General features: G+C 43.8%; 47 protein-coding genes (1 of these 47 running past the window's edge). 26 read left to right on the top strand and 21 right to left on the bottom strand.

Annotated features, from left to right (window positions below; all coding sequences use genetic code 11):
* The 7 genes from L5M28_RS17115 to ampD form a co-directional block, all read right to left on the bottom strand.
* On the bottom strand, positions 1-3,416 hold the 5' portion of the coding sequence (locus tag L5M28_RS17115; protein WP_263204064.1) for an EAL domain-containing protein. Its footprint begins 1,057 nt before the window's first position; the window shows 3,416 of its 4,473 coding nt (coding positions 1-3,416); it begins with the start codon at positions 3,414-3,416; its stop codon lies beyond the left edge, outside the window.
* A 139-nt stretch (positions 3,417-3,555) separates the two neighbouring features.
* Positions 3,556-4,983 carry a dihydrolipoyl dehydrogenase gene (lpdA, locus tag L5M28_RS17110; RefSeq protein WP_105250398.1) on the bottom strand — a complete coding sequence of 476 codons (1,428 nt, stop codon included), beginning with the start codon at positions 4,981-4,983 and terminating at the stop codon, positions 3,556-3,558.
* Positions 4,984-5,130: 147 nt separating this feature from the next.
* A complete protein-coding gene (gene aceF / locus L5M28_RS17105; RefSeq protein ID WP_263197989.1) occupies positions 5,131-7,137 on the bottom strand; it encodes a dihydrolipoyllysine-residue acetyltransferase in 2,007 nt (668 codons plus the stop codon).
* A gap of 12 nt (positions 7,138-7,149) precedes the next feature.
* Positions 7,150-9,816, bottom strand: a complete 2,667-nt coding sequence (gene aceE / locus L5M28_RS17100; RefSeq protein WP_105250400.1) for a pyruvate dehydrogenase (acetyl-transferring), homodimeric type — start codon at positions 9,814-9,816, stop codon at positions 7,150-7,152.
* An 81-nt stretch (positions 9,817-9,897) separates the two neighbouring features.
* Positions 9,898-10,650: a pyruvate dehydrogenase complex transcriptional repressor PdhR gene (pdhR, locus tag L5M28_RS17095; RefSeq protein ID WP_105250401.1), complete on the bottom strand. Its 753-nt coding sequence runs from the start codon at positions 10,648-10,650 to the stop codon at positions 9,898-9,900.
* Positions 10,651-10,960: 310 nt separating this feature from the next.
* Positions 10,961-11,812, bottom strand: a complete 852-nt coding sequence (gene ampE, locus L5M28_RS17090) for a beta-lactamase regulator AmpE (RefSeq protein ID WP_263204063.1) — start codon at positions 11,810-11,812, stop codon at positions 10,961-10,963.
* An 81-nt stretch (positions 11,813-11,893) separates the two neighbouring features.
* The gene (gene ampD / locus L5M28_RS17085) at positions 11,894-12,457 is read right to left on the bottom strand and encodes a 1,6-anhydro-N-acetylmuramyl-L-alanine amidase AmpD (protein ID WP_219255471.1); all 564 of its coding nucleotides are present in this window, start codon (positions 12,455-12,457) and stop codon (positions 11,894-11,896) included.
* A gap of 258 nt (positions 12,458-12,715) precedes the next feature.
* Here ampD and nadC point away from each other — a divergent pair, with 258 nt between their 5' ends.
* The 10 genes from nadC (at position 12,716) to L5M28_RS17035 (ending at position 22,151) form a co-directional block, all read left to right on the top strand.
* Positions 12,716-13,597: a carboxylating nicotinate-nucleotide diphosphorylase gene (gene nadC / locus L5M28_RS17080; RefSeq protein ID WP_105250404.1), complete on the top strand. Its 882-nt coding sequence runs from the start codon at positions 12,716-12,718 to the stop codon at positions 13,595-13,597.
* Between the two features lie 748 nt (positions 13,598-14,345).
* Complete coding sequence (locus tag L5M28_RS24150) at positions 14,346-14,774, top strand: prepilin-type N-terminal cleavage/methylation domain-containing protein (protein ID WP_317630021.1); 429 nt, start codon at positions 14,346-14,348, stop codon at positions 14,772-14,774.
* Positions 14,775-14,872: 98 nt separating this feature from the next.
* On the top strand, positions 14,873-16,582 hold the full coding sequence (gene pilB / locus L5M28_RS17070) for a type IV-A pilus assembly ATPase PilB (protein ID WP_263204062.1): 1,710 nt from the start codon (positions 14,873-14,875) through the stop codon (positions 16,580-16,582).
* 53 nt (positions 16,583-16,635) lie between these two features.
* Positions 16,636-17,907, top strand: a complete 1,272-nt coding sequence (locus L5M28_RS17065) for a type II secretion system F family protein (protein WP_263204061.1) — start codon at positions 16,636-16,638, stop codon at positions 17,905-17,907.
* Positions 17,908-17,946: 39 nt separating this feature from the next.
* A complete protein-coding gene (locus tag L5M28_RS17060; protein ID WP_263204059.1) occupies positions 17,947-18,873 on the top strand; it encodes a prepilin peptidase in 927 nt (308 codons plus the stop codon).
* Positions 18,874-19,021: 148 nt separating this feature from the next.
* On the top strand, positions 19,022-19,639 hold the full coding sequence (gene coaE, locus L5M28_RS17055) for a dephospho-CoA kinase (RefSeq protein WP_263204056.1): 618 nt from the start codon (positions 19,022-19,024) through the stop codon (positions 19,637-19,639).
* Positions 19,632-20,366 carry a cell division protein ZapD gene (gene zapD / locus L5M28_RS17050; RefSeq protein ID WP_168825833.1) on the top strand — a complete coding sequence of 245 codons (735 nt, stop codon included), beginning with the start codon at positions 19,632-19,634 and terminating at the stop codon, positions 20,364-20,366. The genes coaE and zapD overlap by 8 nt, the downstream gene beginning before the upstream one ends.
* A 73-nt stretch (positions 20,367-20,439) precedes the next feature.
* Complete coding sequence (yacG, locus tag L5M28_RS17045) at positions 20,440-20,649, top strand: DNA gyrase inhibitor YacG (RefSeq protein WP_263204054.1); 210 nt, start codon at positions 20,440-20,442, stop codon at positions 20,647-20,649.
* A 79-nt stretch (positions 20,650-20,728) separates the two neighbouring features.
* Positions 20,729-21,121 carry an 8-oxo-dGTP diphosphatase MutT gene (gene mutT / locus L5M28_RS17040; RefSeq protein WP_131523409.1) on the top strand — a complete coding sequence of 131 codons (393 nt, stop codon included), beginning with the start codon at positions 20,729-20,731 and terminating at the stop codon, positions 21,119-21,121.
* Between the two features lie 493 nt (positions 21,122-21,614).
* On the top strand, positions 21,615-22,151 hold the full coding sequence (locus L5M28_RS17035) for a thioredoxin family protein (protein WP_263204052.1): 537 nt from the start codon (positions 21,615-21,617) through the stop codon (positions 22,149-22,151).
* A gap of 66 nt (positions 22,152-22,217) precedes the next feature.
* On the opposite strand, the gene L5M28_RS17030 is transcribed toward L5M28_RS17035, so the two are convergent.
* Together L5M28_RS17030 and rhlB are read right to left on the bottom strand one after the other, a co-directional pair.
* Complete coding sequence (locus L5M28_RS17030; RefSeq protein ID WP_263204051.1) at positions 22,218-23,144, bottom strand: exopolyphosphatase; 927 nt, start codon at positions 23,142-23,144, stop codon at positions 22,218-22,220.
* Positions 23,145-24,461 carry an ATP-dependent RNA helicase RhlB gene (gene rhlB / locus L5M28_RS17025; protein WP_063884693.1) on the bottom strand — a complete coding sequence of 439 codons (1,317 nt, stop codon included), beginning with the start codon at positions 24,459-24,461 and terminating at the stop codon, positions 23,145-23,147.
* Positions 24,462-24,613: 152 nt separating this feature from the next.
* Between rhlB and trxA the strand changes: the two genes are divergently transcribed.
* On the top strand, positions 24,614-24,940 hold the full coding sequence (gene trxA, locus L5M28_RS17020) for a thioredoxin TrxA (RefSeq protein ID WP_105250415.1): 327 nt from the start codon (positions 24,614-24,616) through the stop codon (positions 24,938-24,940).
* A gap of 209 nt (positions 24,941-25,149) precedes the next feature.
* Positions 25,150-26,415: a transcription termination factor Rho gene (rho, locus tag L5M28_RS17015; RefSeq protein ID WP_011787892.1), complete on the top strand. Its 1,266-nt coding sequence runs from the start codon at positions 25,150-25,152 to the stop codon at positions 26,413-26,415.
* A gap of 51 nt (positions 26,416-26,466) precedes the next feature.
* Here the strand turns inward: rho and L5M28_RS17010 are convergent, their stop codons facing one another.
* The gene (locus L5M28_RS17010; RefSeq protein WP_198573103.1) at positions 26,467-27,393 is read right to left on the bottom strand and encodes a LysR family transcriptional regulator; all 927 of its coding nucleotides are present in this window, start codon (positions 27,391-27,393) and stop codon (positions 26,467-26,469) included.
* Between the two features lie 134 nt (positions 27,394-27,527).
* Here L5M28_RS17010 and L5M28_RS17005 point away from each other — a divergent pair, with 134 nt between their 5' ends.
* Both L5M28_RS17005 and L5M28_RS17000 read left to right on the top strand, forming a co-directional pair.
* Complete coding sequence (locus tag L5M28_RS17005) at positions 27,528-28,550, top strand: zinc-binding alcohol dehydrogenase family protein (RefSeq protein WP_263204050.1); 1,023 nt, start codon at positions 27,528-27,530, stop codon at positions 28,548-28,550.
* Entirely contained in the window at positions 28,547-28,831 is a 285-nt protein-coding gene (locus L5M28_RS17000) for a putative quinol monooxygenase (protein WP_168825853.1), read from the top strand. Before L5M28_RS17005 ends, L5M28_RS17000 begins: the two co-directional genes overlap by 4 nt.
* A gap of 50 nt (positions 28,832-28,881) precedes the next feature.
* On the opposite strand, the gene L5M28_RS16995 is transcribed toward L5M28_RS17000, so the two are convergent.
* The 4 genes from L5M28_RS16995 to L5M28_RS16980 form a co-directional block, all read right to left on the bottom strand.
* Positions 28,882-29,613: a fumarate reductase iron-sulfur subunit gene (locus L5M28_RS16995; RefSeq protein WP_263204048.1), complete on the bottom strand. Its 732-nt coding sequence runs from the start codon at positions 29,611-29,613 to the stop codon at positions 28,882-28,884.
* On the bottom strand, positions 29,613-31,619 hold the full coding sequence (locus L5M28_RS16990) for a fumarate reductase flavoprotein subunit (protein WP_168825855.1): 2,007 nt from the start codon (positions 31,617-31,619) through the stop codon (positions 29,613-29,615). The genes L5M28_RS16995 and L5M28_RS16990 overlap by 1 nt, the downstream gene beginning before the upstream one ends.
* A gap of 94 nt (positions 31,620-31,713) precedes the next feature.
* Positions 31,714-32,385 carry a fumarate reductase cytochrome b subunit gene (locus L5M28_RS16985; protein ID WP_263204046.1) on the bottom strand — a complete coding sequence of 224 codons (672 nt, stop codon included), beginning with the start codon at positions 32,383-32,385 and terminating at the stop codon, positions 31,714-31,716.
* 171 nt (positions 32,386-32,556) lie between these two features.
* Positions 32,557-33,279 (bottom strand): fumarate reductase cytochrome b subunit, encoded by a 723-nt coding sequence (locus L5M28_RS16980; protein ID WP_263204045.1) that lies wholly within the window; start codon positions 33,277-33,279, stop codon positions 32,557-32,559.
* A 454-nt stretch (positions 33,280-33,733) separates the two neighbouring features.
* Between L5M28_RS16980 and prmA the strand changes: the two genes are divergently transcribed.
* The 3 genes from prmA to fis all read left to right on the top strand — a co-directional run bounded on the left by prmA (position 33,734) and on the right by fis (position 36,080).
* Complete coding sequence (prmA, locus tag L5M28_RS16975; protein WP_263183122.1) at positions 33,734-34,615, top strand: 50S ribosomal protein L11 methyltransferase; 882 nt, start codon at positions 33,734-33,736, stop codon at positions 34,613-34,615.
* Positions 34,616-34,789: 174 nt separating this feature from the next.
* Positions 34,790-35,758 carry a tRNA dihydrouridine synthase DusB gene (gene dusB, locus L5M28_RS16970; RefSeq protein WP_263204044.1) on the top strand — a complete coding sequence of 323 codons (969 nt, stop codon included), beginning with the start codon at positions 34,790-34,792 and terminating at the stop codon, positions 35,756-35,758.
* Between the two features lie 16 nt (positions 35,759-35,774).
* Positions 35,775-36,080 carry a DNA-binding transcriptional regulator Fis gene (gene fis / locus L5M28_RS16965; protein WP_006083371.1) on the top strand — a complete coding sequence of 102 codons (306 nt, stop codon included), beginning with the start codon at positions 35,775-35,777 and terminating at the stop codon, positions 36,078-36,080.
* A 178-nt stretch (positions 36,081-36,258) separates the two neighbouring features.
* Here the strand turns inward: fis and L5M28_RS16960 are convergent, their stop codons facing one another.
* The 3 genes from L5M28_RS16960 to L5M28_RS16950 all read right to left on the bottom strand — a co-directional run bounded on the left by L5M28_RS16960 (position 36,259) and on the right by L5M28_RS16950 (position 39,030).
* On the bottom strand, positions 36,259-37,131 hold the full coding sequence (locus L5M28_RS16960; protein ID WP_263204041.1) for a hypothetical protein: 873 nt from the start codon (positions 37,129-37,131) through the stop codon (positions 36,259-36,261).
* An 84-nt stretch (positions 37,132-37,215) separates the two neighbouring features.
* A complete protein-coding gene (locus L5M28_RS16955) occupies positions 37,216-38,796 on the bottom strand; it encodes a hypothetical protein (RefSeq protein WP_263204039.1) in 1,581 nt (526 codons plus the stop codon).
* Positions 38,797-38,871: 75 nt separating this feature from the next.
* Positions 38,872-39,030, bottom strand: a complete 159-nt coding sequence (locus tag L5M28_RS16950; RefSeq protein ID WP_263204037.1) for a hypothetical protein — start codon at positions 39,028-39,030, stop codon at positions 38,872-38,874.
* A 296-nt stretch (positions 39,031-39,326) separates the two neighbouring features.
* Between L5M28_RS16950 and hsdR the strand changes: the two genes are divergently transcribed.
* The 8 genes from hsdR (at position 39,327) to L5M28_RS16910 (ending at position 53,642) form a co-directional block, all read left to right on the top strand.
* Positions 39,327-42,743: a type I restriction-modification system endonuclease gene (hsdR, locus tag L5M28_RS16945; RefSeq protein WP_263204036.1), complete on the top strand. Its 3,417-nt coding sequence runs from the start codon at positions 39,327-39,329 to the stop codon at positions 42,741-42,743.
* A gap of 48 nt (positions 42,744-42,791) precedes the next feature.
* Positions 42,792-44,297: a type I restriction-modification system subunit M gene (locus tag L5M28_RS16940; RefSeq protein WP_263204033.1), complete on the top strand. Its 1,506-nt coding sequence runs from the start codon at positions 42,792-42,794 to the stop codon at positions 44,295-44,297.
* Positions 44,294-45,757, top strand: coding sequence for a restriction endonuclease subunit S (locus tag L5M28_RS16935; protein ID WP_263204031.1), 1,464 nt, complete (start codon positions 44,294-44,296; stop codon positions 45,755-45,757). Before L5M28_RS16940 ends, L5M28_RS16935 begins: the two co-directional genes overlap by 4 nt.
* The gene (locus L5M28_RS16930; RefSeq protein WP_263204029.1) at positions 45,754-47,553 is read left to right on the top strand and encodes an AAA family ATPase; all 1,800 of its coding nucleotides are present in this window, start codon (positions 45,754-45,756) and stop codon (positions 47,551-47,553) included. The genes L5M28_RS16935 and L5M28_RS16930 overlap by 4 nt, the downstream gene beginning before the upstream one ends.
* Positions 47,553-48,641: a hypothetical protein gene (locus L5M28_RS16925; protein ID WP_263204026.1), complete on the top strand. Its 1,089-nt coding sequence runs from the start codon at positions 47,553-47,555 to the stop codon at positions 48,639-48,641. Before L5M28_RS16930 ends, L5M28_RS16925 begins: the two co-directional genes overlap by 1 nt.
* Positions 48,642-48,666: 25 nt before the next feature.
* Complete coding sequence (locus tag L5M28_RS16920; protein WP_263204024.1) at positions 48,667-49,536, top strand: TIGR02391 family protein; 870 nt, start codon at positions 48,667-48,669, stop codon at positions 49,534-49,536.
* A 91-nt stretch (positions 49,537-49,627) separates the two neighbouring features.
* A complete protein-coding gene (locus L5M28_RS16915) occupies positions 49,628-52,375 on the top strand; it encodes an AAA family ATPase (RefSeq protein ID WP_263204023.1) in 2,748 nt (915 codons plus the stop codon).
* The gene (locus L5M28_RS16910) at positions 52,356-53,642 is read left to right on the top strand and encodes an McrC family protein (protein WP_263204020.1); all 1,287 of its coding nucleotides are present in this window, start codon (positions 52,356-52,358) and stop codon (positions 53,640-53,642) included. The genes L5M28_RS16915 and L5M28_RS16910 overlap by 20 nt, the downstream gene beginning before the upstream one ends.
* A gap of 160 nt (positions 53,643-53,802) precedes the next feature.
* Here L5M28_RS16910 and L5M28_RS16905 read toward each other — a convergent pair whose 3' ends face one another.
* From L5M28_RS16905 to L5M28_RS16890, 4 genes are all read right to left on the bottom strand, one after another.
* Entirely contained in the window at positions 53,803-54,255 is a 453-nt protein-coding gene (locus L5M28_RS16905) for a hypothetical protein (RefSeq protein WP_263204019.1), read from the bottom strand.
* 178 nt (positions 54,256-54,433) lie between these two features.
* Entirely contained in the window at positions 54,434-55,918 is a 1,485-nt protein-coding gene (locus L5M28_RS16900) for a terminase (protein ID WP_263204017.1), read from the bottom strand.
* Positions 55,915-56,616 carry a hypothetical protein gene (locus L5M28_RS16895; RefSeq protein ID WP_263204015.1) on the bottom strand — a complete coding sequence of 234 codons (702 nt, stop codon included), beginning with the start codon at positions 56,614-56,616 and terminating at the stop codon, positions 55,915-55,917. Before L5M28_RS16895 ends, L5M28_RS16900 begins: the two co-directional genes overlap by 4 nt.
* Positions 56,613-57,320: an inovirus Gp2 family protein gene (locus L5M28_RS16890; protein ID WP_263204014.1), complete on the bottom strand. Its 708-nt coding sequence runs from the start codon at positions 57,318-57,320 to the stop codon at positions 56,613-56,615. Before L5M28_RS16890 ends, L5M28_RS16895 begins: the two co-directional genes overlap by 4 nt.
* 176 nt (positions 57,321-57,496) lie before the next feature.
* Here L5M28_RS16890 and L5M28_RS16885 point away from each other — a divergent pair.
* Positions 57,497-57,671 (top strand): transposase (locus tag L5M28_RS16885; protein WP_263148818.1); only part of this gene is annotated, 175 nt, incomplete at its 3' end.

The following is a 57,671-nucleotide window of genomic DNA, read 5'->3' as shown; positions in this document are numbered from 1 at the left end:
AATTCATCGCCACCAAAACGACAGAGTAAATGCTCGCTGGAAATACAAGATTGCAGTCGGCTTGATGCTTCAACCAGCAGAGCATCGCCCATGCTATGACCATAGGAATCATTAACATGCTTAAATCTATCGAGATCTAAAAACAGTAGCGCCAGTTTCTCACCTGTTTGCTGCGCAGCTTGAATCGACTGTAATAGACGGCTAGAAAATAAGGAGCGATTTGGCAAACCAGTAAGCACATCGTAATTAGCCAAACGGCGTAAATCGGCTTCAGTACGTTTACGCTCAGTGATATCCGAGAATACCACCACATAGTGGGTTACTTTCCCGTTAATGCTTTGCATCACCGACACGTTTAGCCACACAGGACAGAGTTGCTGATTGGCACGGATTAACTCCCGCTCTCCGGTCCAAGACTGACTATCACGGAGAAGTTGCTTAATCTCCGATGCTAATCCGTCATTCATCTGTACGAATTGTGCAAATGGTTGCCCAACTAAGTCGTCAGAATCTATACCAATAATTTGTTGCGCAGCGTAATTCGCAACGCGAATACCGCCTTCGACATCTAAAATCAACACACCTTCAGAGGTATTGCCAAACGCTTTCGCCAATAAATTAATTTCATCTTCTAGCTGGCGTTGCACAGTAATATCGCTATAAATACCCGCGACCCGTTCAATTTCATTTGAGTGCTTATTGCGAGCAACTGGCCGCCCTCTAACCCTCAGCCATCCCCAATTACCGTCCTTACGCTGATAGCGATATTCGGCCTCGAATCGGTCAATCTCACCCGCCATCATGTTGTCCCACTGAGCGAGAGCTTTCTCCCTATCCTGCGGATGCACAGGCAAATCCTCTAAGCTCACCACAATCTCATTGGCATGCGTACCAAGCACCGAACCGCGATTATCAAGGTGAAATGCCTGAGTATTTTTATGCCACTCCCAGAGATCTGAGTCACTGCCGCGCAAAGACTGCCTTAACCTGTCCTCACTCTCCGTTAATGCCAGATTCATCTGCTTAAATGTATTAATCTGTCGTTGTCGATACCAAGCAAGACTTAAAGCAATAATAGAAAATAACAGCAGCAAAATACCTTTAAAACCTTGGGATAACCACCAATGCTGCTCAACATAAAAAGGATAAGAAAACGGCTTATCTGACCATATCCCATTAACTTGACTCAAAATATCTAAAACATAGCCACCCGCAGCTAATCCTGCGAGGTTGATCTGAGATTCCCCCTGCAACAAGACATAATGGCTATCTTCATTCTGATAGCGTAATCGATATTTAAATTGGATTGGCGAATCATCGAGGTAATCTAAGTTAGTGATTTGAAAACTCACCATATTCGCATCGGGTTTGATGGTCATCAGGTTACGCGGCAACAAAGATACCTCTGTCGTGTTGTTATAGTACACAGAGACAGATTCAAGCATCACATGGTCATCGGTTATACGATTGACCAGCCTATTGACATCGAGTCGCATCACACCTTCAGGTGTTCCTAAGTAAAAGCCTGTTTTTGGCGAATAAAAATAAGCGCCCTCGTTCATTTCATCGGAAATCAAACCATCGAGTTGATTAAACATGGAGATATTGCCTGTTTGAATATCCTGACGAATCAAAGAATCAGCACAACCCACAAGATTTGACTTAGGGGTCTTTTGAATAAAAAACACTGAACTACAATTTAATTGCCATTCGGAAGTCAGTGAAACTAACGATTCCGTCTGCTGCTGATATTCAAACAAACCTTTTTCATAGGAACCAAACCAGATAATTCCCGGGGACATTTCTTCAATATGGCTAATCGTTGGTTGCGCCGCAAAAGCATTAAATAAGTGCCGTTGATCATGAAACTCGTTTTGACTGTCTATGTAACCAAAGACTTTTTTACCGCCAACCCAAAGACGACCGTCAGAGCTGCGATAAATCGTGCGGATCACTGGCCGCTTGGGGCCATCAAATTCGTTCGATGACTTATCAATATCAAATGGCTGGGGCTCATAGAGTCCCATTTCCCAAAAATAGAGTCCCGTGGTAGTCGCAATCCAGACGCGTCCTTTCAGTTTGGGATCCCGATAAGTTTTATATATGAGCTTATTTTTAAAGTCATCCTGACCGTGAGTCCATTTAGAAAAACTGCTGCCTTGCAAGGTCTCTTTATCAATAACAAAAAGACCACTGGTTGTTGAGATCAGTAAATAATGGTCCTCAAACTCACTAATATCATAAATACTTTCGTGGGGATTAAACCCCTCAATCGGAATGTTAACCGCTTTTTTACTGCCCTTAGCAACAAAATCTACACTGGAAGAACCGAGCCAAACCCCTTCATCACTGGCATGTACAGACCAGGTCATGGCATCGCTCAGCTGATAGGGTTCATCTGCCGCATAAGTATCAAGAATGAAATCAGGCGGTGACGCTAACAATGCCAATCCATCACCAGAGCCTCCAACCCACATCAAGCCTGCATCATCAAACAACATGGCTTTCAGCGTTTCCATGTTGGCCTCAGCCTTCAACTCTTGCTGATAATTCTCAATCAACCGCGTCTCAGGCGACCATTTTAACAAGCCAATACGACTGGCAAACCACAAATACCCTTTAGCATCTTCAATGATCGCTGTGCTCCAATCGGGTAATTCTGGCACAGGTGTAATTTGATGAGCGATTTGATCTAATTGATAAACACCACGCCCTGTCGCAATCCAGATCCTATGTTGAGTATCCTCCAACATATCGAGAATACTGCCCATAGATTCGGTCCAAGGGTATTGGAACAGCCGTTCGCCCTTGTTATCGAGAAGTTCTAGTTGCAACTGCCCCGCAACCAACATGTGTCCATTGGGCATAAGCAATAACTTGCGCCAAGGAAGGTCACGATTAACAGCTAATTGAGTAATAAGGCGCAGTTCAGACTTTGAAGGGGAAAACTCATAGATCTGACCATTATCAATTAATAATCGCCATGTTTGACTATTCTTGCGGGCTGCCGATATCAGCGCACCACCTGGAAACTGCGGGAATAGATAGGGAGAACCAAACGCGGTAAATTGATTTTGTACTATATCGTAAAGGTAAATCGCGGCATTAGTGCTGACCAATAACTTGTCTCGGTCGATGTTTACCACTGTCGTTAAAAAGTCATCCGCAAGCCGTGATTCCGTGCCAATTTTATCAATGCGCCGCACCTTAGAATTACTGACCCGATACAAGCCCTGCTCAGTCGCTGCCCATACAAAACCATAGTCATCTAAGGCTAAACCTCGGATGCTGGTGACAGCTAAACCGTCTCTATCGGTAAAAACACGCTGCACAAAGCCGCCCGCCCAAGCCGAATGGACGCTAATCAGTGAAAGGATGAAACATGTCAGAATTGTTCTAATTATTTTTGTTTGCATGTGACAACTTACCGCATACCATAACTGTACTGTAGCAGCTCAATCCTATCAATTCACCCGCTTGTTTACATAAAATTTACAAAAAAATACAGGCAATAAAAAAGCGCTCAAGTGAGCGCTTTTTTAATCGACAGCTAAATTACTTTTTCTTTGCCTTTGGGTTTGGCAAATCAGTAATAGAACCTTCGTACATTTCAGCCGCTAAGCCTACTGATTCGTGCAGTGTTGGGTGAGCGTGAATGGTTAATGCTAAATCTTCAGCATCACAACCCATTTCAATCGCTAGACCGATTTCGCCTAACAGCTCGCCGCCGTTAACACCCACAATAGCACCACCGATCACGCGGTGAGTGTCTTTGTCGAAAATCAGCTTAGTCATACCTTCAGAACAATCTGACGCAATCGCACGACCACTTGCAGCCCATGGGAAAGTTGCGGTTTCGTAAGCAATACCTTGCTCTTTCGCTTCTTTCTCAGTCAGACCAACCCAAGCGACTTCAGGGTCAGTGTAAGCAATAGATGGGATGACTTTTGGATCGAAATAGTGCTTCATGCCAGCGATAACTTCAGCCGCTACATGGCCTTCGTGCACGCCTTTGTGAGCCAACATTGGTTGACCAACGATGTCACCAATTGCATAGATGTGCGGTACGTTAGTACGCAGTTGCTTATCAACCTTGATAAAGCCACGCTCATCAACGTTAACACCTGCTTTTTCAGCATCTAACGACTTGCCATTAGGTGCGCGGCCAATTGCTACCAATACGGCATCGTAACGGACTGCTTCAGTTGGTGCGCTCTTACCTTCCATAGAAACATAGATACCGTCTTCACGGGCTTCTACCGCTGTGACTTTAGTTTCAAGGATCAGGTTGAATTTCTTCTTGATTTGCTTAGTAAATACGCGAACCACATCTTTATCTGCCGCAGGGATCACTTGGTCGAACATCTCAACCACGTCGATTTGGCTGCCTAAAGAAGCGTACACAGTACCCATTTCTAGACCGATAATACCGCCGCCCATCACTAACAACTTGCCTGGAACTTCTTTCAGTTCTAATGCGTCAGTCGAATCCCAAATACGTGGATCTTCATGCGGAATAAATGGCAGTTTGATTGGGCGAGAACCCGCTGCAATGATCGCTTGCTCGAAAGTCACTTTAGTCACAGTGCCATCTTCAGCAGTCACTTCTAGCGTGTTAGGGCCAGTGAATTTACCAAAACCGTTAACCACGTTAACTTTACGCATTTTGGACATGCCGCCCAATCCGCCAGTTAATTGGCCAATGACTTTTTCTTTAAAGCCACGTAACTTATCTAAATCGATAGTTGGCTCGCCGAAGACCACACCGTGAGCGGCAACCGCTTTGGCTTCTTCGATAACTTTAGCAACGTGCAGTAAGGCTTTAGATGGGATACAACCCACGTTAAGACACACGCCACCTAAAGTGCTAAAACGTTCAACTATGATGGTTTCCAGACCTAAGTCAGCAGCACGGAAAGCCGCAGAATAACCTGCAGGACCTGCACCTAATACCACTACCTGAGTTTTGATTTCGTTACTCATGTTTTCCTCTAATTCTCATTCAATCCGTTGGAGGAGCTATCCTGCCAACCGAAAATGCGCCAGCGCGTAAGGTGGGCGCATTTTAACCTGTGTTTGATACTGATCACAATAAACAAAAGGCTGCTCAAGATGAGCAGCCTTATATGCTTACAGAACCAAAGTACGAATATCGGACAGAATTCCTGACAGCGTTACGCTAAAACGTGCAGCCATGGCACCATCGATCACGCGGTGATCGTATGACAGTGACAGCGGCAACATCAATTTAGGTTCGAACTCTTTACCATTCCACTTAGGCTTAATTTCAGATTTAGACACACCTAAAATCGCCACGTCTGGGTAGTTCACGATAGGCGTAAACGCCGTACCGCCAATACCACCTAAACTTGAAATGGTGAAACAGCTACCTTGCATATCAGCAGATTTCAGCTTGCCATCACGGGCACGGATAGAGATATCAGCCAGTTCACGAGATAACTCGATAATGCCTTTCTTATCCACGTCACGCACGACTGGCACAACCAAACCGTTTGGCGTATCAACCGCCACACCGATGTGGAAATACTTCTTCTGGATCAGTGATTCGCCATCAGAGCTTAAGCTCGAGTTGAACACAGGGAACTGTTGCAATGTTTTAGCCACAGCTTTCAGCATAAACACTAAAGGCGTGATCTTGTAATCGGCTTTTTTCTTCGCCGCTACATCGTTTTGCTGCTTGCGGAACTCTTCCATTTCAGTGATATCAGCTTCATCGAACTGAGTCACGTGAGGGATAGTCACCCAGTTGCGGTGTAAGTTAGGGCCAGAAATCTTCTGGATACGGCTTAATGGAATCTCTTCCACTTCACCAAACTTACTGAAATCAACTTTAGGTGCTGCAATCACTTGCAGACCACCGCCGTTACCTGAACCAACAGAAGTTGCAGCAGTCGCTTTCGGACGCGACAGTTCGTATTTCACATACGCCTGCACGTCTTCTTTCATAATGCGACCTTTACGGCCAGAACCTGTCACTTGGGTCAAGTCGACACCAAACTCACGGGCTAAACGGCGTACTGCAGGAGACGCATGTACCGCACCGGTAGACACAGGTGTACCTGCGCTTGGGTGATGTGGTACTGGTGGACGGCTTGCAGGTGTTGGGGCTGCAACGGGTGCAGCGCTCACTGGAGCTGGAACAGCAGCTTGAGCTGCACCCGCACTTACTGTTGCAACAGAAGTCGTCTCAATCGTCGCAATGACGCTACCTTGAGAAACCTTGTCACCCACTTTAACAGTCAAAGACAGCAGTTTACCGGCGAATGGCGCAGGCACTTCCATGGTGGCTTTGTCAGTTTCAAGCGTAATCAAACCTTGGTCGGCAGTGATTTCATCACCGACAGACACGAGCACTTCGATCACATCGACATTACTGGCATCGCCAATATCCGGCACTTGAATTTCTTTTACCGCAACCACGCTTGCCGCTGGTGCTGCGGCCGCTGGCGCTACCGTAGCGGCAGGAGCCGCCTGAGCCACAGTTGCAGCTGGCGCGCTAACGCTTGGAGCCACAGCAGGTGCAGCACCGCCCACTTCAAGCATGATGACTAAAGAGCCTTGCGACACTTTATCGCCAACCGCAACTTTAACGTCTTTAACCACACCCGCGAAAGGTGATGGCACGTCCATCGTCGCTTTGTCTGTTTCTAGGGTAATTAAACCGCTATCAACTTCAATCGTGTCACCGACAGCAACCAATACTTCGATAACCGATACATCAGTGTCGCCACCGATATCTGGCACAGTGACTTCAACCACTTTGGTTGCGCCCGTCGCAGGAGCAGCAGCCACAGGGGCAGGAGCCGCTTGAACTGGTGCAGATGCTGGTGCCGCCTGAGCGGGGGCTGCAACTGGAGCCGGAGCGGCAGCTGCCGCGCCCGCCGCTTGCATCATAGCAATCAAAGTACCTTCAGATACTTTATCGCCCACAGCCACTTTCAATTCGGCTAAAACACCGGCGAAAGGCGCTGGAATATCCATAGTCGCCTTGTCGCTTTCGACGGTAAGAATCGATTCTTCTGCAGCTAAGGTATCACCCACAGCCACACAAATTTCGATCACTTGCACTTCATCGCCGCCGATATCAGGAACAAAAACTTCTTTTAATTCAGCCATTTTCATTGCCTCTTACGCGTACTGTGGATTGATCTTGTCAGCGTCGATACCATATTCTTTAATGGCTTTTGCTAACACATCGACAGGCAGCTCTTTGCGATCAACCAGTGATTTCAGTGCCGCAATAACGATGAACTTAGCGTCCACTTCGAAGTGGTGACGCAGATTCTCGCGGCTGTCTGAACGACCGAAACCGTCAGTACCTAATACTTTGTAATCGGTAGGAATATAAGCACGTAACTGTTCGCCGTAAATCTTCATATAGTCAGTCGCGACGATTGCAGGTGCATCACTTGAAATCACTTGGCTGATATAGGCTTGTTTTGGCGTTTCGGTTGGGTGCAGCATGTTCCAACGCTCAGCGGCTTGACCATCACGAGTCAATTCGTTAAAGCTGGTCACACTGAATACGTCGGCAGTAATACCAAAGTCTTTCGCCAGTGCTTGCGCCGCTTTACGAGTTTGTTCAAGGATAGTGCCACAGCTCATTAACTGAACTTTGCCTTTACCTGAACCCGCAACCGTTTCTAACTTGTAGATACCTTTCACTATGCCCACTTCCGCACCTTCTGGCATGGCTGGTTGCTCATAGTTTTCGTTCATTGTTGTCAAGTAATAGAAGATATCTTCTTGATTTTCGCCGTACATACGACGGATACCATCTTGTACCACAACGGCAATTTCGTAGCCGTAGGTTGGATCGTAAGTAATACAGTTAGGGATAGTGTTCGCCAATACGTGGCTGTGACCATCTTGATGCTGTAAACCTTCGCCGTTAAGCGTTGTACGGCCTGAAGTACCGCCCACTAAGAAACCACGAGCACGCATGTCACCCGCAGCCCAAGCCATGTCGCCAATACGTTGGAAACCGAACATTGAGTAGTAGATGTAGAACGGGATCATAGGTGTATCGTTGACTGAGTAGCTCGTCGCTGCTGATACCCATGAAGACATAGCGCCGAGTTCGTTAATCCCTTCTTGCAATACTTGGCCGGTTTTATCTTCACGGTAGTAAGCAACTTGGTCAGAATCCTGCGGAATATATTTTTGGCCTTCGTGAGCATAAATACCCACTTGACGGAACAAACCTTCCATACCGAAAGTACGAGCTTCGTCAGGAATAATTGGCACAATATTTTTGCCAATTTTCTTGTCTTTCAGCAGAGCTGTCAGAACACGAACGAATGCCATAGTCGATGAAATTTCACGGCCGTTAGAGCCCTGTAAAATCGAATCGAAAATCTTCAGTGACGGCACTTCCATCTCTTCGGTGAACTTTTGACGACGTTGTGGCACGCTACCATGCAGCGCTTCACGACGGCTCATCATGTACTTCACTTCTTCAGAATCTGGACCTGGGTGATAGAAAGGCAGATCTTCTAACTGGTCATCTGGGATCGGAATATTGAAACGATCGCGGAAGTAACGGATAGACTCAATACCCATTTTCTTCACGTTGTGAGCGATGTTTTTACCTTCACCCGCATCACCTAAACCGTAACCTTTTACAGTCTTGGCTAAAATCACCGTTGGGCGACCTTTGGTTTTTTGTGCGTGATCTAAGGCAGCGTACACTTTCACAGGATCATGACCGCCACGGTTTAAGCGCCAAATGTCATCATCTGACATGTTAGCCACCATTTCGGCCGTTTCAGGATACTTACCAAAGAAGTGTTCGCGAGTATAAGCGCCACCTTTGGCTTTACAGTTTTGGTATTCACCGTCAACGGTTTCTTCCATTAACTGCAGTAACTTACCGCTAGTGTCACGGGCCAATAATGGATCCCAGTAACGACCCCAAATCACTTTAACCACTTCCCAGCCTGCGCCGCGGAATTCGCCTTCAAGTTCTTGGATGATCTTACCGTTACCACGTACAGGGCCATCAAGACGCTGTAAGTTACAGTTAACGATGAAGACTAAGTTATCTAATTCTTCACGGGCCGCTAAACCAATCGCACCTAAAGCTTCTGGCTCATCACACTCACCGTCACCTAAGAAACAGTAAACGGTTTGTGCTGAACAATCTTTCAGACCACGGTCAGTCAGATATTTCAGGAAACGCGCCTGATAAATCGCTTGGATAGGACCTAAGCCCATAGAAACTGTTGGGAATTGCCAGTAATCCGGCATCAGTTTTGGATGTGGGTATGAAGACAGACCCTTGCCATCCACTTCTTGACGGAAGTTAGCCAGTTGGTCTTCGCTTAAGCGACCTTCTAAGAATGAACGCGCATAAATACCAGGGGCGATATGGCCTTGGAAATACACTAAATCGCCACCGTCTTTTTCATTGGGTGCGCGGAAGAAGTGGTTAAAACATACGTCATAAATAGTCGCGCTTGAGGCGAAGCTTGAAATATGGCCGCCTAATTCTAAATCTTTCTTAGAACCACGAAGCACCATAGCTAAAGCGTTCCAACGGATGATGGCGCGAATGCGACGTTCCATCTCTTGGTTGCCAGGCATGTGCGGCTCTTGACCCGCAGGGATAGTGTTCAGGTAAGCCGTTGTGGCGTTATAAGGCAAGTGAGTGCCATTACGACGCGCTTTATCGATCAGCTTTTCTAGTAAAAAATGCGCGCGCTCTGGGCCTTCCTGTTCCAACACGGCTTGCAGGGCATCAACCCATTCCTGAGTCTCTAACGGATCTACGTCTTGTAGCATATCTTCAGACATGACACTGTCCTTCTCTATATACATGATAATGAATGGTGTTTGCGGCATATTCCGATTTAGCTGGCAGCTAAATCACAGAACTTAAGCGCCACTCTTTAAACGGCGCAAGCTTCGCTGCAACCGGCTATCTTCTTCCCGCACAGATAACATCACCTCTTCGATGTAACTTAAGTGTTCATTTGAGGCTTCTCTGGCGGCGTCGGGATCACGACGAACGATGGCAGCGAGCAAGGCCCGTCTGTGATCGTTAGCCATAGTAGAAGCTTCTTCGCGGCGGCTTAAAAGCTCCAGGTTTTGCGCCACATTTTGATGCAGCACAGGGGTTAAACTAAGAACGAGGTGTAACATAGCCACGTTATGTGACGCTTCCGCCACAGCACGATAAAAACGCACAATCGCAGCAGCTTTTTGTTCGATATCGGTGGCGGCTTCCACCTCGAGGATCATACGCTTGATATTTTGCATATCGGCGTCGGTACCACGCAGGGCCGCAAAATAGGCCATCATGCCTTCGGTGGCATGGCGGAACTCCAGTAAGTCGTACTGACTCTCTGGATCTGAATTCATCAGTTCAACAATAGGATCGGCAAGGGTCTGCCAGAGTTGTTCTTTGACATAAGTACCACCGCCTTGGCGGCGCATTAACAGTCCTTTTGCCTCAAGCTTTTGAATAGCTTCACGCAAAGAAGGTCGAGACACTTCAAACTGGATCGCCAGTTCGCGTTCAGGCGGTAACTTCTGACCGGGCTGTAAACTCCCCTCTAAGATCATTTGCTCTAATTGCGCCATGATCACGTCAGAAATTTTTGGCTGATTAATTTTACTATAGGCCATCAGGCGCTCAGCTCCGTTGTAAATTGGTCTTACCAATTTTTTTGAGTGAGCGCACTTTATCAAATCAGCGTTTTGATGTCCAGATTGAAGATCACTCCTTAAAAGCGATCTCGATCAAAAGCACCCACGAAGAGAGAGCATAGCGGAAAAAAATGTTTATGGGGTCAGACCATTTGACAAAAGCACGGGCTTCGCCCTACTAGGCGCTGCAAAAAGCGCAGCGGATAGATTCTAGGTTCTAGACTAGAAGGAGCACAGCGACGCCCTAGCAGCGAAGCGTTCTCGATTCTAGCTACGAAGCATCCTTCTTTTAACTCACCAATCCAAAAATGGTCAGTAATGAAAGTATTGCAACAATAAGTGTAAAGTTACGTTTACTGAGCACTAATAATGCTAAGGTTGATTGTACACATATAGGTGCACTTGCGACCTCAGGTAAAGGTTGTGCCGCTAATGCCGTTTCAGCAACCACAGTGCGAGCGGTCGCATTTAAGGTCAACCCATTACGGCGCCACGCCGCTAAACCTTCACTAAATTGACCACTTAAAGCATAACCAAAGGCGAAAATCCGGCTCGGTAACCAATCCAGTAGCGTAATCACTTCGTTGACTAAGGGTAGCTCTAGGGATTTACGGGCATTCTCTTCGGCATAAAAACGTACAGTGCAATACAGTACAGCACCGACTGGACCTAAAAAAATGAAAAACAACGCCACGGCACCATAATAACGATAGTTAATCCAAGCAACACTTTGACCCACTTTGGCACCAAGGTCTTTCTCGGATACAGCATCTAAACACTCACTACAATCGAGTTCGGCGGCATAATGGTAACAAGCTTGGACATCTGAGCGACAAGCCGCTTGCATATATTTTTTGAAAATATCACGCTGTTTCTGATGGTTAAAACAAACCACTGCCACAACAATCCATAGGGCTAAACTTAATAAGCCCCAAAACATTCCCGCCACTAACCAAGATAAAACATATACCAACAAGGCTGGTAGCACTAACGCCAACGCCATCATCAAGCTTGTCAGTGACGCTTTATCACCGAAAAATGTTGTCTGATAGGATTGCAGTAAACGATCAAATTGCCATGATGAAGGAAGAAATTTAAGTCGCTCCACTAAAATGGCGACCAAGAGTGAAAATAATGCCATGGGCTGTACCTCTATAATTTGTCCATAAATAGTCTAGGTTTATATGGAATACGTCTAAAATCCAAAAAGTTAAGTGATTAACTAAGAGCGCAACGCCTGAGTATATTCCTTTAACTTGCCTAAATATCCTTCCCAATCAAAACTTTGCCCTGGGTCCGTTTTCCGCATTGGCGCAATATCACAATGACCCACAATCCGTTCAATACTCAGCAATGGATATTCTACCAGTAGGGCTTGTGTTAACTCGATGAGTGACTGATATTGCTCAGGAGTGTAAGGCTCAGTATCTGTGCCTTCCAGTTCAATACCAATGGAAAAATCATTACAATTCTCTCTCTCACCATAACGAGACACCCCAGCATGCCAAGCCCTGTCATTACAGCTTACATATTGGACACGCTCGCCATTGCGGCGGATCAAAAAGTGCGCCGACACTTGCAAGCCCTGCAACGGTGCAAAGCTGGAATCGGCATTAGTATCTAAACACCCTTGAAATAATTGATCAATGTAAGGTAATCCAAAGCAGCCTGCGGGCAGACTAATATTGTGGATCACTAACAAACTCACTTCATTCAAGGGACGTTGATTAAAATGTGGCGACTCACAACGCCTCGCACTATCACACCAACCCGAATCAAACCGCATGATGAGCTTATCCTCTATGCCACATATACCGCCTTACTCTAACAGTATTCCTCCAAGCAAAGAAGAAACCCTGCGCACGGAACTTACTGACTGAGCTATCTTTTAACATTGAGATCATTAAGTAAACCATCCACTCTCAATTTAAATAAGGCTGCAGCTTACTCCTTTTGCTCAATCTTCCAACCTGTTCCGTGAGACCTAAGGCCGTGGTAATCTTAACCTAAAATGCAAGTAGGCCGTAATGCAAGGACTCCGCTTATGTTAGAAAACGATATCCGCCAATCAGTAAAATCAGCCCTCAGTGAAGACTTAGGTGGCACCGAAATCAACGATCAAACCAAAGCCATCGCTTATGGCGACATCACAGCAATGTTGATCCCCGCCGATAAGTACGCTGAAGCCACTTTAATCACCCGTGAAGAAGGCGTTTTTTGTGGTAAAGCATGGGCAGAGCAGGTTTTTAACCAACTCGGTGGTGAAGTCGCACTGCATTGGCATGTGGATGATGGCGATCTAGTATTACCCAACCAGCTATTATGTGAATTATCAGGTCCTGCGCGCGCTATTCTCACTGGCGAACGCACGGCAATGAACTTTATCCAAACACTTTCTGGCGTAGCTACCTTAACCAAACATTATGTCGATAAACTGGCAGGGACTCACACTCGTTTGTTGGATACTCGCAAGACAATTCCTGGCCTACGCACGGCACAAAAATATGCCGTCACCTGCGGCGGCGGAAAAAACCATCGTATTGGTTTATATGATGCTTTTTTGATTAAAGAAAACCACATTATGGCCTGTGGCGGTATTCGCCAAGCCGTAGATACCGCCCGCAGCTTGTACCCGAATAAACCCGTTGAAGTCGAAGTGGAGTCACTCGAAGAGCTCGCCTTAGCACTCGACTCTGGCACAGATATCATAATGTTAGATAACTTCGACATCACTAAGATGGTCGAAGCGGTTGAAATGAACAATCAATATAAAGCTAAAGGCGCCGGCGCTAAGCTCGAAGTCTCTGGTAATGTCACCTTAGATACCCTAGCCGAATTCGCCAAAACAGGGGTGGACTATATCTCAGTTGGCGCACTCACTAAGCATGTTCGCGCCTTAGATTTATCACTCAGATTAAAAGCTTAAAACCGCTGGATGTTAGCTGGTAGTGGAATGTTCTCGCAAAGTACCGTAAGCACATTCCACTCATAAAATATTAAGGCGAAATGCCTTTGTTTTGTAGGGTTCCTGCAAACCAAATGCGAAATCCTGCCTGCACTACCATACTCATCATTCACCCTCACGCCCCCCCAACCCGTCACCATTTCATGTCACCAATTTGACAACATAGAGACACACGCCAGCTAAACAGATATTGTCAAAAAGTTGTTATAACCTAATATGTCGATAAGTTAGCCTTTTATACAAAAACAACACTTTATTAGTACTTTATACTTAATTTTTGTTTCCTTTTACCTAACTTTGTACTAACTTTTACCAAGGCGAGATGGCCGTTTGGTCAACCTCACCTAAGGTCAGCACTGGGATTCTTTTTAAAATTGCCTAGTTCACGTTTTTTGAGAGGCATATTTTTGAAAACGTTAGCCTAAGGTGCGGTTGCCGAAATAATTTATTCAAACAAGCGCTAACCCAGCATTAACTTAGTGCTAATTTAGTAAAGCTGGCTTGGATAAATCAGCATGAGTCATTACACATGGGTCATTCAAGATCATCGGTGTACTGTTAATGTTACATAGATCATATAAATGATTTTATTAGCATAAATGAGTAAAAAAGTTTGACGAGTCGAAACAATTTATAGGGTAAAACAGCGGTTAGGTTAAACACTCTATTCAACCACAGTAAGTCACTAAATAGTTAGCTGGAGAGAAAAATGAAGGCCATGAATTTAAACACAGCATTAAATAAAAAAGCTCAGGGTTTTACTCTGATCGAACTGATGATCGTAGTTGCCATTATCGGTATCTTGGCTGCTATCGCATTACCAGCGTATAAAGATTACGTCACGTCTGCACAAGGTGGAGCTGCGATGAAAGGCATAACATCGTTCTCCACTAAGGTCCAAACTTGCATCACAACAGGTATTGGTTGTACTGGTATCAAAGATGAAGCATCCAAAAATACAAAATTTGGAACTGTTGCAGCAGATCCAGCTCAAGATGGAACATTTGAACTAAACTGGACTGAAGCAAAATGTGCACTTAAAGCAGAATATGATAAAGCTGGTGGAGTTAAATTTACAGTCACTAGCACTGATCCCGCTGACTTAGCACTTTGTAAGAAAGGCGCGAACATTTCTTAAACTGAACTTGGTATTAAGATTAAATTTGATTAAATTTTTAGAAAAGGGTAGATACAGCAATGAATTTACCCTTTTTTGTTTATGGGTAACTAAAAATTATGCCAACTTCAGGTCTTCATTTGGGTTTATCGACCCTGTTTATCCGAAAAGGTCTGCTAAATGAAGAGCAGATGGCTAATGCCATCACAAAATCCCGTCAGAATAAGCAAGCATTAGTCAGCACTTTAGTACAAAGTAAACTGGTTTCAGCCCGTGCTATTGCCGAGCTTTGCTATGAGGAATATGGCACCCCATTACTCGATCTCAATGAATTTGATCTTGCTTCCATTCCTGAGGACTTCCTCAATAAAAAACTGATTGAGAAACACCGCTGCTTACCCCTGTTTAAACGGGGTAATCGCCTCTATATAGGCACATCCGACCCGACCAATATCGCCGCTCTCGAAGATTTCCAATTTAGTGCCGGCCTCCACGCCGAAGCGATTCTGGTTGAAGAAGATAAATTGGCTAAAGCGCTAGAAAAAATCCTCGAAGTAGATATTAGTGGCCTAGATTTAGGTGGTATGGATGAAGCGGCTCTAGCCAATATTGAAATAACGGATACCGACAGACGCAATGAAGAGTCAACAGGTGAAAGTAGTGATGATGCGCCTATTGTTATCTATATCAATAAAATTCTAACCGATGCCATTCGTAAAGGAGCCTCGGATTTACACTTTGAACCCTATGAAAAGCGCTACCGCATTCGTTTTCGCATCGACGGTATTCTCCACGAAGTTTCCGAACCCCCTATTAGCCTTGCAAATCGTTTATCGGCGCGATTAAAGGTAATGTCGAAACTTGATATCGCCGAACGCCGCGTGCCACAAGACGGCCGAATCAAGATGAAACTTTCCCGCACTAAGTCCATCGACTTTCGGGTAAGCACTCTACCGACCTTATGGGGCGAAAAAATTGTAATGCGGATCTTGGATTCTTCCTCCGCACAATTGGGCATTGAAAAGCTCGGCTATGAGCCCGACCAAGAAAAACTCTATCTTGAGATGTTAGCAAAACCCCAAGGGATGATTTTAGTGACCGGCCCAACAGGCTCAGGTAAAACAGTCTCCCTCTATACAGGATTAAATATTCTCAATACCGAAGAGCGTAATATTTCTACCGCCGAAGATCCGGTAGAAATAAACCTTGAGGGTGTAAACCAAGTTCACATTAACTTAAAAGCCGGTCTCACTTTCGCCTCTGCTTTACGCTCATTCCTGCGCCAAGACCCCGATGTGGTGATGGTGGGCGAAATTCGCGATCTTGAAACCGCCGAAATTGCCATTAAAGCAGCACAAACGGGTCACTTAGTATTATCCACTCTACATACTAACTCGGCCGCCGAAACCTTGACTCGTTTAATCAATATGGGTGTACCAGGTTATAACATCGCCAGCTCAGTTAACCTGATTATTGCCCAGCGTTTGGCACGTCGACTTTGCCCCGAATGTAAGCAGGCTGAAATCATCCCCGAGCATGAACTATTACGTTTAGGTTTTGCCCAAGCACAAATTACCCAAGGTTTTACCACCTTTAAACCTGTGGGCTGCGAGCATTGCTCCGGCGGCTACAAAGGCCGAGTTGGTATTTACGAAGTGATGAAGATGTCCGATGAAATAGCGCGTACTATCATGGAAGGCGGTAACTCCTTACAAATCGCCTCCCAAGCTAAAGCGCAAGGGATGCGTGATTTACGGCAATCAGGATTATTGAAAGTAATTCATGGCGTAACTAGTATTGCAGAAGTCAATCGTGTAACCAGTTTTTAAGCGTAGAGCACTGCAAAGAGCGCCCTGCTTTTACAACCAAACAGAGATTATTTATGGCTACGGCAACAACAGTAAGAAAGTCTCGCGGCAAAAAAAACGAGCAAAAAAGCCAGCCCAAAATCTATACCTTCGAATGGAAAGGCGTAAATCGCGACGGCAAAAAAACGGCAGGAGAGCTTAGAGGTGCAACCGCAGCCGAAATCCGTAGCCAGCTTAAATCACAAGGAGTAAACCCTAAGAGCGTTCGTAAGCAGTCCTCTCCACTATTTAAATTAGGTGAAGCCAATATCACCCCTATGGATATTGCCATGATGACCCGTCAAGTCGCGACTATGTTGGCGGCAGGCGTTCCTTTGGTAACGACATTTGAACTACTCGGCCGTGGCCATGAAAAAGCTAAAATGCGGGAATTACTGGGTACTATTTTAACCGAAATTCAATCGGGTATTCCCTTATCCGATGCTATGCGCCCCCATAGACGTTACTTCGACGAACTATATGTAGACTTAGTCGCCGCGGGTGAGCATTCAGGTTCACTCGATTTGGTTTTTGATCGCGTAGCTACCTACAGAGAAAAAACGGAAGCGCTCAAATCAAAAATTAAAAAAGCCATGTTCTATCCAGCAGCGGTCGTCATAGTCGCGCTTTTAGTCACGACATTGTTATTACTCTTTGTCGTACCTCAATTCGAGGAAATTTTTAAGGGCTTTGGTGCAGAACTACCCGCCTTTACGCAACTGGTACTGCATATTTCCCGCGGCTTACAATCCTCTTGGTATATCTTTTTAGCCGCTATTGTCGGCGGCGTATTTTTGTTTGTACGCGCGCACCGAAACTCGCAAATGGTGCGAGATAGAGTCGATGAAGCCGTGCTTAAAATCCCCGCCATTGGACCGATTTTACACAAAGGTGCCATGGCTCGTTTCGCCCGCACCTTAGCGACCACATTTGCAGCAGGTGTGCCGTTAATTGATGGCTTAGAATCCGCCGCTGGCGCATCGGGTAATGCCGTCTATCGCAAAGCCATTTTAAAAATTCGTCAAGAAGTCATGGCGGGAATGCAGATGAATGTCGCTATGCAAACCACTGGGCTCTTCCCCGATATGTTAGTGCAGATGGTGATGATAGGCGAAGAATCCGGCTCACTAGATAACATGCTCAATAAAGTATCAACCATCTACGAAATGCAAGTCGATGATGCCGTCGATGGCTTATCAAGTCTGATAGAACCAATTATGATGGTGGTAATCGGCACTGTCGTAGGCGGGTTAATTGTTGCTATGTACTTACCTATCTTCCAGATGGGTAAAGTTGTTAGCGGCTAGTTTAATTTCTCATCCTCAAAATATAAATAAGAATATCAAATGTCAGAATTTATCTCCCTTTTGGGCCACTCTTTGGATCAGAGTCCTTGGCTCTTTATTACGCTAAGCTTTATTTTTGCCGCCACCATTGGTAGTTTTTTAAACGTGGTAATCCACAGATTTCCTGTGATGATGAAACGGGAGTGGCAGCAAGAATGTAATCAGTATTTACTGGAATACCACTCAGAGATAGTCACACAAATCGGTATTGATAAACTCAATACACCTATAGATAGCTTCCCCGAAAAATATAATCTTGTGGTGCCAGGCTCTGCTTGCCCTAAGTGCAAAACGGCGATTAAACCTTGGCATAATTTACCTGTATTCGGCTGGTTAATGCTCAAGGGAAAATGCGCCGCTTGTCACGCCCCCATTTCCGCCCGCTACCCAATAATTGAATTAATCACGGGGCTACTTGTTGCGACTTTAGCGTGGCACTTTGGTCCAAGCTGGCAATTTGCCTTTGCGAGCATACTGACATTTGTACTTATTGCCCTTACTGGTATCGATCTTGATGAGATGCTGCTGCCTGACCAAATGACGTTACCGTTACTTTGGCTCGGCTTGATCATCAATCTAAATCATACCTTTGCGAGTCCAACCGATGCCATTATCGGTGCGGCAGCTGGCTATTTAAGCTTATGGTCCATTTTTTGGCTATTTAAGATCCTCACTGGCAAGGAAGGCATGGGCTATGGGGACTTTAAACTGCTCGCCGTTTTCGGTGCTTGGCTCGGCTGGCAAATGCTGCCGCTGGTGATTTTGCTTTCGTCCCTCGTTGGCGCAGTGGTTGGCATCGCCATGATTGTCAGTAAACGCCTCAAGCAAGGTAATCCCATCCCATTTGGGCCTTATATTGCTGCCGCAGGCTGGATAGCCCTAATATGGGGTCAACCTATAGTGGATTGGTACTTAAGTACGTTATAGAACAGGCTTCAATTAAGGATAACGGAACGTTCGCAAGCTCACTCACTGAACGCTTCGCTTACCGTAAGGGCGAAGCCCGTTCCGTAGACTGTAAGGACGAAGTCCGTCCTAGCAGCGTAGCGTACTTCATAGCTTTTAAGAGAGTTTTATGTCCAAATTTATTGTTGGTTTAACGGGTGGGATTGGTAGCGGTAAAACGACTGTTGCCAATTTATTCGCCGCAGAAGGCATTACCTTAGTCGACGCCGATATCGTTGCCCGCGACGTTGTCGCTCAGGGTTCAAAAGGACTTGAGGCCATCGTTAGCCATTTTGGCATTGAGATTTTAACGCCTGAGGGTGAACTCGATCGCGCCAAACTGCGGCAACGGATATTTAGCCACCCTGAAGAACGTGAATGGTTAAACCAGCTATTGCACCCCATGATCCGTCAAGAAATGCTAGCACAGGTAGAAAAAGCAACCTCGGCCTATGTAATTATGGTCGTGCCCTTGCTATTTGAGAACGGGTTAGATAGGTTAGTCAATCGGACTTTAGTGGTGGATATTTCACCTGAGTTGCAAATCAGCCGCACCACAAAAAGGGACAATGTTGATGCATCTCAAGTAAATAACATCATTAACAGCCAATTGAGCCGCAGCGAAAAACTCGCCCGAGCCGACGACATTATTGATAATCAGGGAGAGATATCAACCTTAAAACGAGAGGTGCTAGCATTGCACCAACGCTATTTACAACTATCTGGTACTCATAACGCCCATGACTGAATTAGTTTACGAACAGCCCCTAAACGAGAAAATTCGCAGCTACTTGCGGCTCGAATACCTCGATAAACAGCTGCAAAGTAACCTAAGCAATGACCACCAACATAGATGTTTTTATCCGCTGTTTTCCCTCTGTGAATTATCTGAACGCTGCGATTATCGCAATGAAGTATTAAAAGATATTGAGCGGCACTTGCTGCAACTGAACAAATGGCAAGAATTAGATCACGTCGACCACCAGCAAATCAATATCTATATCAATGCCCTCACCCAAGCCCGCGAACCGTTACAAAAGCCTGAACGCTTCGGCAGCCAATTAAAACAAGACAAATTTATTTCCGCACTACGACAACGCTTCGGCATGCCAGGCGCTTGCTGTAACTTCGACCTACCACAACTGCATTATTGGCTATCTAAACCTTGGGAAGAAAAACAGCACGATTATCGCTCTTGGATAGCGCATTTCGAACCTTTGCTTACCCCGATCACGTTACTACTTCAACTGACTCGTAGCACGTCCAATTACGACAATGCCGTTGCCCACGCAGGCTTTTATCAAGGTGACAGTGCCCAAGCACTTGCTTTGGTAAGGGTTAAAGTCGATGCTTCCCACGGGTGTTATCCTACGATTAGCGGCCATAAAAACCGTTTCGCTATCCATTTTGTACAGTTTGAACAACAACGCCACTCCGACCGTTCAATTGATTTCTTACTGGCTACCTGTGCATGAAGCCTTTACACTAATGGCCTGAAAGACATTAGTATTGGCGGCCGCTTTATCGCCGTTAACCAAGAGAACAATTATGCCATTGACCGTTAACTGCCCTATCTGCAAAGCCCCTGTCGAGTGGGTGCCACAATCTACATTTAAACCTTTTTGCAGCGAGCGCTGTAAGCTCATCGATCTCGGCGATTGGGCGTCAGAAAAACACGTCATCCCAGTCAAAGCCGAATTTGATCCAGAAGCATTTGATGAATTTGATCTCGATGAAGGCGATTTTTTTAAAGAGTAATTTGTGGGTTTATACACGAATCACTCAGCTCAAGCCTTTAATGCGCTTACTTTTACCCACTCATTAATCGATAAATATTATGACTAAACGCATCCATGTTGCTGTCGGCATTATTACTAACTCGGCCGGTGAAATTCTGTTGGCAAAACGCCCAGATCATTTACATCAAGGTGGGAAATGGGAATTTCCTGGCGGTAAAGTTGAGACTGGCGAAACAGTCACTCAGGCATTGATCCGTGAACTCAAAGAGGAAGTCGCGCTCAATGTCACTGATAGTCAGCCATTTATGGCGTTGAGTTTCGACTATCCCGATAAACAAGTGCTACTCGATATCCATTCAGTCACAGAATTTAACGGCACAGCTCAAGGCCTTGAAGGTCAGCTTATCGCTTGGGTCACTAAAACCGACTTAACCAATTACGACTTCCCAGAAGCTAATAAGCCTATTCTTGAAAAAATTCTGGCTCAGTAATCAAGCAATTTACCTTATCCTCTCAATGTGTTCTGTCCCCGAATCACGATTCGGGGATGAACTTTTTCAATGCCTTAACTCCGAAAAACATGTAATTATGTGATCGTTAAGCTTACATACCCAAACCACCTGAAGATGCAGGATTCAGCGGGAATTTAACGCACTTTAGGCAAGGCGGTTATTTGCAGACCTAGCGGGCTAAGTTAAAAATAACCAACACAGCATAAAGTGCGTTAAAACACGCCGGGACGGAGCGCCTAGGGCACTCCACTTCCGTGTTGCATCAATTCAAAAGGTGGCCGACATTCTGTCATTGATGCGCCTTGAATTGAAGCACCCTAGGCGCTCTGAAACTCGTATCTTCAGGTAGCTTGGGTATAGATATTAGCAATGCGTGATCTTGCTTGCAGCAAATCAATTAATCGCTTTAATCGTATCCAGAATAATGTTTGAATCGAATTTCATTCTTTCTCTTCGATTTCGAGGGCGCATCATGCACAATAACGTTAAGGCATTCCTAGCCACTACCGCCTTATTTTTTAGTTGTCAGGTACTAGCCAATGGTGGCTGTGGATTTGAAGAACAACAACAGGGTTTAATTGCGACCTGCAGTGAGGAGAAACAAGAAGTGATTTTAACTGGCATAGTAGAAGCACAACATTTAGTCACAGATCTCAATGAGTTTACCGAAGGGTATAAAACCTATCAAGTCGATACCACTGCAATCACCCCGCTTAAAAGCATCGCTGAACCTACAGAAATTGTAGTGATCATTGGTACTTGGTGCCCAGATTGTCACCGGGAAACCCCGCGCTTTATCCGTATTATGGAAGAAGTCGCTAATCCCAATATTAAAGTGACCTATATTGGTGTCGACAGAACGAAAAAAGATCCCGAAGGCTTAGCTGCAAAATACGACTTTACCCGTATACCAACCTTTATTGTACTGCAACAAGGTAAAGAAGTTGGCCGCATCGTAGAGCGTCCAACGGTTTCCTTAGAAAAAGATCTCGCCGATTTATTGAAATAATCGCCACAGTACAAACAATAAAGGCCGCATCGCGGCCTTTAGTTTTTATCATGTTATAATAAAATATTAGCTGACTTCGTCAATAATCCGCTGAGCTAACATCACTAAAACACCTTCACGTAATGCGCCGCCAGATAAGGCTAAATGCTCGATCCCCAGCAACTCAAACAAAGCCAATAGAATAGCGACACCCGCAGCAAAAGTCGGTGCCCGCTCGCTACAAAGCCCAGCAATCCCCGTTAAGCCAATGTCTTCTTGGGCGAGAATTTCAGCCTTCAGCTGAGTGAGCACATCGAGCGTTATCGTCTCAGATAAGCCACGGTGAAGCAGGACTTCAACCACAGATTGCACCGCGCCAGAGGCACCAACAACACAATGCCAACCTAAATCGCGCAGGGTTTGTCTATGCTCTGCTAATGCGATTAGTACTTGCTGCTTAGCATCATCGAAATCTAACTGCTGCAGCGGCAAACTGCTGAAAAATTGGCGATTATAAGTCACACTACCAAAGGGCAAACTGGTTTTGAACAACACTTGATGCCCATCGCCAATGATAAACTCTGTACTCGCCCCACCGATATCAATAACTAAGCGACGGCCTTGACCACAAGTGGTCGCCACCATACCTTGATAGATAAGCTCTGCTTCACGCATACCAGAGATAATTTCGATCGGATGACCTAAGAGTGGCAATGCACGCTGATTAAACTCATCAGCATTGCTAATACTGCGAAGAGTTGCAGTTGCAATCACAGCAACATGGTTTGCTTCAATCTTATGTTGCACCAACATCTGGGCAAACATACTCAAACAGTCGAGGCCGCGCTGCATGACATCGGGGCTTAATTTGCCATCGTTGCCTATGCCTTCGGCGAGCCTCACCTTGCGTTTATATTTCGCAATAATATGCGGCTGACCACCACGCGTTTTGGCGATCAGCATATTAAAACTATTTGAGCCTAATGTTATAGCGGCATAAGCGGGTGTTGGCATTTACGAATGTCTACGTGTCCTATCATGACGAGGAGGGCGAGCACCACTGCGTTGAGCACCTGGGCGGCTTGCCCCTGAACGATCACGCAAGTTTCGAGTGCCGCTAGGGTGTTTACGGTGGATCTTCGCTGGCGTAGGAATATCGGCCAGTAAAGCTTCACTATCGTAGTTACTTACTGGAATCGAATGATTGATGTAGCTTTCGATTGCCGGCAAGTTCAGTGCGTACTCTTCACAGGCAAAGCTTATCGACATGCCTTTGTTACCCGCACGACCCGTACGACCGATTCGGTGAACATAGTCTTCGCAATCATCTGGTAAATCATAGTTATACACGTGTGAAACGTCAGAAATATGTAAACCACGAGCCGCTACATCGGTAGCAACCAATATATCTAATTGACCACTGGTAAATTGCTCAAGGATACGAATACGCTTTTTCTGTGGCACATCACCCGTTAATAAACCCACACGATGTCCGTCACCTTCAAGCCAAGACCAAAGCGTTTCACAACTATGCTTAGTGTTGGAGAAAACGATGGCTTTTTCTGGCCAATCTTCTTCAATCAAGGTCAACAGCAAACGCATCTTCTCTTCTTGGGAAGGATAGAAGATTTCTTCTTTGATGTTTTTGGAGGTTTTTTCTTCGGGGGCGATTTCAACTTTAACGGGCTCATTCATATGATCATAAGCCAGCTCTTGTACTTTCATGGACAAGGTTGCCGAAAATAACATATTAAGACGTTGATTTGCCTCAGGCATGCGTCTAAATAAGAAGCGGATATCTTTAATAAAACCAAGATCAAACATACGATCGGCTTCATCAAGTACCACAGCCTGAATTGAATTCAAGCCAATAATACCTTGGCGAACGTAGTCGATAATTCGACCTGTTGTACCAATCAAGATATCAACACCTTGATCTAATACTTTACGCTGCACATCGTAACTTTCACCGCCATAAACAATACCCACCTTTAAGTGCGTGTGCTTAGCGAGTAAAATCGCATCTTTGGCAATCTGAATCGCCAGTTCGCGAGTCGGGGCCATAATGATGGCGCGGGGCTGATTAATCAGTCGACCTTCAGGTATGGGAGTCGATAATAAATGATTAAACGTGGCGACCAAAAAGGCCATTGTCTTACCAGTGCCCGTTTGTGCTTGGCCTGCGATATCTTTTGATTGGAGTAATACAGGCAGTGATAACGCCTGGATCGGCGTACAAAATTCGAAGCCGTTCTCGGCAAGGGCCTGTTTAACCTCAGGATGTAGAGGTAGGTCGGCAAACCTTTGGGTAGATAGATGTGTTTCGCTCATAGCGCAAGCTTACCTGTTGAGGTTGCAATAAGATACTCGATCGTTTGAAATAGCCACATTGTAAAAAGGTAACTTGAAAAGCTATTTTTCAGCCCCAATATACATGGTAAGCCATTAACAAACCAGCAATGGCACCCAAACTGGAGAACATCATGAGCGATAAAATTATATACCTGAGTGACGACAGCTTCGAAAACGACGTATTAAAGTCTGATTTGCCAGTATTGGTAGACTTCTGGGCCGAGTGGTGTGGTCCTTGTAAAATGATCGCTCCAATTTTAGACGATGTGTCTGAAGAATATGCAGGTCGCTTGACTATCGCTAAATTAAACGTTGACCAAAACAATGTTTCTCCAGCGAAATATGGCGTTCGTGGCATCCCAACTTTACTGCTATTCAAGAACGGCGAATTAGCCGCGACTAAAGTTGGCGCACTCTCAAAAACGCAATTGAAAGAGTTTATTGACGCTCAAATCTAATTTGACGTCGTAATGAGTGACCTCCGGCACAAGCTATAAATTAATTGTGCCGGAATTTCCCTAAATTTCTGGACGCCCCGCTTTGTTAGTGCTACTTTAATAACCAGATTCTTTCTAATAACCTCTTCTCGCTCGTCAATCACTATCCTGAATTACATCCTTACTGATTGATCGCGGTAAGCTTTGTCGCGTAACACAAGACCCCCAAAATGAACTTAACTGAATTAAAAGACACGCCGATTTCTGACCTAGTCTCGCTAGCTGAAAATATGAAGCTCGAAAATATGGCCCGCGCTCGCAAGCAGGACATTATTTTCTCAATCCTTAAAGCCCACGCAAAAAGTGGAGAAGACATTTTCGGTGGTGGGGTATTAGAAATACTCCAAGACGGTTTCGGCTTCTTACGCAGCTCAGACGGTTCTTATTTAGCTGGTCCAGATGACATCTATGTCTCACCAAGCCAAATTCGCCGCTTCAACATGCGAACGGGTGATACCATTTTTGGTAAAATTCGCCCACCAAAAGAAGGCGAGCGTTATTTTGCCCTATTGAAAGTCAACGAAGTTAACTTCGATAAACCAGAAAACTCCCGTAATAAAATCCTCTTTGAAAACTTAACCCCACTCCACGCAGAAGAACGTATGCGTATGGAGCGCGGCAACGGCTCAACTGAAGATATTACCGCACGTATTCTGGATTTATGCTCACCGATTGGTAAAGGTCAACGTGGTTTAATCGTTGCACCACCCAAAGCCGGTAAAACGCTATTACTTCAAGGTATTGCTCAAAGCATCAGCTACAACAACCCAGAAGTGGTGTTGATGGTATTACTGATCGACGAACGCCCAGAAGAAGTAACTGAGATGCAGCGCCTCGTTAAAGGCGAAGTTATCGCATCAACCTTCGATGAGCCAGCCAGCCGCCACGTTCAAGTTGCCGAAATGGTGATTGAAAAAGCAAAACGTTTGGTTGAGCACAAGAAAGACGTCGTTATCTTACTCGATTCGATTACCCGTTTAGCCCGTGCCTATAACACTGTTATCCCATCATCGGGCAAAGTGTTAACGGGTGGTGTGGATGCTAACGCCCTGCACCGTCCAAAACGCTTCTTCGGTGCGGCACGTAACATCGAACACGGTGGCAGCTTGACCATTATCGCCACAGCCTTGGTTGATACGGGTTCTAAGATGGACGAAGTGATCTACGAAGAATTTAAAGGTACAGGTAACCAAGAGCTACATTTGTCACGTAAAGCGGCAGAAAAGCGCGTGTTCCCAGCCATTGATTTCAACCGCAGCGGTACGCGTCGCGAAGAAAAACTCACGACTCAAGAAGAACTGCAAAAAATGTGGATCCTGCGTAAGATCCTCAATCCTATGGATGAAGTCAGCGCAATGGAATTCTTAATCGATAAATTGGCGATGACCAAGACTAACGAAGAGTTCTTTACCGCCATGAAACGCACTAAGTCTTAAATCTCAGTGAGTCTCTAAACTAAAAGCCGCATTATGCGGCTTTTTTGTTATCTAAGATTTTTTCACTGCTAATATTTTACTCAAGTTTTTACTCAAAGCCTGTGTTCGCTGCCGGAGCATTTCCCGCAGTAAGAGCACGACAGGCGTGACATGTTCGCGCCCTGGGCACACTAAGTATAAATCGACGGGTTCCCCCTTATACTCAGGCAACAAACGTACTAATCGCCCTGAGATTAAGTCATCGGCCAGATCTAGACTCGACTTAAATACCAACCCTTTGCCAGCCACAGCCCAACGGCGGGCAATCTCGGCATCATTAGCACTACGATTTCCCGTGACACGCACTTTGAATTCTTGACCATCACGCCTAAATAGCCATTGATCGTGGGTGCGATCATCTAACTTATAAAACAAGCAATTATGCTCAACTAATTGTTCTAACGAATCAAGCACACCAAACTTGGCGAGATATTCAGGTGAGGCGCACAAGACACGATCAACACTACAGATAGGGAAAGCCACTTGGTTAGAATCCTGCGGTTTTCCATAGCGCACGGCGACATCAATTTTATCGTGGTAAAAACTGCTGATATTGTCGCCAAGGTGCAAGCGCACTTGCAGTTGAGGAAAATCGAGCAAAAACTCATCGAGCCAAGGCACAAACAGATTACGGCCAAAGTCTGAAGAAACCGAAAGGCTTAAGGTGCCAGATATTTTACCTTTATCACTGGCGATAGCCTGTTCGCCAAGCGCTAAATCGCTTAGCGCACGTCGGCAATGAATAAGATAACGTTCACCTTGCACAGTCAAACGTAAGCTGCGTGTCGTGCGGATAAATAAACTAGTATCGAGCTGTTTCTCAAGCCGTTTTATTGCAGCGCTGGCAGAAGCAGCCGAGATATCCATCTCGGCTGCTGCGGCAGATATATTGCCGCAATCAGCGACTCGCACGAACAAAGCTAAATCATTAATTAGCATGATTATCAAAAATCCTTTGAAAAAATTACAAACTTTATCCTGTTTATCTCTTGGCTAATATTCCACACAATGGTTACACGATACAAGTACACTCAAACAAGTAGACTCCAGCCAGTACACCCAGGGGAATTAACATGAAAGCCATTGGTTACCAAACGGCAGGTGCAATCACAGCACCCAATGCATTAGAAAACATCACGTTAGCCGAACCGACGGCAACAGGTTTTGACCTCTTGGTGGAAGTCAAAGCCATTTCCGTCAATCCGGTCGACACTAAAATCCGCGCATCCAGCTCGGCGCCAGCGAGCGAATATAAGATCATCGGCTGGGATGCGGTCGGTGTCGTCAAAGCAGTTGGCGAAAACGTCAGCCTTTTCAAGGTCGGTGATGAAGTGTGGTACGCGGGCGATATTAGTCGCAGCGGAAGTTATGCAGAATATCAATTGGTTGATGAACGAATTGTCGGCCATAAACCTAAAAGTTTAACCTATACCCAAGCCGCGGCATTACCTTTAACGGGGATTACGGCATGGGAGATTTTATTCGACCGTTTAGCTTTACCCCAAGATGGTTCGGCAACTGACGCCCGTATTTTAATTATCGGTGCGGCCGGCGGTGTGGGTTCAATCATCACTCAGCTTGCAGTAAAACTCACAGGTGCAGAAGTCATAGGTACTGCATCTCGTCCTGAATCCGCCGCTTGGGTGCACAAACTTGGTGCCGATGCAGTTATCGACCACACCAAGCCACTTTCACAGGAACTTGCCAATATTGGCATTACTGATGTGACCCATGTGATTAGCTTAACCCAAACCGATCAGCATTTTGATGAAATAGTACAAGTGCTTAAGCCACAAGGAAAACTAGCATTAATCGATGATCCTAAGGGGCCATTAGATGTGATGAAACTTAAGCGTAAAAGCTTATCCTTACACTGGGAACTGATGTTTACCCGCAGCCTATATCAGACCGAGGATATGATTGCGCAACACCACTTACTCAACCGCTTAAGCGCTCTTATCGATACAGGCGAGTTACAGAGTACGTTCGGTGAGCACTACGGCACCATTAATGCCCAAAACTTAATCAAAGCTCACGCTCAGATAGAGTCTGGCAAAGCGATCGGTAAAATTGTTTTAGAAGGTTTTAACCAATGAAAATAACAGTATTTGCCCAAATCATAGCGAATCAAGGCCAAAGCGATACGCTATTTAAAATACTCAAGCAACTCGTGACAGACACTCATACCGAGGCTGGCTGCATCGAATATAAACTGCATCACTCATTAGATGATGAAAATATCTTCTGGATGTACGAAATTTGGCAATCCCAAGCCGCACTGGATGAACATATGGCGAGTACGCACTTTCAAGCATTCGTCGCTCAAACCGCAGACATAATCAATCGAGCTGACATTCACAAAAGCTACGCCTGCTAATCAACAAAAAAGCGCCAAACACGTTGGCGCTTTTCATCATTTAACACTCATTAAATCAAAGTCATGGCCATTTTGCGGCGTAAATAGGCGATTTGCTGCATGTGTGGCAAATCCTTAGGGCAGTTGTCTTGGCAGCCGAGTAAAGTCATACAACCAAACACTCCATCCTGATTACCAATCACATGGTAAAAATCCTCGGCAGTACGAGCGTCACGGCTATCCATCTCGAAACGGGCAATTTTCATCATACCTACGGCGCCGACAAAGGTTTCACGCATTTGCTTAGTCGCGCAAGCTGAAACACACACGCCGCACTCAACGCAGCGCTCAAGCTCATACAGGCGCGCAGCTTCGTCTGGGTCCATTGGATCTTCGAGGCGATGCACGCTGATGTCATTGGCCTTAGGGTGTAACCACAGCTTTAAGCGTTCAGCCAATTCCCGCATAAACTTACCGGTATTGACTGATAGGTCGCCAATCAACTCAAAGCCTGGCAGCGGCATTAGAGTAATTTCGCCCTTAGGATATTTGGCGGTTAAGGTACGACACGCTAACGTCGGGAAACCGTTAATCACCATAGCGCAACTGCCACAAATGCCCGCACGACAAACAAAGTCGAACTGCACCGAGGTATCTTGTTCTTCCCTGAGTTTATTGAGGGCGATAAAGACCGTCATACCCGGCGTTTCAGTGAGCTGATATCGCACCATTTTGGGCTTATCGTTTGGCTCCTGCGGATCATAACGAAAGATATTAAAGGTTAACTGACGACCTTGGCTCATTATGATTTTTCTCCTAACGCATTGGCGGACGGGCTTTTTAAAGTATCACTTAAACGTTCATTATTAGGTTGTAAGCTTTCGGGTAATTCAAAGGGCATAAGCGCCCGCTGGCGTTGATAACGGTCCGCATCATCACCTAACTCAGCTAAAATCTCGGCAATCTGTTGCTCACGTTTTTCGGTATCGGGATGCACTATGGCGTTGTTGATGCCATAACCACGATAACCCGGCGGGAGCTCCATCTTCATCACATCGAGCGCTTCGTAATTAAGCACAGGTTCGAGCGCATCGGGATCGGGCCAACTGGCTAACGTGCGATTTAGCCAGTCTCGATCATTTCGCTGTGGATAATCTTCTCGAGCATGGGCACCACGACTTTCGGTTCGTGCCGCTGCGCCGCAGGCCACAGTCAGCGCTACTTTTAGCATACGCTTGACCCGCAGGGCTTCAACTAACTCAGGATTGGCGTGACGCTTTTTACACTTAAGTCCGAGTTTACGCGAACGCTCGAGCAACACTTTTAGCTCGGCAACCGCTTTTTCAAGCTCGGGGCCATTACGGAAAATCCCCACATAATCCATCATGATGCGCTGCATTTCGCGCTTGAGTTCAAAGGCGCTTTCGTGACCATCACCCTCGACCAGCACATCGATTTCACTCTGCACCTGCTGCATAAACCGTTCTGCAAGCTGAGTGTCGATCTCAAGGCTATTGTTCTCACAAAAATCGGCGACATATTTACCAATAATCATGCCGCCAACCACGGTTTCGGCCAACGAATTACCGCCTAAACGGTTAAAGCCGTGCATGTCCCAACAAGCCGCCTCTCCTACGCTAAATAAGCCTTTAAGCTGCGGACTTTCACCTGTGGCATTAGTCCGAATACCGCCCATAGAATAATGCTGAGTTGGGCGTACAGGGATCCAATCTTTAGCGGGATCGATGCCAAGGAAATTCTCACAAATTTCCTGCACTTCCCTAAGATTCGTTTCAATATGCTTGCGACCTAAAAGGGTTATATCTAGCCACAAATGCGGGCCATAAGGGCTATCGACGCCCTTACCTTTACGTATATGTTCGGTCATGCGACGCGATACGACATCCCGCGATGCCAACTCCTTTTTATCGGGCTCATAGTCAGGCATAAAGCGATAACCGTCTTTATCGCGCAATAAGCCGCCATCACCACGGCACCCTTCCGTTGTTAAAATGCCCACGGGAACAATGGCAGTGGGATGGAATTGTACCGCCTCCATATTGCCAAGCCTTGCCACGCCCGTTTCCAATGCCAACGCTTGGCCAATACCTTCGCAGATGATCGCATTGGTCGACACTTCATAAATTCGGCCATAACCACCAGTGGCTATCGTAGTGGACTTAGCCACAAAGGCTCTAAGTTCACCCGTAATCAAACAACGAGCAATCACGCCATGACAACGCTTACCATCGTGAATAAGTGCCAAGGCTTCGATACGTTCATGGACGGGAATATCCATGGAAATCGCTTTGTTATCCATAGCGTATAACAGCGAATGACCTGTACCATCGGCGGTATAACAAGTGCGCCATTTTTTAGTGCCGCCAAAGTCCCGCGCATTAATCAATCCATGGGCTTCCTGCGCCTCATGTAGCGTGACTTTTTGCGCATTGACTATCACTTCTCTTGGGCCAGCAGTCACCCGAGACCAAGGAACGCCCCAATTGGCCAGCTCACGTACTGCCTTAGGTGCACAATGGGCAAACATCCGTGCGACATCTTGATCGCAGCCCCAGTCGGAACCTTTTACCGTATCTTGAAAATGCACATCCTCATCATCGCCCATTCCCTTAACGGCATTGCCTAAACTCGCCTGCATACCCCCTTGAGCGGCAGCAGAGTGGGAACGTTTTGCAGGAATGAGTGACAAAACTAAAGTGTCAAGCCCACGCTCTTTCGAAGCGATAGCGACCCTTAAGCCCGCGAGCCCAGCTCCTACCACCAATGAATCGGTATAAATCAGTTTCACGCCTGCTCCTTAATGGGGTCTATTGTTTTGTGCTGTTTTTTTTATGTTCGACATTCTATTCACTGATTAACTTAATCATTGATTAAAAGCGGAATTAACTCGCGTAGGGTAAAAATGCCAGAAGTGAGGCAACACCAACAGTGACAAATAGCACGCTCACTATGGTCTTGATCTTACGTAATCGACTGCGGTTGTTGAGATCCCGCGCCGCGCCCCATTTCAAAGCCACACGGTAAATGCCAATTGCTGCATGTAACTCCACAGTGAGCAGTAAAGGCAGATACACCATCCAGACACCTTGATTCCAAATACGATCGGCGCTTCCCTGAGGGCCAATGGTTTCGGGAGCCGAGCCAATAAGCCACAAATGCACAGGCAACAGCAGTAGAATCACTACACCGGTAATGGCTTGCCAGCGCCACAAGCGAGTATCGCTGTGGTTGATCACTTGCATTTGTTGGCGTAGAGCCCTTTGCTGACGCAGACTCATGGGTAATTTTTGCAATGCCACTAACACGTGCACTAACGCCAAAATGGCAATACCAATGGCAATACAAGTCACTACCCAAGGATAACCGTGTCCATCAGCGGACAGAACACTCAGCTCCATAGTGCGAGCAACCCAACTCATGGCATCCGCACCCAATAAAATCGATGACACTAACACTAAGTGGGTCCACAAAAAGACTGCGAGTATTACCCCTGACAAACTCTGGCTTAAATCCAGCCAAGCACTCCATTTTTTAATATTTAATTTGATCGCCATCCTATCGCCTCACGCCGTTGACCTTATCGAGCCAATCTCATTAAGTCTTATCGCAAACTAATATCGCTCACACATCCACACGAAAACGTGAGCCAGATCAATTGAGTGCTGAATAATTAACCTAATGCTTAATAATAGCAGTGAAACAAAATCCTGCTGCTGGCTTAAAGCCTACTCAGGTACGAAGGGCTGCACAGGAATATCGAGCTCGCTACCGATAAATAGATATGAAACAAGGCTCGCAGTACCAAGACATAGCAAGTAAATAATCAGCACCTTAGCAAGTTTTCGCAGGCCTGAGCGCTGAGTGGTTAAGCCCCACTTTACCGCCACGCGATAGAGACCAATCATGGCGTGTACCACTACAGCGGGAAGTAACAGCGCATACAGCAACCAAGCATTATCGTGATAAACCCGCTCAGCCGATAAATGCGGGCCAATTTCGGGATTCAAAATCATAGTGAAGAGATGAACTGGAACGAGGAAAAATAAGATAAAGCCAGTGATCAGTTGCCAAAACCACGCATGGGTATCCTTATGCTTGATATTCCCCATGTGCGAACGCAGGGCTCGCCATTGCCCTAGCTGCGCCGGAAAACGCCGTAGCGCCACCGCGGCATGTACTATCACGACCAATAACATAAACACTGAAAACACTTTAGTGACCATCGGAAACCCGTGGCCAGTACTACTAAACATTCCACCTTCAAGCAACTGAACGACCCGATAAAAAGCCTCTTTACCCAGCAAAATACTCGATTCAAAATGCATGTGTAATAGTAAAAAGCTGCCAAGCATAATCCCTGTCGCACTCTGCAGCCTATCAGCCTTAGCCGACCAAGGATGACCTAGCGGTGTACTCACCCTATTGTGAACTCGAGTTATGCTTGTCATCTTGAATTAACCTATGTCGTTTATCGTTGGCACCTCTTGGCAAACTACACCATAGCAGCAACTCAAATCAGGCTTCAGTGTCACAGATTTAAAGCGTGAGCCAACTCACCTGACGGAGTTAAACTCTTAGAAGACGATCACAAAAAACGTATCAAAACCAAACAAAGGTAAAACCAATTAACCAATATTTTTCATAGTGTTATACCAAATAATAAAACTAACAATTCGTTTTTTAACACCAATCCATACCCGCCAGCTAACACCTTGTCTGTATAGACAAAAGCGCAATACCAGGATAGCCAGTCGTCGAACCTAAACCCTAGTGATAACCAAACGACCTTACCTAAAGCGCTTTAAATTCCCGCTACATCCTGCATTTTGGGATAGTTTGGGTATACAATACCGCGATATTTTGAACCCTTAGTTTATGAACACTCAGTCACAGGATGCCCCCATGCCTTGGATCCAACTCCGTATAAACACCAATAGCGATGACGCTGAAACCATCAGCGACTTGCTCATGGAAGAAGGTTCAGTCTCTATCACCTTCGAAGACGGTAAAGATACCCCTATTTTTGAACCTAAATTGGGCGAAACCCCACTGTGGCGCGATACCGTGGTAGTGGCCTTATTCGATGCAGAAACCGATCTGACACCGACCATCGCCATGCTGAAAACCTTGCCTTTCCTCGGTGAGAACTTCAGCCATAAAGTCGAACAAATTGAAGATAAAGACTGGGTACGCGAATGGATGGATAACTTCCACCCAATCCAATTCGGCACACGTTTATGGATCTGCCCAAGCTGGCGCGAAATCCCAGATCCAACCGCAGTTAATGTGATCTTAGATCCGGGTCTTGCCTTCGGTACTGGCACTCATCCCACGACAGCACTGTGTTTAGAGTGGCTAGACAGCTTAGATTTAAGCGATGAAGAAGTGATCGATTTTGGCTGTGGTTCGGGCATCTTAGCCGTAGCCGCACTGAAACTGGGTGCGAAAAAAGTCACAGGTATCGATATCGACTATCAAGCCATCGACGCCTCGCGTGCCAACGCCGAGCGCAATGATGTCGCTGACAAGCTGGCGTTGTACTTACCAGAAGACCAACCCGCCGATCTCAAAGCCGACGTACTGGTCGCCAATATTCTTGCTGGCCCACTGCGTGATTTAGCGCCTTTGATCGCAGAACGCGTAAAAACCGGTGGCAAACTTGCCCTTTCCGGTCTCCTCAAAGAACAAGCCCAAGAAATCTCTGACTTTTATAGCCAATGGTTCGATATGGACGCAGCGGCTCACAAAGAAGATTGGAGCCGCTTGACAGGTAAGCGTAAATAGCGCTAAAGGGTGGCGCAACATGCGCCACTGCTGGCTTCCAACAATTTAGCCTCTGACTTCTCGTCAATTAAAAGTCAAGAAAAAAAATTACCTCTAGGTCATTTATTGACCTTTTCACGGCCAACAAAAAGGGCTACTATAGCGCCCCTTTGAAGAGCTAAGGTGAAACATAAAATGCAGATTGGACCCTATCAACTGAACAATCAGCTGATCGTGGCACCAATGGCAGGTGTCACCGATCAAGCCTTCCGCAATCTTTGTCTTCGTTATGGCGCAGCCTTAGCGGTTTCCGAGATGCTTTCATCCAATCCCGAGGTTTGGGATACAGATAAAAGCCGCCAGCGCATGACGCATTCTGGCGAGGAAGGCATCCGCTCAGTGCAAATTGCAGGGGCTGATCCTGATTTAATGGCGCAAGCCGCTTTGTTCAATGTCGAACAAGGTGCTCACATCATTGATATCAACATGGGTTGCCCGGCGAAAAAAGTGAATAAAAAGCTGGCAGGCTCGGCGCTAATGCAAAATCCACCGCTGGTAAAAGAGATTTTACAAGCCGTGGTCGCCGCAGTGAACGTGCCTGTCACGTTAAAGATTCGCACCGGCTGGGAGCCAGAGCACAAGAATGGTGTTCAAATCGCCCAGATTGCAGAGGATTGTGGCATAGCCTCGCTCGCCGTTCACGGCCGCACGAGACAATGTATGTACAGAGGCAACGCCGAGTACGACACGATCAAAGCAATCAAACAGAATGTCTCGATTCCTGTTGTCGCCAATGGGGACATCGACAGTCCGGAGAAAGCCCGCTTTGTGCTGGAATACACCGGTGCCGATGCCTTGATGATAGGACGGGGTGCTCAAGGACGGCCTTGGATTTTCAGAGAAATCCAGCACTACTTGGAAACGGGTAATAAGCTAGCGCCCATTGAGGTTGCCGAACAGCGTCAAGTGATGCTGGAACACCTCACCAAACTGTATGACTTATATGGTGAATACAAGGGTATCCGCTTCGCCAGAAAACATATGGGATGGTACCTAGACCAAGAAGCTCAGCGCCAATTTAGGGCTGACTTTAATCGGCTGGAAACCACTGCAGAACAGTATTCCCTCGTGGAATGTTATTTTGATGAATTAGTACAGAATTAATAAAGAGCAGAATAGAATGTTTGATCAGACAACTAACACAGAAGTTCACCAGCTTACCGTTGGCAAAATCGAAACAGCAAACGGCACTATCAAGCCCCAGTTATTACGTGACGCCGTCAAGCGTGCCGTAACTAACTTCTTCGCACAGTTGGACGGTCAGGAAGCACAAGAAGTTTATGAAATGGTGCTAAGCGAAGTTGAAGCGCCTCTGCTTGACATCATCATGCAACACACTCGTGGCAACCAAACCCGCGCAGCAAACATGCTAGGTATCAACCGTGGTACTCTGCGTAAAAAATTGAAAAAATACGGCATGAACTAATCCGAAATGATTAAACTGTTGTATTAAAAAGAAAAAGCCTGAAGAAATTCAGGCTTTTTTGCTATTTAATACACACATAGTTACACACGGTCAAAATCATGCTTGGTTTGTCATTCATCTCACGTTAACTGGTGATCCTCCCCAATACCAGGCACTTGACTCCATCTAGACACCAAAATCAATAAACAACTCCATACACGCCCGTCGCACAACTTTGGCAGGTATCATCATCGAACATATGCCCTGCATTCATAGACTCATTACAGTGCTTGCACTTTCCACGGGCAATCTTACTATCGTGGATAGCTTTTGCTGCAGACTTAACCTGTCGCGGTGTAGAACTAAGAGCCATTTTCCGTTGAATAACCCATTCAAAGCTCGGTTCATGCGGATGCGGCCAAGTGATTAAACCAATTGAGATAGCTATGTAATCGTCAAATATATCGACACTTATATCTTTATTATATAAGGAGCTTGTGACTTTATCGGATAGAACATCAAAGTGTTGTTCCACAAACCTGCCGCAAACGCTGTAGGCACATGTGGCCGTTCCATCTTGAGACTTAAAATTGGCATCAATTAATTTATTGCACTTAGTGCAGATAAAGAATGCTGGTGACTGGTCTATTGCCCGCGTTACCGCTTTTAGACTGTGCGTTAACCTTTTAGTGTTCACGCCAATTTTTTTGTGGATTAGCTTATCAAAATAACCATTATTACACCGGACATGTGCTGTTACGGTGAAATCCGCATCAAGATGAACGGTATAAAGTGGTCTATTAGGTAACGTAATCGACTCATTTAGAGAAAGGTCATGGCAATCGAGTGTAGGGGGTTTGCTGTTCTTCGTTTCAGAGCCGTAAATGTGATACGAATTCCACTCAAAAGATTTGAAAGGGCTGCCTATCTCATCAAGCAGTGCCATTGTTTCTATTGGTATTATTAAATCCATTAAAACCAGATAACGGTCAATTAAATCTGGACGCCCAGTAAAGCAGATGGCGTTTTGCTCCAGCAGTGATTCAATCGTGGGAATGCAGTCGAGATCCATCTAAAACCCTTATTAGTAAAGCTAACCATGTAAAGGCCCTTGCTATGTAGCCTATCTACATTCTTTACTATATTTAATTACCCGTCAAAGTACTGCATAGCGTCCAATTTTAAGCATTTCAAATGCACTTTTAATAGGGTTTTCTGATTTATCGAAACCTCTATACCAACGCACTTTTATTCCTAGATAGTCTGCCCAACCAATTCCCCTTTTAAAGTCTCGCCATTTATTGTTTTTCGCACAGCATTCAACAAACTGATTAACCAACAAGTACTGATTATGTCCAGCTGAGTACTTTCCATTTTCAAAAGCATCTAGATAAAAAGGAAATGCTAAGTTGTCCTCTGCTCGACGATAATGATAAGTACCCCATATCCAATTAGTTAGCCATAAAAAACTACCGTCTAGTCCTGCTACTTTGATTTCATTAATAAATTGTGAAATCAGATCTTTAGACAACTCAGAGTTTTTACGGAGAGCCAACCCCTTAGATAAAAGTTCAAAATACATCTGTGGCGCTAGGGATCTTACATCGCTTTTGGCTTGAGCTATCAAAGGCGATAAGGCAAATGCGTCTAGGTATGTTAGGCAAGACTTGAGATCATTAAAACTGAAAGTATTTAAACTTTCTACTGTAAGTGTTGAGCAAATATAGCTGGTGTTATGTTCAATATCTAAAGCTTTTAGTTCCCAAAATGCTTGAGTTTCATCAAACCACCTACGATCAATTGACATTGGGTCAATAACATCATGAAAGCTTAATTCCTCCTTAACGATATTCTTAAAATTACTGTGGATCCTGTTTAGTCTGTAGTCTTGCTTTTTCAATTTATTAACTAAATCAGAAACAAACTCAACTCCATACTGCTTTTCAAGCTCGACAAATATTGAGGTTGAAAATCTTGCTAAAAATAAGATAATTCTAAAGCAGTTTCTAGTTTTGGTATCAATACTTCTTTTATGAGCAATCGATTTCGTTTGTTCCATCGCAGACAGTGAATCGCTAAGATTCTGAAGCAAGTTAGCCCAGCTAGGAAGATTTTTAGCTGTTGACCATCGTGATGCATTTTCAAGGTTTTGTGACAATCGATAATTGTCAGTGAAGCCATAATCGGGAAAATGAAAGCGAGTTTGATTGGTCTTGGTGACGTCATACATCCAATTAAATACTGTTGATATTGGCCAAGTTATGGATTTACCTTGCACATCAGGTAGCCACCAATACTTATCAGAAGGCGAAATATTCAATTCTGTAGCAACGTTATGTTTTAAAATATTTTTTTGATAAGAAAGAATCATCCGATCAACCAATCTATTTTTCAGCAACCACTGAATCGAGTCAGACTTCGACAGGAAAGTACTGTCTCCTCTCAAGAAGTCCTTATATTGAAAAAGTGTATCGTCTATCGTATTAGTAAATGCATACATTACCTTCAAGCTACCAGTTGCCTCTAAGATAGAAAAAGCAAGAAGCTCAACTAACGCCATAAAATTAGCCGTTAATTCTCCATCTTCCTTAGCTAGCCGCCTTAGCTGAGTTTGAATCGACTTTTTCATCGTTTCGTCGCTCATAATACTTGAACAGTCATTCTTTTGTGGCAATATTCCGGTGTGTTCAAATAAGGCTTTTGCTATATCACCAAGGGTTGGGTACTGTGGTTTCATCATTTGTCCATGTTTATGACGATGTTATAGGTAAGGCAGTATCATCTAGATACTGCCTTAATAGTGGCTAACTAATTACTTGCTTTTGGGCACTGCATTACCTCTTCCGCCGCCTGATGCTCCAGGTGTAGTACTAGGCCAGTTACCGCCAGGTCCTGGATGGCTAGATGGACCTCGTCCGTTACTGCTTTTACCACCAGCATTACCATTTGAACCACTGTTGCTCTTTGTCATGATCATTTCCTTAGTTTCGATAGATGAGTAAAAGTTGCTAGCGTTTTGATTTTTACTACCGAACAACCTTCGAAACTAACTTTATAAAATGAACCTCATAAAGGCTTCCTGCATTTTGGCGACATTAATTTTATTAACGAATAAATCCCACATTATCGACATCAGAGTTTATCTGTACATCTCAATTTCAAAACATAACTCCATAACAGAATTGGATTTTATAGCCTACGATCCCAAACATTGTTATCTTGTACAAATGGACGGTTCATGTAAGTAATCTGTAGAAGGCGCTATTGATGGGAAGCAATATTAGTAACTTCGATTTCCTTAAGCATCACGATGAATTGTTATTGCGTCTTGCACAAACAGCTGAATGGTGCTTTATACCGGACCCTAACACCACGCTTTTAAAGATGCGCCAATTGGGTGAGGAGCTAGCAAAAAACATTGCAGCTCGCGTTGGTGTGGCTTGTGGTCAGGGAATAAACCAAGTCGATTTACTTCGTAGCCTTGATTACTCTCTTAAGCTCGAACAGCGTATCAAAGATGCCTTTCATACGATAAGAAAACTCGGCAATGCCGCTAATCACGATATCACCTCAAATAGTCACCGTGATGCCTTACAGTCTTTGCAAATAGGTCACGCTTTAAGTATTTGGTATCACCAGCTTTATGGTGGCGATGCGGCGAAAGGCTTTAAGCCTATACCGTTTGTAAAACCTAAAGACCCTTCAGATGACGTTCGGATTCTCGAAGAAAAAATGCTCGAGCTAGAACGTCAACAGCAACGCACTTCCGAACGTCTTGCGGTTGCAGAATCGCTCAAGCGACTTGAACAAGAAAAGATGCAAGCCGAGCTTAAACGTGCAGAGCAAATGCAAGCCGAAAGTAAAATCTGGGAGCAAATTGCCACAGAGCAAGAAGCGAAACTCAATGAATACAAAGCCCAGATGGCTGCCACCAATCTTGAGCTGTATACCGCCTTCCAAGCTAAAGATCACCAGGCGCAACAACAAGAAATTAAGCGTGTCGAAAAACTACCTTTTTATTTAGATGAAGCCGAAACCCGCATCATTATAGATAAACAGTTAAATGAAGCTGGTTGGAAAGCTGACACTACAAACTTAAAGTTCTCTAAAGGCGCACGGCCTGTCGAGAATGAAAACAGAGCTATTGCTGAATGGCCCACCAGCTCTGGTCCGGCGGATTATGTCTTGTTTATGGGATTGACTCCCGTTGCAGTCGTTGAAGCTAAAAAAACAGCTAAAAACGTTTATAGCTCAATTGACCAAGCCAAACGTTATGCAAAAGGACTCGAAACAAAGAATGCGTTCACAATAGAAACTTGTTGGAGAGACTTCAAAGTACCACTAACGTTTGCGACGAATGGTCGTCCATACCTTAAGCAGCTAGAACAAGAGAGTGGTATCTGGTTTTTAGATGTTCGCGATAATAGCAACCGACGTAAAGCACTCAAAGGTTGGTATTCACCAACCGAAATCAAATTGCTTTTAAAACAAACGCCAGAGCAAGCAGAGCAAAAGCTTGATGCGATGGCCTTTGATTACGACTTAAAGCTACGAGACTACCAAATAAACGCTATTAAAGCGGTCGAGCAAAGTATTAAAGACGGCAAAGATCGTGCGCTGGTTGCAATGGCAACCGGTACAGGTAAAACCAAAACCTGTATAGCGTTGGTTTATCGATTGCTCAAATCTGAGCGGTTTAGGCGGATCTTGTTTTTGGTTGATCGCTCAGCACTTGGTGAACAAGCTACCAATGATTTCAAAGAAGTGCGATTAGAGCATCTGCAAACTTTTGCCGATACTTTTGATTTGATGGGACTAAAAGACATCAAGCCCGAAGACAGTACCAAAGTTCATATCGCCACAGTACAAGGTTTGGTCCAGCGCATTTTATATCCCTCAGATAACGATACAAAACCTGGTGTTGGCCAATACGATTGTATTGTGGTCGATGAATGCCACCGTGGTTATTTACTCGACCGAGAGCTTAGTGATACCGAAATAGTGTTCCGTGACCAAAAAGACTACCAATCAAAATACCGCTCGGTAATTGATTATTTCGACGCTTTTAAAATTGGTCTAACGGCAACTCCTGCGTTACATACGGTTGATATTTTTAGTGAACCAGTATTCAGCTATAGCTATACCGATGCAGTACTTGATGGACATTTAAATGATCATCTGCCGCCTGTACGCATCCATACTAAGCTCGCCGAACAGGGGATTCACTATGAAGTGAATGAAGAAGTGAAGGTATACGATGTCGTAAATAACGATATCAAAATTTATAACACCCCAGATGAGCTAGATTTTGATGTTTCGGAATTTAACCGTAAGGTTATGGCACCAAACTTCACCGAAGTCGTGACGAAATGGCTAATTGAAAGTGATGCGATTAATCCTTACTCAGATGCTAAAACATTGGTTTTTTGTGTCACTGATAAGCATGCCGATGAAGTCGTTGAAGCCTTTAAACAAGCCTGTGAAGACTACCACGGTGAAGTGGAAGACGACGCCATTCAAAAAATTACTGGCGCATCCGACAAACCGCTGGAAAAAATCCGTTTATTTAAAAATGACCGTTTACCCAATATAGCAGTGACGGTTGATCTACTTACCACCGGCATTGACGTGCCCAAAATATGTAATCTGGTATTTTTACGTCGGGTAAACAGCAGGATCCTCTTCGAGCAGATGTTAGGTAGGGCCACGCGCCTATGCCCAGAAATTAGCAAAGGTCCATTTCGGATTTACGATGCCGTCGATATTTATAAACAACTCGAAAACGTCAATACCATGAAGCCTGTAGTGACTAATGTCGACATTAGTTTTACTGATCTAACGGGTGAAATGGCCAACAGCAATAACGAAGAGTTACAGAAACTAGCCAAAAACCAATTTATCGCCAAGTTACAAGTAAAAAGACGGCACTTAAGTCCTGAGCAGCAAGAAAAATTTGAAACCATTGCAGGGCAACCACCTGCACAATTTATCAAAGAGCTTAAAACCATGTCAGCAGAGCAATTAGCAGAATGGTTTATTCATCATCCAGGCTTAGGTGAGTTGCTGGATGAAAAAGTCAAAGGTGGCTCAGGAAGCGACCCGCTGTATATCTCTGAGCATGATGACCAAGTCACCCATATCACCACAGGTTACGGTGACGGCCAAAAACCTGAGGACTATTTACGTTCTTTTAATGACTTTGTGAATGCGAACAGTAACCGCTTGCTCGCAATTCAAACAGTCATTCAAGCTCCTTGGGAATTAACCCGACAAAGCTTAAAAGAACTGGCATTAGTGCTTGAACAAAATAAGTTTAGAGAACAAGATCTGCAGGTCGCATGGCATGAGGTTAAAAAAGAAGATATTGCCGCTCGTATCATTGGTTTTATCCGTCAAGCCGCTATTGGTGAAGCATTGATCCCATTTGAGCAGCGAGTTGATAACGCATTAAATCGCATCCTTGCAAGTCAACAATGGAAAACACCGCAAATTCAATGGTTAAACACTATTGCAAAGCAAATGAAAGCAACAACCATTGTCGATGAAGACGCATTAGAACAAGGTATTTTTCAACATCAAGGCGGGGTAAAACGGGCCAATAAGCTCTTTGAGCAACCCATAGCGAATGTACTACTGATGTTCAATAAAGCCTTATGGCAAAACGATATCAGTAAGTCTGCATAATATTTTCATCTGTAGTTCATCAAAAATGAGCGAAATTTAGGTAATAACATGAGCACTCAAGATCTGGTCGCCAAACTATGGAACCTGTGTAACTTACTCCGTGATGATGGCGTCACCTACCATGAATACATCAATGAGCTGACCTATTTGGTCTTTCTTAAAATGGTAGAGGAGACAGGTAGAGAAGAAAAAAATATTCCTACTGGTTACCGTTGGGCCGACTTGGAGCGTTATGACGCAGCCACTCGCCTAGAAGAGTATAAAAAGTTACTCATTCATTTAGGCTCACATGGCTCTCAAATCACCAATGCTATTTATGCCAACGCCAGCACAGTCATTCGTAAACCAGCCACTTTAAGTAAATTAGTCAGTGAAATTGATAAGCTAGATTGGTACAGCGCTAAAACCGAAGGTTTAGGTGATATGTACGAAGGCTTATTAGAAATCAACGCCGGTGAGAAAAAATCAGGTGCAGGACAGTACTTCACTCCACGAGTATTGATCAATGTTATGGTCGAATTGATGAAGCCAAGTTTGGACGATGTGATTGTGGATCCAACGGCGGGCACTGGCGGCTTTTTAATTGCAGCTCACCACTACATAGCAGAACATAATGACATTCCGTCACTGGATCCAACCGCCTACGACAAATATCAGCATGAAACCTTTTTTGGCATGGAGTTAGTACCAGATACTCGCCGCCTAGCCATGATGAACCTTATGCTGCACGACCTCGCGGTTGATGATGAAAACTCAGGTATTTTATACGGTGATACCCTATCAAACGAAGGTAAAGCGCTTCCACCAGCCAGTTTGATACTGGCAAACCCGCCTTTTGGCACCAAGCAAGGCGGCGGCATTCCAACCCGTGATGACTTAATCACTTACACCAGTAATAAGCAGTTGGCCTTTTTGCATTTAATGTATTTGCGTATGTTAAAGCCTGGTGGCCGTGCTGCAGTGGTATTGCCAGACAATGTGTTGTTCGAAGGCTCAACCGGCCAAACCATTCGTAAAGATTTAATGGAAAAGTGTAACCTGCACACCATTTTGCGTTTACCTACTGGTATTTTTTATGCGGCAGGTGTTAAAACCAACGTACTGTTTTTCTCCAAACCCACAGACCCCAAACAAGACAAAGGCCAGACTAAAAATGTCTGGGTCTATGACCTACGCTCGAATATGCCGCAGTTTGGTAAACGCACGGTTTTAACCAAAGCGCATTTTGATGAGTTTTATCAAGCTGTTGGCAGCGACTTAACCACAGTGGATAAAGCCGCTCGCCACGCTTTTATCGAACAATACACAAACAATGGCGGTGACCCTGCAACCTGCCGCCTAAGATGCTTTAGCCGCGAAGAAATTGCCAAAAAAGATGACTCGCTCGATTTAGCCTGGATCCGTGACGACAGTACTGAAGATAGTGCAAATCTGCCAGAGCCTGATGTGTTAATTAACCAAGCTTTGGAAGAAATGGCCGGAGCCATGCTGGAGCTGAAAGCTATTTTGGTAGAGCTGGGTGCTGCTGAAGAAACGGATGAGGTGATGCTGTGAGCGAGTTGCCGAAGGGGTGGGTTGAGACCAGCATCTCAGAAATTACAAGTTACGTGCAAAGAGGAAAAGGGCCAAAATATTCTGATGTTTTGAACTCGTTTCCGGTCATAAACCAGAAAGCAATTCGCTGGTTTGGAATTCAAGAAGAGCACCTTAAATATGTAAATCCAGATACTTGGGGTTCTTATACAGAAGAACGATTTATAAAACCGGGAGATATCCTCTGGAACTCCACAGGCACTGGCACTATTGGTAGGGCTTGTTTATTAAATGAAATTGAAGCTGCTAAAGCAAAAGTGGTCGATAGCCATGTCACTATTTTAAGAGTGAATAATGCGGCTGAGCCTCGCTACTTATTCTACTGGATCAGATCACCAAAGATTCAGTTTGATATTGAATCTTTATCTACTGGAACTACAAATCAAGTTGAACTTAGTAAAACAAAAGTTCTCGAGACGAAGATCCCGCTTGCTCCACTAAACGAACAAAAACGTATAGCCGATAAACTGGATTCTATTCTGGCCAAAGTCGACCGCGCCCAAGCGCGCCTCGACAAAATCCCAGCCATACTAAAACGCTTCCGCCAATCCGTCCTCTCCGCCGCTACATCTGGTGAATTGACTAAGGACTGGTTTGGAGATTCAGAACATTATTATTCTCAATTAGATAACGAGATTAGTAAGCAGAAAAAACTAAGTCTGATAAAAAAAACAAATGATGAAGAGCTTAATTTAGCGAAGAAACTATTCGGAGATGCGAACTGGTCTAGATGGAAAGCATACCCTTTGGAAGCCCTTGTTTACCCTGAACGAGGTATACCTTATGGTATAGTTCAGACCGGTGATGCCCAAGAAGTTGGAATTCCAACTATTCGATGCGGAGATGTAAAACCTCTAAGGATTTTAGTCGATAATTTAAAAAAAGTAAGCCCTGAGATTGAAGTCAAATATATAAGAACTCGATTGAAGGGAGGGGAAGTATTACTTGCTATTCGTGGGACCGTAGGGCATGCCGCTGTAGTTTCTGATGATTTGGTCGCTCTCAAAGCTAACATCAGTCGAGAAGTCGCAATGATCCCGGTCAGAGAGTTAATTAACCCTAATTATATTGCTCTTTTATTGCAATCACCTGGTGGATACAGTGCGTTGACTGAAAAAGTTAGAGGCGTTGCGCAAAAAGGGATTAATTTAGCTGATGTAAAAAGATTCGTAACACCGTTACCTTGTTTTGATGAGCAGTCTGAAATAGTAAATAGGGTACAAGCTCTTTTTGCCAAAGCAGATAAAGTGGAAAAACAATACTTAGAATCAAAGGCTCGAATGGATAGATTAACTCAATCCATCATAGCTAAAGCATTTCGCGGAGAGCTTGTTCCTCAAGATCCCAATGATGAATCTGCTGATAAATTATTAAAAAAGATAAAAGCAGATAACCTTAAAAACAAGGGTAAGAAAAAATGAGACTAAGCAGGATACAGCTGGTTGGTCATTATAAGTCGATAAAAGGCACTTTGGAATCGCCATTTATTTATCACTTTAAAGAAAGTGAAGGCAGTTACTCGCCGCTATGTTTAGTGGGCTTAAATGGTTCTGGCAAGTCAAATTTTATCGAATTAATTGCTGATATATTCGGCTATGCAGATAGGTATTTTAATCCTCAATATAAATGTAAGGAAGATTTAGATTACGATTTCATTTTAGATTACCAAATCATATTTGAAGGTCGGACTATCTTGGTCAAGCTTGTATCTAACGCCTCTGAACTGAAACTGTATTGTTATGATAATAATGAATACATAGACTTTTTATCGTTTGGTAATAGGCAAAAAAATCGTCTTCAAGCGATGGTAGGTTTAAATTTAGTTGAGCTAGATCACCATTATTTTTTACCTAAAAATGTAGTTGCATACTCATCTGGTCATAACCAAGGGCTTAGCTCTGTTTTTGCTAAAACGGAACTACAGTATTTTGATGTGATTAGAAAACAAGGTGTTTTCTACCGAGAATACAAACCTCGATATGACAAAGTGATGGAGGAGCAGGATGCTGAAAATGATGATGTGTGGCAAGCATTATCAAAATATGTAAAGAAGACTTATAAGCAAAATGAAGGTTTATTTTCTGTCCCGCGTGCTTATCAAGATGATCTCGATTCATACTTTAGATTCCCAGAAGAGCCACTTCAAGCTAATGAATCAAATCTCCCTATAGGGTTATATACTGACAATTCGTTAAACAATGTGTTTTTTATCTATTTGATGTCGTGCCACGGTGTAAATAAATCTAAATCAGAGACATTTAGAAAGTTTTTATCTGAAAATTTAAATATTGATGATATTTGTAGTTTTAATATTGACTTACGACTTACTGAATATAAAGATTTTGAAACAATAGGTAATATTGTCAGAAGGCTTACTGAATTAAGTTATGAATCACAAGGAATCCCTAACCCTCGTGTTGATGAGGAAATTAACTACTCTCCGAAGTTACACTTTAAGGTGGGGGAAACATTTTCAAATGCAATGGAGCGTCTCTATCTCGATGAAACCGTATTTTTGGAGCACTTGTTAACCCTTCACCACTTAACTGCCAGAAGGTGGAGCTATGATGAAAAACGGACGTTAAAAAGCAGTAAATATGAGCGAAATGTACCGAGTGTGTCTGGTGGCTTAATGCCAATGCGGATCTTGAATGTTAAAGTGAAACTAAAAAATCCGAATGTCACTACCTTATATGACAGGCTTAGTGATGGTGAACATCAGTTGATCCAGATTTTGGGTAGTTTAATGCTGTTTGACCACCAACAGACATTATTTATACTTGATGAGCCTGAAAGCCATTTTAACCCTGAATGGCGTATCGAGTTTATCGATATCATTAGTAAGTATGTCAATCTCTCCAACCTTGAATTAATGATTTCAACTCACTCTCCATTTGTGCTATCTGCATGTAAGGCGGAGAGAGTACTGCATTTCAAAAAGGATGGTGTCGGCAATGTTTCAATAATTCCCTTAGAAGTTGAAACGTACGGAGCATCTTTTGATTCACTGCTAACGTCGGTGTTTGATTTAGATGTGCTCATATCGAAAAGACCACTAACTGAAATTAGAGTAGGCTTGAGAGCCTATGACGAAGGTCTCATGGATGAAAACGAAACGATTGAATGGCTCAAACCTTTTGGCGATTCATTTGAGTTAAATTTACGGCGGAACCAAATCCTCAGGAAAAAAAGCTCCAAAGAACGAGGTGCTGACTAATGTTGTGGTCTGTGACTAAGCCGCCGCAATCAGCACTTTACTGGCTTGATGATGTCCATAAAGGCTTTTACCGATTAATGTTTGCGGGAAATGTATTTGCTAACTGCTTTCCGCAGCCTTTTAGTCCTGTACTTCAAGCAAGTGCTAAAACAACAGAAAAGTTCCAAACGGTTTATGATAATTACCATCTGCTGGCTCAACCACTCAAATTGGAGTTTGAAGCGTTGTTCAACAACCACATGCAATGGTTGCAGTTTTTAAATAATGCTGGATTGCCTGTACTTTCGCCATCCGCAGCGTTGGCTGGCATTTGGGCCGATGTCAAATCACTGGGTGGTTATCTTTACTCTACAACTTTAGACTTAGTATGTTATAAAAATGCGAGCCAGAATCCGGTGGACAGCATGGATTCTCATTATGAACAGTTCAGAAATCATAATGGTGTAGTTTGCTGTTTCTGTGCTACAGAAGAAATGATGGAAGAGCGGGACATTGAACCTGAAGAAGGTGCAACAACTGCAGATGAGCAACAATGGCGAGCTTCTTATGATCATTATTTACCGAAAAAACACTATCCATTTTTAGCGGTAGATTTTGATAATCTTGTTCCTTGCTGTCAAAAATGTAATGAGAAAGCTAAAGGTGAGCAAGATGTCTTACACAGTGATGATGTTAGAACTTTAGCTTTTAATCCTTTCACTGACATCGTTCCTGTAGCGCTTACTGCTTCTTACGAACCTATTAACGGAACTTTTGTGATGAGGGTTGATATCGCAGATACTGAAGTTTTTCAGAATGAAAAAGCGGATACATGGAACCGTACTTTCAAAGTATTGTCTCGAATCAACAAACGGCTTAATCGGTTCAATTCTTCGTGGTTAGCGCCAATGCTGAATAGAGTTCAAGATGCTGATACTGCTAGAGCCAAACTAACTGAAGAGATTAATCGTTGTCGCGATTCAATGAAAAATGAGAGAGAAGCTTATTTTAGGGCATTGTGCTTTGAGACTGTTGCAAGTAAATCAGACGACGATTTTGGTGCTTATTTAAAGACTGTTGAAGAAGTCTATCGACGAAGAATACTTTGAAAAGTTACAGGGATGTGAATTATTAATGAGAAACCAATCACTAAAAATAGCTGACCTGTCTGGTATCGAATACTACGGAAACGCAGGGATAACAGCGCGGTGCTTAAACGCACTCTCCATGGTTATTCAAGCTGGTGGTGAGATCATCACAAGAGCCTTCTTGCTTTCCGACGTGGATAGTAGTTCCAAGTGTGGCACGCATTGCTTGTTATTGTGGCCAGAATCAAGTGACCCCATAGTCATTAAGTCAGGTTTTGCTTCTGGTTATCCTGGTGAAGGCCCAAGAGGGCTTTCCAGTGCGCTGCAGCTTCTGATTCGCCACAATATCGAAATTAAAGAATACGCGGTCGATACAAATTTTATCCAAAGAGCCGATAGTTCATGTTTGACACTAGCCGATTTAGCTATGTTCGAAACACTGCAACCAATAAGACCTGCACGCTATTACGACTACATCCTGCTTAGAGAAGAACAGCGCTTTTACAATGACAATCTAGTCAAAGTGCTCTTTGTGAAAAACATTCCTTTTTCACTCATTGATAACCGCATTATGGATTTAGCCATTGATTTCATTAATAACCCAGATGCCAATCTAATGACTTGCTATCGTCGTTTAGAAGACATTATCCGAAGAAGAACGGGTTTGGAGGGGGAAAGCGGCTCTAAGTTATTTTCGCAGGCATTCCTTAGCAACAATGCTCCGCTGTACTGGCCTGAGTTACCGGAAGCAGAGGCAAGAGGCCGAGCAGGCCTTTTTACCAGTATTTACATGGCTTATCGCAACAGTCGTGCACACAAAGAAAACGTAACAACGCTAGATGATGCGATAAGAGAGTTTTTACTAATAAACCAATTGTTTATTCTTGAAAATGAAGCCAAAAGCCAAGAGAACTAACATCTAATTGAGCACTGAAAGTTAAATCTGCTCTCACTTAAAGTTTGTGTGGTTAAACGGTGTAGGTTTGAAATAGGTTAAAGAGGAACTAATGGCAAGATATTGCGGTAATCAAAATTCTGCTCCGTTGATAAAAGTGGCACGTGATTTTCAGACTCAATCTTTAATTTCTGGCATTTCATTGCTGACAAAAAAACCAATTTGGAACCATAAAACCATAAATGAGTTGGTAAAGTATTTCGTTGATAATTTAGATGAGGGTGAAGGCGACTTTTTCTCAAAATTAGAAACTCAGCTTCAACCTACTTCAGCTGAAGCAAAGATATTATTAGCAGAAATGCTTTGGTTCATGTCGTTATGCTCTGGAAGTGTTGGGCCTTCTTCTAAACGCGATACAGTGGAACGTGTTTTTGCTTTCTCTGGCAAAAAACTAGCCGATATTGTCCCTGCTGATATTCAACAAGCATATCTTTCTGATGAGGTGCTAACTGGGATCGGTAAAACGGGGGCAGCATATAACACAGGTCGTTGGCGTGAATTAATCTATTTTATTCGACTATTAGCTGAACTGCTTAAATTAAGCTTTAATGAGCGTTCAACCTTACTTGCCAATCACGAAGCATTTTCAACTTGGTTAGAGCTTATTCCTGAAAACAGTCAACGACAGTTCCGGCATATGATCTTGTATTTGTTTTATCCGGATTCGCAAGAGCGCATTTTTGGCGGTGGTCATCGTCAATCACTGCTTGCTAAATTTGCCAACATCAACACTTCAACATTTAAGAAAATGCCTGCTCATGCTGTGGATCTTCAATTGCTAAAAATCCGCAAGCAATTTGAGCAAGAGTATGAGACTCAAGAACTCGATTACTATGTTGAGCCACTTAAATCTCGTTGGGAACATGAGAATGGTTCAGCCACTATTGCTGAGCAAAAAGCCGGATATGAGAATAAGGATAAAGCTATGACGGAGAAAATTAATAATACTATTTTAAATCAAATCCTTTATGGGCCGCCGGGTACAGGTAAAACTTACAACACCATTAATCGAGCGCTAGCGATAGTTGACCCAGAGTATCTCTCTCAAAATTTAAATGACCGTATAAAAATCAAAACCCGCTTTGATGAGCTAGTAGCCAAGAATCGTATCGGTTTTGTTACTTTCCACCAGAGCTTTAGTTATGAGGATTTCGTTGAAGGGCTAAAAGCTAATAGCGATGCAACAGGAAAAATCAGCTATGACATTGAGGATGGTATATTCAAGCGGATGTGCGATGCCGCAAATGCAAAACCGATCATAGCTCACACTCAGCGTCGTGTTGATGTGTCTGGACGTAAAGTTTGGAAGATGTCTTTAGGTGATACGCTTGGCGATGATGCATACATTTATGAGCAATGTATTGAAAATAATTATGTGCTACTAGGTTACGGTTATAACGTTGATTTTACTGCTTCAAATGACAGAAAGGGTGTCATTGAAGCGTATAAACTCAACGGTATAGAGATAGAAAAAGAGAGTAACGATTACAGAGTTACATCGGTTCAAAACTTTAAAAATGTGATGTCTATCGGCGACTTAATTGTTATTTCTGATGGGAATCGTAAATTTAGGGCTATTGCCGAAGTGACAGGTGATTATCAATTTGATCCTTTAGCTATTGATGATGATAGTTACTCCCAGATGCGCAAGGTTATATGGCATAGGGTTTACAAACCATCTTTACCCGTTGATGAATTGTTTAATAAGAACTTATCGCAGATGACTTTGTATCGATTGCGAGAGCCCGCGTTAGATGTAGTAAAGCTTCAAGATGTGCTTCTTGGTGAACAGACTAAAGACGGAACTTTACCTAGTGTCACTGTAGGTACTCAAATTTCATCATATGTAATTGAGTCCATATCTGATGAAATTATCAGCTTGAGAAAGCCAAATGGCGCTTTACTGCCCTTGCCGAGGATAATCATCGATGAATTGGTTTCTTTAGTGAAACTCAATCGAATATCAGTTGATGATATACGTTCAAAGAGAGTGTTTGAGCGTATTGTTGATTCGGACATGGAAAAGTTCATTATAAATGGTTATCCCAATGTCTTGGCCCCATTAGTTGAAGCTATTCAACGTTATGATTTCGATAAAAAAGCAATAAGCCTTTCCGATAAGCGAGTCCTGATTATCGACGAAATTAATCGCGGTAATATCTCAAATATTTTCGGTGAGTTGATAACACTTATCGAACAAAATAAGCGTGCTGGTGGTTCAGAATCCTTGTCGGTTAAGTTGCCTTATTCTAAAGAACCATTCTCAGTCCCTTCAAATCTCCATATCATTGGCACTATGAACACTGCTGATAAATCATTGGCTCAAGTAGATATTGCGCTTCGTCGTCGTTTTGAGTTTGTTGAGATGATGCCTAAGCATGAGTTACTTGAGAGGATTGATGTTAAAGGGGTAAACATAGCTAAGCTGCTTGAAACCATCAATCAGCGTATTGAGCTTCTATATGATCGAGAGCATACCATCGGTCACAGTTTCTTCTTACCTTTGGAATCAGATCCGACTATTGGTCGCTTAGCCCGTATCTTTGAGCTAGAGATATTGCCTTTACTAGAAGAGTATTTCTTCGAAGATTGGGAGCGTGTAGGACAAGTGCTTGGTGATCAGTTTAAGAAAACTAATCCAGAGTTAAAGTTTATCGAGGCGAAGTATACTGATGCTTCTGTTTCGAAGCTGATGGGCAGTGACTGGTCGCAAGATAGTATTCGGCCATATAAACGCAATATGGCTGCATTTACTAACCCGGAAGCATACATAGGTATTTATGACTCGCCTCAAGGTTAACGATGTCATCGTTAGGGAGTTTGCTCTTTTAACTAATGAGGGCAACAACTGCAGCATAGATTGTCACTCAATACCCAAGTGTGCGTTTGAGTGGCTGCTTGCCAATGGCGTTAGCAATGATGAAAACCAGCGCGAGCTAATTAAAGTTAAGCGTTATGATAAATCAATCGCGTTGCAGGTAGTTAACTTTGTTGGCGTGCTTGAAACGCCATGTAGAACCCGCATCGAAATTTTACCTAAGACAACAACAGATGAATGCAAGCCTGAAATAGCACGTAAAATTTTGCTTAAAATGTTGGCTAGTGTTGAGAGCTTGAAGCTTGAAGAGTTTCAACAGTCTCAATTACAAATTTTAAAGCAACCTCTTTATGAATTGCTAATCACTCACTTCCTAAAATCAGTTGCAAAATTAGTTAAACAGGGGGTAAGAAGCGAGTATCAGCGAGTTGAACGTGAGTCCCCTTACCTCAAAGGTCAGTTACAGGTATCTAAGCAGGTCAGGCAACGTCCAGGGCGTCAGCATTACTTTCATGTTTCTCATGATATTTATCACGCCAATCGTGCTGAAAATCGTTTATTACATTCATCCTTAAAACTGGTTCTTAAATGGTCCAAGTCGATTGCTAATCAACGGTTAGCAAGAGAGCTACTTTTTGTATTTAATGATATTGAGCTTTCAACTGACTTTGCTCAGGATTTTAGGTTGTGGAAGGATGATAGAAGTTTGGCACACTATAGGCCTTTAAAGCCTTGGTGTGAGCTAATTCTGAGTTATCAATCACCCATTGCTATGGCTGGTAATCATAATGGCTTATCTTTCTTGTTCCCGATGGAAAAACTATTTGAGCGCTATGTTGCTAAGCAATTATCTGCGCAACTGCCACCAGCATTAAAATTGAAAGAACAAGTCTCTAGCCGTAGCTTGACTCATCATAAGGGCGAAGGCTGGTTTAGATTAAAACCAGATATAGTAGTCTATGATAAATCGCGAGTGGTTACTGTAATGGATACAAAATGGAAATTACTCGATGCTTCACTTGGCTGCACAAAGTATAAGTACAATCTGAGTCAATCAGATATGTACCAGCTGTTTGCTTATGGTGAAAAGTACCTACAAGGGCAAGGGAGCTTGTACTTGATTTATCCTAAACACGCTGGTTTTACTACTTCATTGGAGCACTTTGAGTTCAAATCTGGTTTAACATTACATGTTGTGCCTTATGATCTCGAAACTGATATTTGTTCTATCAATATAGAGACTTCATAATAACTATAATTAAAGCGAGTTTGGTTAAACTTGTGTATATCATTAACAGTTTAATTGTTATTTTTTATGAGCCAATATATATCAGCACAACCTAATTCATATTGTGCAATCTTTAGCCTGGAGGCTCTGATTTATATCAAAACCTCTAGATCTTCTGGTTTTATTTTATGCGCGCATTACGCTCATTTAGCTGAAGAGTATTTTCAGATAGTGAAAAAGAAATTAACTTATTTTTTGTGACCTCAAAAGATGAAATGGCTTCCCCTGTTATGTGATTAATGATGTCACTTAAAATATCTGCAGCCATCTGATTTTCAATGGTTAGTTCATCAGCTAGCTTAGATAATTCATAAATTAACTCTTCAAACAGCTCCTGATCGATGAATAGTAATGGTTTTGGAGACTCAGGAAGACTGCAGGAAAGTAATGCCTGCCTAATAGTTTTAGAAGATAATTGACGGGATCTGTTTATATAACTGATGATATCAAATATGAATGAGGCAGCTTTAGGATGCTCAAAACTCAGCTCAACGCCAACTTCAAATAGTTCGAAGCTGTTAACCTCAAGCTGCTTGCACATATCTTGATTGTTTGTTGTGGTACTACATTCCATAATAATTTCTCTTGTTAAATTAATAGATTGATTTCTGGGATCTTCATGATCCAATACTCAGTTCAAGAATTGTCATTTGTTCATCAGGTCTAGTAAAACTCCCTTAAACTTGTTTTATTTATTTATTTTTGTCACGCGCGCGCGGTGTTTCACCACGTTCACTTTATCAAATACGCTATCATATCCATTGGCTAAGTACTTCCTCTCGCTCTGCAGCTTCCTCTGTTGCGTTTGAAATTGCTGGTTCCGGGTTGCTCAAAAACATAAAGCAATAGGTATCGGATCTATCGGGGGATTTGATATTGTGTTTTTCTCTCATCTCCTTTTTTGCACATACCACCCATTGGCCTAGTTCATTGAGGTGAACAGGTAGGCGGGAAATCTGGCTTTTGGTGAGTTCCGAACTATCAATCTGCATTCGACCCGTTTTTATCGCATCGCGCATCATTATATGGCTATATGCACGTTGGTTAATGAAGCGGCTTTTCTCTCCATTATTAAAAACAGGCTTTCCCCACCGAACCTCTTGGACGTTTAAACCGAGTGCTAAAGCTATTTTTACTGTTGAGAAGCCAATGCCATCACCATCAATTAAAATACTGATATTTTGGCTCACATACGGCTCTACACACCTTTTTATCTCGTATGCAAAGTCTATCGGATCAATATCTGAGCGCATTTCGGTAATGGAGTGAGAGACCACCAGCCGAGTATTTGGTGAGTCTAAAGACACTTTGCATATGTTGATAACAGATTTATCCCTACCGTTACCTACGTCACATGCAGCAACCCAGCCCCAATTACCATCGACAAGTAAAGGGTGGCTTCTTGAGGACCGTTCACAATCAGTCCTACTAAGTAGGTAACCATCCATGTTGTCAGGAAATCTCCCTAGCACCTTAATCTGATATTCAGGTGAGTCCTCGCCACCATAAGAGATCAGTTTCTCACCGATAAACTCGGGTGTTACAAGAGGTGATTCTTCTGAATTTAGGGTAATTGCGGTCCAGATGCCGCTAGGGTTATCGATTGTTTTAGCTAACCTATGGTGAGTATCATAAAAGAATCCTGATGTGCGTGTTGGCTGGCTAAGCAAACACATATTATTATTGGCTTCTGTTAGCGCTGAGCTCAGCACATTCAAGGCTTTGTCTGACAAGCCACTTGCCTCATCTACGACAACGAGATAGGTATGACAATGTTCGCCAGCGAGTGCTTCTTCGTTGCCTTGACGTGCCGTTTTTGCAATACAACTCCAAATCCCCTTGTAACCAATGGCATAAAACTCTCGTTCATTCAGTTCAAAGTAGTTTTCTATCCATGGTAGGTTTCGGCAGAGTGTTTTGAAGTTGATTTTAAGGTACTTCCAAATGACATTACGCACTTGAGCTGCATTGTTGGCAACCACTACAACTCTGCTTTCAGGGTTAAGGATAATAAATGCTAGGATGATAATGCTGGTCATATCACTCTTGCCTGTACCGTGTCCGCTTGATACAGATACCCTTGAACCTTGTGTTTGAATGGCCGAGATAATTTGTCTTTGTTGCCAAGTTGGACTTTTTCCTGCTAATACAGAAGCAAAGCCTACCCAGTCGTGTTGGAACATGGCTAAGAGCTCTATGTAATGAGCATCGGACAGTATAGTTTTTGGCTTTTTCAATTGCTATTCTCGACAGGTTCAGAGTTAGTAAAAAGCTGCTGATTGATTCTTTGCTTCTCTATCGATACAGATTGCTCACGTTGTTTTATCTGCTCTTTTTCCATGGCAATAGAGGCTTTGTAATCTTCGAGTTTTGCAAGTATATCCTCACGACTTAGGTTGTCATGTTCGGCATTAATTTGTTGCATGGCTAGCTCTTTGGAAAGCATCAGCTGAACGTAATCAGGCAATTGACCTAGCTGGTGGATCTCAAATTGAAATGCTACATCGCTTGGAGAGCAATTCCCTATGTAAAGCTGTTTAAGCCATCGTGTTCGAGATCTATTTGTCTTTTGATAATCAGGTAAAGGCTTTGTTAGTTTTGATTCCAGCAGCTTTTGAATTTGTGGAATGATTTTTACGCTTCTATCGGCGCAAGATAGCCCGACGTTAAGAGCAGTAGCCTCTTCCCCTTCTGCAATTAAGCTATTGATAACTCTGTTGCCTACTGTGGTGATATTGCAGAGTTGGCCTTTTAAAATACCCAACTCAAACCCTAGATCATTATCAAGAAGTGCATCAACAATCGATGGTGGAATTTCAGCTGAATATCCACCATGGATCATTGCTGCTTTATTGTTCTCGATGAACTTAGATCGTCTTGTTGCAGGATCTACAATGTAGTTTTTACCATGCGCTGCGGTTCGGATTTTTTTCATACCGCCTCCGAAAAGTTAGTAATGTCTGTCATACAACCCGATTCAAGATCAAGCAGATGATTTAAGCGGCTTGTTCTGGAAGAAATACACTCTTTGAGTTGCTGGGCTAGGGTTGGAGTAAGAAACCAGCCATATTTTGAAGACTTGTTTGCTATAGGATTGGGATTAGTTTCTCGGGCCATCTTAAATGCCTGTTTACGCCTGTTCTTCTCGAAAGTAATACTTGGGTCCACCAGAATTAAATCTGTTTCAGGTTCGAAGTTTTTGATGGGTGTTAACTTGTTCTTTAAAAAGCCCAGGGCTTTGCCGTTGAGCTCTTTTGTGTGCTCTTTTGCTAAATAACTCGAACGATATATCGCCTCTTTTAGTGATGACTTATCTCCTCTTAATACAATGCAGAAAGGGTTATCAACGAATGAGGCTGTTCCCTTCGAATACTGTTCCCACATAGTTTTAGCTAGCGATAGTAACTTTTCAGAGTGATTAATCTTATGGCCACTCAACATAAGTTCTACATGATAGTGTTCAACCTCAGAGGTGTTCTGCTCTCTGGCACAGTGATATAAGACCTTGCAGTCGTAATGCTTAGTTAGCAAGTGTGTTAGCTTTTTTAGATATTGATTAATAAGTTGGTTATCAGCTGAGCATTGACCAGGATGCAGATCTATACGACACACTAGAACTCGACTGTAAAAGCTTAGCATTACTTCGTAATCAGAAATTATGGCATTAACAATACTTTTCTTTAAGCCTTTAACTTTTGGCTTATAAACATGATATGCATGATCTTTGTAAGCAAATAAAAGTGTAGTGGCACACTAATTTTGGCCACCTAAATAGAGGTGATATTATTACCTCGTAGATGACTTTAGGTGAACACATGAGATCGACAACCAGAAAAACATTTAGTGCTGAATTCAAACTTGAAGCAGCCCAATTAGTCCTCGATAAAAACCATAGCATCATCGAAGCTGCAAAGGCGATGAACGTAGGTAAGTCCACTATGGATAAATGGGTGAGACAGTTAAAACTAGAACGCCAGGGTGGCACACCAA

Origin of the sequence: Shewanella sp. SW32, assembly GCF_025653365.1 — a bacterium.
GTDB classification, from domain to species: domain Bacteria; phylum Pseudomonadota; class Gammaproteobacteria; order Enterobacterales; family Shewanellaceae; genus Shewanella; species Shewanella oncorhynchi.
This window is presented reverse-complemented; position numbering and strand designations above follow the sequence as displayed.

Coding starts and splice junctions, on each gene's coding strand:
- lpdA (WP_105250398.1), bottom strand. CDS start 4,983: ATGAGTAACGAAATCAAAACTCAGGTAGTGGTATTAGGTGCAGGTCCT.
- aceF (WP_263197989.1), bottom strand. CDS start 7,137: ATGGCTGAATTAAAAGAAGTTTTTGTTCCTGATATCGGCGGCGATGAA.
- aceE (WP_105250400.1), bottom strand. CDS start 9,816: ATGTCTGAAGATATGCTACAAGACGTAGATCCGTTAGAGACTCAGGAA.
- pdhR (WP_105250401.1), bottom strand. CDS start 10,650: ATGGCCTATAGTAAAATTAATCAGCCAAAAATTTCTGACGTGATCATG.
- ampE (WP_263204063.1), bottom strand. CDS start 11,812: ATGGCATTATTTTCACTCTTGGTCGCCATTTTAGTGGAGCGACTTAAA.
- ampD (WP_219255471.1), bottom strand. CDS start 12,457: ATGCGGTTTGATTCGGGTTGGTGTGATAGTGCGAGGCGTTGTGAGTCG.
- nadC (WP_105250404.1), top strand. CDS start 12,716: ATGTTAGAAAACGATATCCGCCAATCAGTAAAATCAGCCCTCAGTGAA.
- L5M28_RS24150 (WP_317630021.1), top strand. CDS start 14,346: ATGAAGGCCATGAATTTAAACACAGCATTAAATAAAAAAGCTCAGGGT.
- pilB (WP_263204062.1), top strand. CDS start 14,873: ATGCCAACTTCAGGTCTTCATTTGGGTTTATCGACCCTGTTTATCCGA.
- L5M28_RS17065 (WP_263204061.1), top strand. CDS start 16,636: ATGGCTACGGCAACAACAGTAAGAAAGTCTCGCGGCAAAAAAAACGAG.
- L5M28_RS17060 (WP_263204059.1), top strand. CDS start 17,947: ATGTCAGAATTTATCTCCCTTTTGGGCCACTCTTTGGATCAGAGTCCT.
- coaE (WP_263204056.1), top strand. CDS start 19,022: ATGTCCAAATTTATTGTTGGTTTAACGGGTGGGATTGGTAGCGGTAAA.
- zapD (WP_168825833.1), top strand. CDS start 19,632: ATGACTGAATTAGTTTACGAACAGCCCCTAAACGAGAAAATTCGCAGC.
- yacG (WP_263204054.1), top strand. CDS start 20,440: ATGCCATTGACCGTTAACTGCCCTATCTGCAAAGCCCCTGTCGAGTGG.
- mutT (WP_131523409.1), top strand. CDS start 20,729: ATGACTAAACGCATCCATGTTGCTGTCGGCATTATTACTAACTCGGCC.
- L5M28_RS17035 (WP_263204052.1), top strand. CDS start 21,615: ATGCACAATAACGTTAAGGCATTCCTAGCCACTACCGCCTTATTTTTT.
- L5M28_RS17030 (WP_263204051.1), bottom strand. CDS start 23,144: ATGCCAACACCCGCTTATGCCGCTATAACATTAGGCTCAAATAGTTTT.
- rhlB (WP_063884693.1), bottom strand. CDS start 24,461: ATGAGCGAAACACATCTATCTACCCAAAGGTTTGCCGACCTACCTCTA.
- trxA (WP_105250415.1), top strand. CDS start 24,614: ATGAGCGATAAAATTATATACCTGAGTGACGACAGCTTCGAAAACGAC.
- rho (WP_011787892.1), top strand. CDS start 25,150: ATGAACTTAACTGAATTAAAAGACACGCCGATTTCTGACCTAGTCTCG.
- L5M28_RS17010 (WP_198573103.1), bottom strand. CDS start 27,393: ATGCTAATTAATGATTTAGCTTTGTTCGTGCGAGTCGCTGATTGCGGC.
- L5M28_RS17005 (WP_263204050.1), top strand. CDS start 27,528: ATGAAAGCCATTGGTTACCAAACGGCAGGTGCAATCACAGCACCCAAT.
- L5M28_RS17000 (WP_168825853.1), top strand. CDS start 28,547: ATGAAAATAACAGTATTTGCCCAAATCATAGCGAATCAAGGCCAAAGC.
- L5M28_RS16995 (WP_263204048.1), bottom strand. CDS start 29,613: ATGAGCCAAGGTCGTCAGTTAACCTTTAATATCTTTCGTTATGATCCG.
- L5M28_RS16985 (WP_263204046.1), bottom strand. CDS start 32,385: ATGGCGATCAAATTAAATATTAAAAAATGGAGTGCTTGGCTGGATTTA.
- L5M28_RS16980 (WP_263204045.1), bottom strand. CDS start 33,279: ATGACAAGCATAACTCGAGTTCACAATAGGGTGAGTACACCGCTAGGT.
- prmA (WP_263183122.1), top strand. CDS start 33,734: ATGCCTTGGATCCAACTCCGTATAAACACCAATAGCGATGACGCTGAA.
- dusB (WP_263204044.1), top strand. CDS start 34,790: ATGCAGATTGGACCCTATCAACTGAACAATCAGCTGATCGTGGCACCA.
- fis (WP_006083371.1), top strand. CDS start 35,775: ATGTTTGATCAGACAACTAACACAGAAGTTCACCAGCTTACCGTTGGC.
- L5M28_RS16960 (WP_263204041.1), bottom strand. CDS start 37,131: ATGGATCTCGACTGCATTCCCACGATTGAATCACTGCTGGAGCAAAAC.
- L5M28_RS16955 (WP_263204039.1), bottom strand. CDS start 38,796: ATGAAACCACAGTACCCAACCCTTGGTGATATAGCAAAAGCCTTATTT.
- L5M28_RS16950 (WP_263204037.1), bottom strand. CDS start 39,030: ATGACAAAGAGCAACAGTGGTTCAAATGGTAATGCTGGTGGTAAAAGC.
- hsdR (WP_263204036.1), top strand. CDS start 39,327: ATGGGAAGCAATATTAGTAACTTCGATTTCCTTAAGCATCACGATGAA.
- L5M28_RS16940 (WP_263204033.1), top strand. CDS start 42,792: ATGAGCACTCAAGATCTGGTCGCCAAACTATGGAACCTGTGTAACTTA.
- L5M28_RS16930 (WP_263204029.1), top strand. CDS start 45,754: ATGAGACTAAGCAGGATACAGCTGGTTGGTCATTATAAGTCGATAAAA.
- L5M28_RS16925 (WP_263204026.1), top strand. CDS start 47,553: ATGTTGTGGTCTGTGACTAAGCCGCCGCAATCAGCACTTTACTGGCTT.
- L5M28_RS16920 (WP_263204024.1), top strand. CDS start 48,667: ATGAGAAACCAATCACTAAAAATAGCTGACCTGTCTGGTATCGAATAC.
- L5M28_RS16915 (WP_263204023.1), top strand. CDS start 49,628: ATGGCAAGATATTGCGGTAATCAAAATTCTGCTCCGTTGATAAAAGTG.
- L5M28_RS16910 (WP_263204020.1), top strand. CDS start 52,356: ATGACTCGCCTCAAGGTTAACGATGTCATCGTTAGGGAGTTTGCTCTT.
- L5M28_RS16905 (WP_263204019.1), bottom strand. CDS start 54,255: ATGGAATGTAGTACCACAACAAACAATCAAGATATGTGCAAGCAGCTT.
- L5M28_RS16895 (WP_263204015.1), bottom strand. CDS start 56,616: ATGAAAAAAATCCGAACCGCAGCGCATGGTAAAAACTACATTGTAGAT.
- L5M28_RS16890 (WP_263204014.1), bottom strand. CDS start 57,320: ATGCTAAGCTTTTACAGTCGAGTTCTAGTGTGTCGTATAGATCTGCAT.